Origin of the sequence: Streptomyces sp. NPDC057623 (assembly GCF_042800355.1) — a bacterium.
GTDB lineage: Bacteria > Actinomycetota > Actinomycetes > Streptomycetales > Streptomycetaceae > Streptomyces.
Genome location: NZ_JBHVGZ010000004.1, coordinates 267675 through 324656, shown reverse-complemented (window position 1 = coordinate 324656; position 56982 = coordinate 267675). Strand labels below are relative to the sequence as shown.

The window sequence follows — 56982 nt, the reverse complement described above, 5'->3', positions numbered from 1 at the left end:
ACGGAAACCCCCCCTACGGGATGGGGGGTGGCGCCCCCCGCTTTTTTTTCCCCCCCCCTTCCCGTTGTCATCGGGCGTCATGGAAGTCATGTCTCATGCGGCATTGGCATCGAGTTCGAACCACACCGCCTTCCCCACCCCGTGCGGCTGCACGCCCCAGGCGTCGGCGAGGGACTCGACCAGGACCAGGCCCCTGCCGTTCGTACCGTCGTCGGCGATCGGTACGCGCAGTCTGGGCCGGCGGGCCACGAAGTCCCGCACCTCCACCCTGAGTCCGTCCGGTCCGACGGTCGCCGTCAGGACCGCCTCATGGTCGGTGTGGACGATCGCGTTGGTGACGAGCTCGCTGGTGAGCAGTTCGGCTATGTCCGATCGTCCGGGCCTCCCCCAGTGCCGCAACAGGTCGCGCAGCGCCCTGCGTGCCTCCGGTACGGCCCGTAGGTCCGCCCGCCCGAGTCTGCGCCTGAGTTGAGGCGTCTGCGCGAGATCCCCCGCACTCGCGGCCTGGTCCTCCACTGTCTCCACCGAGGAGGCCCCGTACGCTATGGGACCGCCCCCTCGTGCCTGCCTCTTCATGACCCCCGCCCGCGTGCCGATGTCGGTTCCCCTCCTGGCTCGAACACGTTCACGGGAACCATTTCCCACGGCTCCGGCGCGCCAGTCATGTCGAATCGTCAACGACCAGGTGTTCGGCCATGGTTGGGGCGGCGCACGCCGGGTGCATGAAACCCGGAAGGTGGCCCACCGGACGCCCGGAAGCCGCCGTGTGCGACGACCGAACCGGGTCGGCCACCGGCCAGAGCCCGGCTTCCGGGCCGATGGCGGGCGTCCGGCGCGGAGAGGCGGGGCGGTTCGCCGACTCCGGCCGCGGGCGGCCGACCAGGGCAGTCCCGCACGGCTTCGAGCCGATCCGGGCACGGGCGGGTTGAGCGGAGGGGATCGGCCCGGCTACCTATTCCCCGCTGCCGTTCCGGCCGTATGTGACGCGGGCATGGGGCAGTTGAGGGCTCGGCGTCGGGGCGACGCCCACGCGGACGCCCCGGGCCGAGCCCACAGCCGTTGAAACTGGCCGGAATTCGCTTGTTCGGCTGCCCCAGATGCGGGGCCGCCCGCCCGACCCCCGTCCGGGAGGGCGGCCCCGCCGGTCCGGTGGTCCGGTGGCGCGCCGGTCAGTAGAGCTTGTTGACCGCGGTGGTGGTCGTCTTCCTGAAGTCCTTCACCGGCGCGTGCGCGAGGTCGCCCATCTGCCCCCACTGCACGACGGTGACGGTGCCGCCGTCCCGGCCGACGGAGAGGAGGCTGACGTCCATGGCCCCCCACGAGGCGCGGGTCTCGAAGCCGTGGACCCGGGCGCCCTCCTCGACCGGCAGGGTGCCGTAGCTCTTGTAGTCGGCCTCGATGTCCGGGTCGGCGTCCATACGGGCGACGCAGCGCTTGGCCTCCTTGTCGAGGCGGGTGGCCAGGGCCTTGGCCTTGGCGCTGTCGCCGACGACGATGTTGAGCTGCTGGGCGTTGGTCTCCAGCTCGGTGCGGAAGGCGCGGTAGCTGGAGTCGTAGGCGAGCAGCGCCTCACCGAAGCAGTACTGCATCTCCTCCGGGACACCGCCGGTGACCTTGTCGGCGGTCCATCCGGAGGAGGGGTGCGGCGGGAGCTCGGACGCCGACAGGAACTTCGGCGCGGGCGCCTTCGTCGCCGCGCCGGCCGGCGCGGCGGTGAATGCGGCACCGGCGGCGAGCGTCGCGACGGCGAGTGCGGCGAGCGCGCCGGTTCGAGTGCGCTTGAACATGAGTGTCCCCCGTGAATGAGATGAGAGCGTGAATGATCGAAAGAGGGTCGGCACCGACGGCGGATGGTCCGTCCGGCCCTGGTCGGTGCGACACCAGAAGCATCAGCCGCCACAGCGGGCGGCCGCAAGCTCCCGCGCCCGATCCGCGACGGTGGAACCATCCCAGCCCTTCTGACGTGCAGGTATATGGAGTGCCTGGGATGCCGTCCCGGGACGGTGAGGACACGGGGGAGCGGTGTCTGAAGCACAGGACGACGACGTCCAGGAGTTCGCGGCGCTGCTCAGGCGTCTGAAGGACCGCACCGACCGCAGCTACGGTCAGCTGGCCCGCCGCCTGAACATGAACACCTCCACGCTGCACCGCTACTGTGCCGGTGACGCGGTCCCCCTCGACTTCGCCCCCGTGGAACGCTTCGCCGCCCTGTGCGAGGCGACTCCGGAGGAGCGGCTGGAGCTGCACCGGCGCTGGATCCTGGCGGTGGCGGCGCGCCAGCGGTCGCGTACGGCAGGTCCTGCGGCAGCCGAACGCCCGGCCGGCGCCGCCTTCTCCGCGACCGGTTCGCCCGACGACTCCCCCGCGAAGGCGCCCGAAGAGCCGGCACCGGGTGCGCCCGCGCACCGCCCCTGGTACCGCCGCCGGAGCCTGCTGGTGTCCGCGGCCGTGGCGGCGGCGCTCCTCGCCACCCTCGGGAGCCTCTCCTCCCTGCCGGACAACGGCCGTTCCCGAGCGAGCGACTCCGTCCGAGGCACCGACGCGACCCGTACGCCGGCGGCCGACACCCCCGGCCCGGCTTCGACCGGGTCGCCCGAGCCCTCCCCCACGACGCCGACTCCCTCGGACGGCGCACCGACCGGGAAGAAGTCCTCGCCGAAGCCCACGGGATCCGCCGGCAGCCCCTCGAAGAAGGCCGGACCGCAGCGGCCCCCGGCCAGGGCGCCCCTCACCTGGAGCGCCGACTCCCACGTCTGGCAGGCCGGCTGCGGCCACGACTACGTCATCGCCAAGCCCCCGCACCAGGTGCCCCCGCCGCCGGCCCCGCAGGACGCCCAGACCTGGGCGAGGACGCAGGGCGCGGTGCACGGCGGGCAGACGATGGTGGAGATCACCGTGCAGGGGCGGACGTCCACGGCCGTCGTCCTGGAGGCGTTGCGCGTGCGCGTCGCCGGCCGCGCGGCCCCCGTCGAGGGCACCTCGTACGCCATGGACCACGGCTGCGGCGGAGCGCTGACGCCCCGCTACTTCGACGTCGACCTGGACAAGGACCGACCCATCGCACGCCCGGCCGACGGCAACGACACGGGCACCCCGGTCCCGGCGATGAAGCTGCCGTACCGCGTGTCCGCCGAGGACCCGGAGGTGCTGCTGGTCGACGCGCGGACCGACGGCTGCGACTGCAGCTGGTACCTCGAACTGGACTGGTCCTCGCAGGGCCGCACCGGCACGGCCCGCATCGACGACCACGGCCGCCCGTTCCGCACGACGAGCGTCAAGGGCCTGCCGAACTACGCCTACGACACCTCGGACCGTAAGTGGGTGCCGTACAACTGAGCCGTACCGCGGGGGGTCACGCCTCCCACACCGCCGCCGCCGTACGGTCGTCGGCGTACCCCTTCACCCGGACCTGGGCGTCGGCGAGGAACTCGGCGAGCCCGGGCGGCTCAGGGTCGGACCATCGTCCGGTGAGGTGGGCGGCGAGTTCGGGTTCGCCGCGCAGCGGGTCGGCGAGCCCGCCGGTGCACATCAGGAGGGTGTCGCCGGGGCGGGCCACGGAGGCGCGGAAGCGGAAGGGTTCGCGGGGCGGCTCGGGGGCCTGGTCGTAGGGGCTCGGGGGTGTGGTGATGCCGAGGTCCATGGTGAGGCGGTCGCCCTCGGGGGTCTCGGCCGGGAGTGAGCCGAAGCCGACGACAGGCTCACCGGTGAGGTCGGTGACACGGGGTTCGATGTCCTGCCATGCGCCGCCCCGCAGGCGGAAGAGTCCGCCCGCGCCGACGCCGAAGAAGACGCGTGTACGGCACTCCGGGTCGGCGGGGAGGAGGAGGCAGCGCAGGGTCGCCGCGTACTCCTCGGGTTCGATGCCCTGTTCGGCGGCGCTGGCGCGGAGTTTGCCGAGGCTGCGGTCGGTGAGGCGGTGCAGGCCCGACTTCAGGTCGCCGCGCCGGGCGGCCCTTATGTCCGCCGCGAGCTTCGGGTGACTGCGGCCGACGGCGCGCCCGATCCAGTGACAGGCCTCGGCCGCGGCGCGGTGCGCGCCCGGGGTGGCGCGGGCGCCGGTGGCCATCGCCACCAGGATCAGGGCGTGTTCACCGGTGCCGAAGCGGGCAGTGAGAAGGGAGTCGCGGCGGGGTTCACCCCGGTAGCGGGCGGAGTCTCCGCGCAGGGACACGGCGCGCAGGGTGCAGGCGCCGTAGCGGGCGCCGTCGAGGACGGTGTCGGCGACCAGGTCGTCCAGGTCGTCGGGGTCCGCCGGTGGGAGGGCGGTGGGTGCTGCGGTGTAGGTGGGAGGGCCGTCGCCCACGTAGTCGAGGGGCCGGAGGGTGGGGGCGGGGAGGGGCTCGGGCGGGGGCGGCTGCGCGGTGACCGGGGCTGCGGCCGGGGCCGGGGCCGGGGCCGGGTGCGGCGGTTTCTCGTCGGCCGGCGGTGAGTCCACCGTGAACCCCGGCGGCTTCGGCAGACCCGGCGGGAACGTGGACCGGCCCGGTGCGGCATCGGTGTCCGCCCGCGGTGACGGGACAGCCGCGCCCGTTCCCGGGCTCCCTGCCCCCGAGCGCTGGTTCACCGCCCCCGCCGCGGAGGCGAAACGGTCGTCCAGTGAGTCGGGCGCCGCCGTGGGGCCCGTGTCCTCGGTGAAGTCACCGTACAGCTGCCCCCACCAGTCGTCCTCGTGACCGGTGGGCCTTCCCCCCTGCTGGCTCATGCCCCCAATTGTCCACCGCACGGGCCGGATGAAAACGGGGCATCAGGAAAATCCGACCCGGTGAAGCGCCTCGAAAGGCGTTGTCGGGTGAGGCATGGAACAGCCTTGCGATACACCGGACGAAACAAGAGGCGACACGGGTCGCCGGGCGATCCCACCCCCCACGGGAGAACCGCCCGGCGACTGCCGGGTGACCCGGGCCCGGATCCCCTTCGCGCGCGCCGGCGCGCGTCGTGGGCCCGGGTCACGATCTGAGTGGACGCGAAAGCGCAGGCCGAGAGGGTTAAGTCGGACAAAGCAGGCGGCGATTGATGCTGCGGTGGCGCCACCTTGGCAGAGTCACGGGTGGTGCGGCGATGATGTGCCGAGGCGGTTTCGCGCCGTGGCCGTTTTCCGCCACGGACCGAACACCGGTGTTCTGTGGGGAGGGGCGCGGCCCGATGCTGGGAGTGATAGGTCTCGACGAGACGCATGAGTCGGCGTACCGGGCCCTGGTGTCCGTGGGCGCGGCCGACGTGCCGGACCTCGCACGGCGCCTGACGCTCGGTGAGTACGACACCGAGCGCGCGCTGCGCCGTCTGGAGCGCCACGGACTCGCGGCCCAGTCCTCGGCCCGGCCCGGCCGCTGGGTCGCCGCGCCGCCCGGGGTGGCACTGGGCGCCCTGCTCACCCAGCGGCGGCACGAGCTGGAGAAGGCGGAGCTCGCGGCGGCGATGCTCGCCGAGGAGTACCGGGCCGGAGCCGCAGAGCCCGAGGTGCACGACCTCGTCGAGGTGGTGATCGGCGCGGCTGCCGTCTCGCAGCGCTTCCTCCAGCTGCAGCTCGGGGCGAGCCGGGAGGTGTGCGCGCTGGTCACCGGCAACCCGGTCGCCGTCACCGGCATGGAGAACGACGCCGAGGAGCAGGCCGCCGCTCGCGGTGTCCGCTACCGGGTGGTCCTGGAGCGGGCGGTCCTGGACCAGCCGGACGGCATCACCGAGCTGTCCGCCGCCCTGGGCCGCGAGGAGCGGGTACGGGTCGTGGACCGGGTCCCGACCAAGCTGGTGATCGCCGACCGCACGCTCGCCCTGGTGCCGCTCACCTCGCACACTGCCGAGCCCGCCGCGCTCGTCGTCCACGCGAGCGGGCTGCTGGAGCTGCTCTCCGGACTGTTCGAGTCGGTGTGGCAGGAGGCGCTGCCGCTGCGCCTCGGCGCGTCCGGCGTCACCGAGCAGCAGCCCGACGGGCCCGACGACACCGACCTGGAGGTGCTCTCCCTGCTCCTCGCCGGCCTGACCGACGCGAGCGTGGCCAAGCAGCTGGACCTGGGCCTGAGGACCGTACAGCGCCGGGTGAAGCGGCTGATGGAGCTGACCGGGGTCACGACCCGGCTGCAGCTGGGGTGGCATGCGTACGAGCGGGGGTGGGTGGCGCGGGAGCGGCAGGGGTGAGCGTGGCGCCCCGCGTCCGACGAGCCTGATCTGCGCGTTCTCGCGGGCTCCGGCACTCTGGTCAGATGGGAGTGTCGGACCTCGTGCTGGTCGGCCTGGTCCTCCTGCTCGGCCTCTGCGGAGTGCTGGTGCCCGGCGTGCCGGGGTCGTGGCTGGTGTGGGCCGCGGTCATGTGGTGGGCGCTACAGGACCCCCAGCCGGTCGCGTGGTGGGTGCTGGTCGGGGCGACCGTCGCGCTGTTCCTCTCCCAGGTGGTGCGCTGGGCGCTGCCGCCCCGCCGACTGCGCCCGAACTGGGCCGGCCGCCGCATCACGGTGTACGCCGGAGCGGGGTCCTTCCTGGGCTTCTTCCTGATCCCCGTGGTCGGCTCGATCCCCGGTTTCATGGCCGGCGTCTACCTCGGCGAACGGCTCCGGCTCGGCCGCCACGGCGAGGCGAGGGCCGCACTGCGCACGGCGATGCGGTCGGGCGGGTCCAGTGTGCTGGCGGAGCTGTTCACCTGCCAGTTGATCGCGGGGGCATGGGTGGGTGCGGTGATCTGGGGCTGACGCTCCCGAGGCGGAGCCGCAGGCCCTCTAGAGCCGGCCCTCCAGCGTGAGCAGCCGCACCTTGCGTTCGAGGCCGCCCGCGTAGCCGGTCATGGAGCCGTCGGCCCCGATCACCCGGTGGCAGGGGCGGACGATCAGCAGCGGGTTGGCGCCGATCGCGCCGCCGACGGCCCGCACGGCGGCACGGGAGGCGCCGATCCGGGCGGCGATCTCGCCGTACGTCGTGGTCGCGCCGTAGGGAACGGTGTCGAGGGCGGCCCAGACCCGCTCGCGGAACTCGCTGCCGTCCGTGCTCACCTCCAGCTGGAACTCCTTGAGTTCGCCCGCGAAGTAGGCAGCGAGCTGTTCCTCGGCGGCACGGAAGAGCGCGGGTTCGTGCCGCCAGCCCTCCTGGACGCCGCGGCCGCCCTTCTGGCCCGGCACGGAGAGGGAGGTCAGGGCGCCGGTGCCGGGGTCGGCGGTGAGGAGGAGCGGGCCGACGGGGCTGTCGACCTCGGTCCAGTGGACGATCGGGACCATCATGGTTACTCCAACTCCCCTGCTGCACGCAGGTGTTGTGACGCGTAGGAGCGCCAGGGGCGCCAGCTGTCGGGGGCGTCGACGCCGGGTGGGCCGACGTCCGGGTCACCGAGGGCACGGGTCCGGATGGCGGCGACGGTACGGGCGTCGAGTCCGGGCAGCCCCAGCAGTGCCTCCTCCGCCTCGTCCCGGTCGGCGCCCGGGTCCAGCCGTACGGCGCCGTCGGCGAGGGCGGCGGTGAGCGCGCCCAGCGGGCCGCGGGGCTCGGCCTCGGCGAGGACGGCCGCCTCGGGGAACAGATGGGTGAGGCTCCCGCAGGGCGCGTCGAGCGCCTTGCCGTACCGCCGCACGAGCACCTCGGCCCGCTCCGGGCCCACCAGCGTCCGAACGGCCAGTTCCTCGGCGTCGGCGGTCCCGGGCGACCGCAGCCCCGGCCGCGCGGCGACCAGCGGAGCGAGCCGGGGGTCGGCACCGAGCCGCTCGTCGACGGCGTACGGGTCGGCGTCCAGATCGAACAGCCGACGCAGCCGGTGGACGGAGGTGGTCAGGTCGCGGGGGTCGGTGAGATGCAGGCGGGCGTCGAGCCAGCCGCCGGGGTGAGCCGCACGCGCCTGCCGCCCGACACCGCCCGGCTGCTCCCGCACCGCGACGATGGCGGTGCCGTGGGGCAGGCGGAGGGTGCGGCGGTACGTCCGGCGTCCGGCCGGCCCGGTGACGTCCTCGATGCCGGGGACGGCCTCGTGTGCCAGCAGGTCGAAGACGGCGCCGGCCTGGTACGAGCCCCGGTGGGCGAGCCGCAGCGGGATCCCGGCCGAGGGTGTGGCCGTACGCCGGGCGGGGCGGCCGCCCGTGGGCGCGGCGGCGCGCAGCTCGCTCGGGGTCGAGGCGTAGACGGCCCGGATCGTGTCGTTGAACTGCCGCACACTGGCGAATCCGGCCGCGAACGCGATCTCCGTGATCGGCAGCTCGGTGGTCTGCAGCAGCACGCGGGCGGTGTGTGCCCGCTGGGCGCGGGCGAGGGCCACCGGCCCGGCGCCGAGCTCGGCGGTGAGCTGGCGCTGCACCTGCCGGGCGCTGTATCCGAGCCGTGTGGCGAGCCCGGCGACGCCTTCGCGGTCGACGATGCCGTCGCCGATCAGCCGCATGGCCCGTCCGACCGCGTCGGCCCGTACGTTCCACTCGGCGGACCCCGGAACGGCGTCCGGCCGGCACCGCCGGCAGGCCCGGAATCCCGAGCCCTGCGCGGCGGCGGCCGTCGCGAAGAACCGCACGTTGCGCCGCATCGGCGTGACCGCCGGGCAGCTGGGACGGCAGTAGATGCCGGTCGTTTCGACGGCGAAGAAGAACTCGCCGTCGAAACGGGCGTCACGGCTCCGTACGGCCTCGTACCTGGTGTCTTCGTCCATCACGGTGTCCAGTGTCCGCCGTGACCGAGGGATGGGCTAGCGGAAAACGGACATGGCGCTGACCAGCCGGCCCGTTCGGGGCGGAAGCGGGGGTCCGGGAGCGGCGAACCCCCACGGACGGCCGCGCGGACACCGGGACCGTCACTGCCAACGCCCCCGCTTCGCCTCCATCGCCGCGCGCCCTTCCGCACCCTTGCGCTTCCAGTCCCGCTTGATCTCGGCCCGCAGCCGCGCATCCGTCTTGGCCACGATCCGCTGGTTCTCGCGCACCAGCTTCCGGTAGCTCTCCAGCCGCCGCTCGGACAGCTCACCGGCGTCGAGCGCGGAGCGCACCGCGCACCCCGGCTCGCTGTCGTGCGCGCAGTCGTGGAAGCGGCACCGCTCGGCCAGCGCCTCGATCTCCGAGAACACCTGGCCGACCCCGACCTCGGCGTCCCACAGACCGACGCCGCGCAGCCCCGGGGTGTCGATCAGGACGCCGCCGCCCGGCAGGGCGAGGAGGTTGCGCGTGGTGGTCGTGTGACGGCCCTTGCCGTCGACGTCGCGCGCGGCCTGGACCTCCATCACGTCCTCGCCGAGCAGCGCGTTGGCCAGCGTCGACTTGCCCGCGCCGGACTGCCCGAGCAGCACGGACGTACCACCGGAGACGACGGCGACGAGGACGTCGAGCCCGGCCCCGTCCAGCGCGCTGACCGACAGCACCGGCACGCCCGGCGCCGTGGTCTCCACGTCCTCGACGAGATGCGCGAGCGTCGCCGCGTCCGGCACGAGGTCGGCCTTGGTGAGGACCACGAGCGGCTGCGCGCCCGACTCCCACGCCAGCGCGAGGAAGCGCTCGATGCGCCCGAGGTCGAGTTCGAGTGCCAGCGACACGGCGACGATGGCGTGGTCGACGTTGGCGGCGAGGATCTGCCCCTCGGACCGCTTGGAGGAGGTGGAGCGCACGAAGGCGGTACGGCGCGGCAGGTACGTGCGTACGTACCGCGGGTTCCCGCCCGGTTCGACGGCGACCCAGTCGCCCGTGCACACGACCCGCATCGGGTCGTGCGGGGTGACGAACGCCGTGTCGGCCCGTACGAGACCGTCGGCGGTGACGACGTCGCACTGCCCGCGGTCGACCCGCACGACCCGCCCGGGCAGCAGCCCTTCGGTGTCGTACGGGGTGAACGCGTCGGCCCAGGCGGAGTCCCAGCCAAAGGGAGCCAACGCGGAGAAAACAGAGGTGGAAGTCAACGGGTGACCCTTCACAAGGGTGGCCCCGGCAGCCGCGTGATTCAGACGCGGAGAGATGAGTGGTTCAGCCGGCGGCCACGGAGGTGGACTTGATGAACTGGATGCGGGCAGCGCTCGTCGCAAAGACAGCCATCGGTCGACACCTCCTCACTCATATCCGCTCGACGGCGGCGGCCACCGGCCACCGCCCTGATCTTCCGTCACTCTAGCCCGGGCCCTCGAAGGCCCGTCAACCGGTTTTACGCGCAGTCGTGCCCGTTCAGCGTGAAGTCGTACGCCGGGGAGTTCTCGCCGTCCCGGGAGGCGAGGAAGCCGAAGGCGAGCGTGCCGTCCGCGGGGACCGTCCTGTTGTAGTCCGCGGCCGTGGCGGTGACCCGGGAGCCGTTCTGGGCGAAGCTCGCGTCCCACATCTGGCCGACCTCCTGGCCGTTGTGGAAGGACCAGGCGACGCGCCAGTCGTCGACGGCGCGTTCGGTGGTGACGGTGATGGTGGCCTGGAAGCCGTCGGGCCATTCGTTGACCAGGTCGTAGTCGACGCTGCAGGTCACCGGCTCGCTCGTGGACGGGTCCGGCCGGTCCGGATCGTCCTCGTCGGCCGTGGACGACGTGGTGCCCTGCGGCCCCGGGCCCGGCTTCTTCGGGTCGGGTGAGTCGGCTGCCTCCGTGGCGCTGTCCGACGGCTCCGGGGAGTCCTCGGAGGGCTGGGGTGCGGTCCTGACCGGCAGGGTGAAGCCGGGGTCGGCGACCGGCTGGCGGTCGGAGGGGTCGCCGCCCGCCGTACCGCCGTCACCGGTGGAGCCGGCGGGCATGATCGACACCGCGAGGGCGAGCACCGAGACGAGGACGGCGGCGACGAGGAGGCCGTTGCGCACGACGCGCGCCTTGTGCGCGCCGGGGTTCGGCGGGCCGGCGTCCACCGGGTCGGCGCGTCCGGCGCCGAGACGCACCTCGGCGGCCCTGCGGCGGCGCTCCAGGTAGGCGAGGCCGCCCCAGCCGAGGACACCGCCCGCGAGGGCCGCGGGCAGCCCGGCCCCGTTCAGCCGCAGACAGGAGGCGGCCTCGGCGCACTGCACGCAGGTGGCGAGGTGACGGGAGAGGTCGCCGGGGGCGTCGGCGCCGGTCGAGCGGGTGACGGCGTCGAGGAGGCGCGCGTAGCTGCGGCACTGCGCGTCCATCGGGGTGTCGAGCTGGTTGCGCCGGCAGCGGTCCCTGAACAGGACGCGGACCTGGGTGAGTTCGTCGGAGACGGTGGCCGGGTCGAGGCCGAGCTGGCGGGCCACGACGTACAGCGGCAGCGCCTCCACCTCGGCCAGCCACAGCAGTGCGGCGTCAGGTTCCTGCATGTCGCGCAGTCCGCGCAGCGCGAGCGGGCGCTGGAGCGGGGGGCCGGTGTAGCGGTCGGCCTTCTCGGAGTTGAGCCACAGGCGCAGGTCGGGGTCGAGCCTGTGGCCCTGTCCGCTCTCCTCCCAGGCGGTCGCCGTGGTGCGTACGGCGGTCAGCAGCAGGGGGACGCGGGGCAGACGGGCCGGGCGGCGGCCGGCGCTCCGGAAGGATGCGGCCTCGGTGTCGCGGGCCTCGCGCATACCGGTCGAGAACGCCTCCAGGGCCAGCTGGTTGGCCGCGGTGGAGCCGGCCGTGCACAGGTCGGCGTACGACAGCACGGCGTCCCAGCACTCGGAGAACAGCGCTGCCTCGGTGGCGTCCTGAGGGGTCGGCAGGTCGGGCATGAGTCTCCTGCATCCACATGCGAGGTCAACTCGCCATATTGGCAATGGAGTTGGGGGGAACCTCGCGGCAGGGCATGAGCCTTTCACGTTTTCAACACAACTGACAAGCGTCGTGTTCAGATGTCATGACAGGCCGCGCGACCCTGCAACTCCAGCCACTTGTACGGACGCCGGCCCCGTCTGTCTCACCGACACCGTCGTGGAATCCTCGGCCCGTTCGCCGCCGAAGGCTAGTCCGCGACCGCGGGTTGCTGCTCCGGAAGGCTGTCCATGAAGGAGCTCACCGAGAACACCGCGCGGCCGGGGCCGGGCGGGCCGTAGCCGGGGGGTGAGGAGAGGCCGAACTCGTCCATGGTCTGGCGGTAGGCCTGGAGCAGCCGGATGTGGTACTCCAGGGGCGCGCCCTGGGGGTTGGCCTTGCCGAGCGGCGTCGTCGGCTCGGGGCACCAGGTGGTGAAGCGGGGTGTGATGCCGTTCGACATGAAGAAGCGCAGGCCCTCGGTGGTGGACGCGATGGCCTCGTCGACCGTCTTGAACCCGAAGGGCTCGGCCATCTCGACGCCCGCCACGAAGTTGGGGATCACGTTCCGCGCCCCGAAGACCTCCGCCGAGTCGAGGATCCGCTTGTGCCACACGTCCCGGCCGACGTAGCGCTCCTTGCCCGGGCAGTACATCTTGAAGAGGTACTCGTCCCACACCTCGTAGTTGGGGTGGTAGATCTGCACGCCGTAGTCCTTGAAGCGCTGCACGTCGTCGCGCGGCAACGCCTGGGCGACGACCTTGCCGATCCACCGGCCCGGGAAGCGCTCCTCGATGGCCTTGGCGTAGTGGCCGTAGAAGTCGGCCTCGTCACGACCGGAGACCGTCTTGGTGATCGCGCCGCCCGTGAGGGTGTAGGCGGTGGACGCTTTGGCGGTGTCGTACCGGTCGATGATCTCCAGGGCTTCGAGGACCTCCTCGACGTCCTTCACCCCGGTGTACGGGCGCCCGGCCGCCTTGTGCTGGCGCCAGTTGTGGTTGATGTCGCAGTACTGGCACTCCTCCTTGGCGCCGAAGTACTGGCAGACCCGGAAGACGGTGAGGTAGATCAGGTAGCCCCACTGGATGGTCGGGGCGACCTCCATCACGGACTTCCCGTTGGAGAGCTTGTGCCGGTAGTACTCCGGCATCGGCGGCACCCCGACGTCGGAGATCCGCTTGCCGTCGAGGTAGAGACCGAGCACGCCCTGGTCGTCGGCGGCGACGCGGTAGGGCGAGGACGGGTTCACGCGCACGGAGACGACGGTGCGGCGCAGGTCGTACGGTCCGCCGGTGAGGATGATCTCCTCCGGCGGTCGCCGCAGCGCGGCCTCGCCGAGCTCGGGGAGGGTGCCGTGGTCGAAGGAGAAGATGAAGTACGACTTCGGCTTCACCTCACCGGACTCGTTGTCGCTGAGGGCGGACGGGTCGAAGGCCACGCCACCCCGCAGCAGATCCTCTTTGAAGACGGCTTCCCGCGGAACGTGCGGGAATCGCTCCATCAGATCCTCGACCAGTGCGGTGCGGCTGCCCATCCGTAATCTCCTCCCGGCTCAGGCGTACGACTCCTCACGGTATGCCCCTGCCCGGACGTGCGCGGCGCCGGGTCCCCTGAACCGCGTGTTTCCCGCCCCCGCCGCCCTTACCCGTCCCGTCCCTGAGGGCTGCGCCCCCAGACCCCCGCTGTCGGCCCTGCGGGCCTCGTCCTCAAGCGCCGGACGGGCTGAAGTACTCAGCCCCTCCGGCGTTTGAGGAGCGGGGTCTGGGGCGGAGCCCCAGAAGGATGGGACGGGTCGGGGCGCGGGGGCGAGCAAACCGGCCGTCACGCCATGCGTTCCAGGTCCGACTGGACGATCCCATAGGCCAACGGCTGCCCGCCGCCAAGCCGCTCCGCCTCCCCCGCGACCGCGAGGCCCAGCCGGGCCACCTCGTTGCCCTGGGAACCCGCGAGGTGCGGGGTGATGAAAGCGTTCGGCAGGTCGTACAGGGGTGAGTCGGTGGGCAGCGGCTCCGGGTCGGTGACGTCGAGGATCGCGGAGAGGCGGCCGGTGCGGAGTTCGGCGATCAGGGCGTCATGGTCGAGCAGCCCGCCGCGCGCCGTGTTGATCAGGACCGCCCCGTCGGGCATCAGGGCCAGTTCGCGCGGGCCGACGAGGTGGCGGGTTCGCGGGGTCTCGGGGGCGTGGATCGTCACGACGTCCGACGTGCGCAGCAGATCGTCCAGCCCGAGCAGGGGGACGCCCAGCCCGGCGGCCCCGGCCTCGTCGACGTACGGGTCGGTGAGGCTCACCCGCAGATCGAAGGGGCGGAGAAGTTCGATCACGCGACGGCCGATGCGCGAGGCCCCGATGACGCCGACCCGGCGGCCGTGGTTGCCGATGCCGGGGACGAGTCCCCAGCCCGGGAAGGCGCGCTCGGTGCGCAGGCGGTCGCGGGCGGCGAAGAGGTCCTTCCCGGCGAGCAGGATCATGGCCAGCGTGTACTCGGCGACCGGCACGGCGTTGGCCACCGCCGCCGAGCTCACCGCGACGCCCCGCCGCCACAGCTCGGGCGTGGCGAGACTCTTGACCGAGCCGGCCGAGTGGAGCACCGCGCGCAGCTTCGGTGCGGCGTCGAGCACGGCCGGGTCGAGGCGGGGACAGCCCCAGCCGGTGACGAGGATCTCGGCGCGGGCGAGCGCGTCCCGAAGGCGTGGGTCCGGGTCGGTGAAGTCCTCGGCCACCAGGGCGGGGTCGATGTCCACCGACTCCCGCAGCCGCGCCAGCACCTCCGGCGGGAAGACCTGCGGCACGTTGTCGGCGGACATGGCGAACAGGGCGTACGGCCGCTGGGGCAAGGACGTGGCCTCCGGTTCGGCGAGAGGGGGCAAGGCGGTATGGAAAGCGGTATCTACCGTAGGCAGCCGTGGATGAGAGGGTCAACGCACACGCACTCACCCTGAGGGACGGCGAGGGATGACGGAGACCATCACCAACTGGGCGGGCAACATCAGCTACACCGCCGAGGAACTGCACCGGCCGTACTCGCTCGACGCGATCGGCGCCCTGGTGGCCGGTAGCGCGAAGGTCCGCGTGCTGGGCAGCGGGCACTCGTTCAACCAGATCGCCGAGCCGGGGCCGGGGGGCCTCCTGCTGTCGATCGCCGACCTGCCGCCGGTGATCGACGTGGACCGCACGGCCCGTACCGTGCGGGTCTCGGGCGGCGTACGGTACGCCGAACTCGCCCGCGTGGTGTACGCCCACGGGCTCGCGCTGCCCAACATGGCGTCCCTGCCGCACATCTCGGTGGCCGGCTCGGTCGCCACCGGCACGCACGGGTCGGGGGTCGCCAACGGCGCGCTGGCCACGTCGGTGCGGGAGGTGGAACTGGTCACGGGCGACGGATCGGTGCTGACCATCGGGCGGGACGACGAGCGGTTCGGCGGTGTCGTCACCTCGCTGGGCGCCCTCGGTGTCGTCACGGCGCTCACGCTCGACCTGGAGCCGTCCTTCGACGTCGAGCAGCACCTCTTCACCGAACTGCCGCTGGACGGGCTGGACTTCGCGTCGTTCGGGACGGTGATGGCGTCGGCCTACAGCGTGAGCCTGTTCACCGACTGGCGTGCGCCGGGCTTCAGGCAGGTGTGGCTCAAGCGGCGCACCGACCAGCCGCTGCCCGCCTTCCCGTGGGCCCGGCCCGCCACCGAGAAGCTGCACCCGGTGCCGGGGATGCCCGCGGTCAACTGCACGGAGCAGTTCGGGGTGCCGGGGCCGTGGCATCAGCGGCTGCCGCACTTCCGGGCGGAGTTCACGCCCAGCAGCGGGGCCGAGCTCCAGTCGGAGTATCTGCTGCCGCGCCGGTACGCCGTCGACGCGCTGCACGCCGTCGACGGGATCCGGGAGACGGTCGCCTCCGTGCTCCAGATCTGCGAGGTGCGGACGGTCGCGGCCGACCAGCAGTGGCTGAGCCCGTCGTACGGGCGGGACACGGTGGCGCTGCACTTCACGTGGATCGAGGACACCGCGGCCGTGCTGCCCGTGGTGCGGCGGCTGGAGGAGGCGCTGGACGCCTTCGAGCCGCGGCCGCACTGGGGGAAGGTGTTCACGGTGCCGGCGGAGGTGCTGCGCGGCCGGTATCCGCGGCTGGCGGACTTCCGGACGCTGGCGCGTACGCTGGACCCCGGTCGGAAATTCGCCAACGCCTTCGTGCAGGACATACTGGGAGAGTGAAGGCCTGGGGGACTTCGTAAACCCCCTTTCCTAACCCCTTGTCGAAAGTATCCGCACGCCATAGCCTTGCGCCGCGCCGGTGCCGACGACGACCCGGCATGACGTGAAGGGACGGGGGCACCTCGGTTGAAGCGCACATCACGCGATATCCGCACCGCCAACCGCTACGAGGTGCTGCGCCAGATCATCGCCGCGTCACCCACCTCCCGGCAGGAGCTGGCGGCGGCCACCGGTCTCAGTCTCGCCACGGTCGCCACCCTCGTGGGTGAGCTGCTCGACCTCCGCATGATCACGGAGGTCGGGTTCGAGGACTCGGCCGGCGGCCGCCCCCGCGGGCTCGTGGCCGTCAACGCCTCCGGGGGCGCCCTGATCGGCGTGGACATCGCGGAGACGTACGTCCATGTCGAGCTGTTCGACCTCGGGCTGAACGTGCTGGCCCGCGCCGAGGAGGACGTCCGCCCGGGCGAGAGCCTCCCCGAGCAGGTGGTGGGCCATGTCGCGGCCGCCGTCGGCTCGGTGGTGGCGCAGGCCGGCATCGAGGGCGCGCGCGTCCTCGGCGTCGGCGTGAGCGTGCCGGGGCAGGTGGACCGCGCCACCGGCATCTCCGAGTACGCCGCCAACTGGGACTGGCACGACGTGCCGCTGCTCGACCTGCTCACCGAGCACATCGCCTACCCGCTGTACCTGGACAACCCGCTGCGGGCCAGCGCGGTGGCCGAGCTGTGGTTCGGGGCGGCGCGCGGGAGCGGGGACGCCGTGGTGGTCAACCTCGGCACCGGCGTGGGCGCCGGACTGGTCCTGGGCGGCGGCCTGCACCGGGGCGTCAGCAACAGCGCCGGCGAGTGGGGCCACACCACGATCGTCCTGGACGGACGGCTGTGCCGGTGCGGCAGGCACGGCTGCGTGGAGGCGTACGTCGGCGCGTCCGGGATCATGCTGACCCTGCGGGAGCTGAGCGCCGACAACCCGCTGCTGCACCCGGAGGACCAGACGGCCACCATCGACGCGCTCGCCCGGGGGGTGCGGGGACGCGACCCGGTGGCGCTCAAGGTGCTCCGTGACACGGTCCGCTACCTCGGGGCCGGCATCGCCGACCTGGTCAACCTGTTCAACCCCGAAGTGGTCGTACTCAGCAGCTGGGTCGCGGCCGCCCTCGGCGAACCCCTGGTCGCGGAGGTGCGCGAGGCCGTCGGCCGGCACGCGCTGCCGCGGCCGATGGCCGCCACCCAGATCGTCCTCTCCCCGATCCCCACCGACCCGGTGTGCCTGGGCGCGGCCACGTTCGCGCTGGAGGGGGCCTTGCAGTCCGTCGGGCAGAGGCAGACGAAACGCACCACCACCCCCGCGAGGAGTCGTACCGCACCACCTTCCTAGCGACCCTCACGGGTCACGGGTGCGGTGCCCCGCGACCCCGATACGTCCGGTATCCCGAACGTTGCGCAACGCTTCGCACAGACTTCGTCCAACCCCTTGCCGAAGCCTTAGCCGAAGGTTAACGTCCCGCACCGCAGCCCCATTTGAGCCAACTGGCGCTGAGCCGCTCCAGCCGCAGGCACGGGCACAGAGCCGCAGCCGTACTCGAGACAAGGACGTCAGCATGTCGGCATTGAGCAACAGGAACTTCGACCGCCGCACCGCACTTCGGGCCGCGCTCGGTCTGGCCGCCGCCGGCGGGCTGGCCGCTTGCGGCGGCAACAACGGCCGCGGTGGCGGATCCGGTTCGGGCACCAACCTCGTGCAGATGTTCCACGCGTACGGCGAGGCGGGCACCGAGCAGGCCATCAAGCGGTACGCGAAGGCGTACAAGGAAGCCAACGTGACCACGCAGTGGATCACCAGCGCGGACTTCGAGAGCAAGCTCTTCTCGGCCCTGCTCACCGACAACGCGCCGGACCTCTTCGAGTTCCACCCGCAGATCCAGATGGTCAAGAGCGGTCAGGTGGCGGACCTGACCGACATCGTCGGGCCGGTCAAGGACGACTTCAACCCGGCCGACATCAAGTCGCACACGGTCGACGGGAAGATATACGGCGTCCGGATGATCGACGACCCGCAGTTCTTCTTCTACCGCAAGTCGATGCTGGAGAAGGCCAAGGTCGAGGTGCCGACCACGTTCGACGAGCTGATGGAGGCCGCGGCCAAGCTCACCACCAGCAAGGTCAAGGGCCTGTACATGGGCAACGACCTGCACAGCGTCAACGACACCTTGATCTGGTCGTCCGGCGCCCAGCACCTCACCGAGAAGAACGAGATCGCCTACCACACGGACGGCGTCGTCGAGGGCCTGAAGAAGATGCGCCAGCTGTTCACCAGCGGCGACCTCCTCCTCGGCGCCCCGACCGAGTCCTGGGACCCCTCCTCGCTCAACCAGGGCCTGTGCGCCATCCAGTTCTGCGGCATGTGGGCGATGCCGCAGATCCAGGACGCGCTCGGCGACGACTGGGGCGTCTTCCCCTTCCCGAAGGTCACGGACAGCGGCAAGGCGTCGGTCTACAACGGCGGCTGGTCGATGTTCGTCAACGCCAAGGGCAAGAACGTCGACGCGGCCAAGGAGTACGTCAAGTGGCTGTGGATCGACCAGAAGGAGTACCAGGAGGACTGGGCCACCTCCTACGGCTTCCACATCCCGCCGCGCACCTCGCTCGCCAAGGAGGCGGACAAGCTCAAGTCGGGCAACGCCGCTGAGGGCGTCCGGCTCTTCAACGAGTTCGGGCACTTCGACAACATCGGCTGGACCCAGGCCATGCGCACCGCCTTCGAGGACGTCTTCGCCAACTGCGTCCGCAAGGACATGGACCCGGAGGCCGCCCTCGACAAGTGCGACACGGCCGTCAACCGCGAGCTCAAGAAGCTGTTCGGATAGGCCGCGGGACGGACCACGACATGTCGACGACCTCCAAGCTCGACCTCGCGAGCCCCGCCCCGGCGAAGGCCTCATCGGCCAAGCCGCGGCGGGGTCTGCGGGGCAGCCCCACGTTCACCTTCTGGCTCTTCACGGGGCCGTTCCTGATCGGTCTGGCGATCTTCGTCTACACGCCGATCCTCTGGAGCCTCTGGCTGAGCTTCTTCGAGGCCCGCTTCACCGTCACGCCGGACAAGTTCGTCGGCTTCGACAACTACAAGTACATGCTGACGAACGACGACTTCGTCGGCTCGCTCGGCACCTTCACCGTCTTCGCCGCGTTCATCGTGCCCACCACCTGGGCGCTCTCGCTGGGCCTGGCCCTGCTGGTGAACCGGCTGCGCTTCATGCGGGCGTTCTTCCGCTCGGTCTTCTTCCTGCCGACCGCGGTCAGCTATGTCGCCGCGTCGCTCATCTGGAAGATGTCCATCTTCAGCGGCGTCCGCTTCGGCCTGATGAACACGGTCCTCGGCTGGTTCGGGGTCGAGAACATCGCCTGGCTGATCGACCCCAACCCGCCCTGGTACTGGCTGGTCATCGTGACCGCCCGGCTGTGGCTGCAGTCCGGCTTCTACATGATCCTGTTCATCGCCGCGCTGCAGAACATCCCGGAGGAGCTGTACGAGGCCGCCGCCATCGACGGCGCCAAGTCGGGCTGGCAGACCTTCTGGTACATCACCCTGCCCCAGCTGCGCGCCACGTCCACCGCGGTGATCCTGCTGCTGCTCGTCGCCGCCTACCAGGCCTTCGACGAGTTCTTCAACCTGCTGTCGAAGACGACCTGGGGCCGCCCGCCCCTCGTCGAGCTGTACTACAAGGCCCTGGGCGAGAGCCAGGACTACGGCGCCGGCAGCGCGGGCGCACTCATTCTGACCGTGCTGATCTGTGCCGTGACCCTGCTCCAGGGCAAGATCATGGGCTTCGGAAGGGGGGACGAGTCCAAGTGACCTCCACCATCCCCAAGGTGCGCAAGTCCGCACCGGCGTCTGACACACCCAGCCGGGTCAGGCGCGGTGGCGGCGTGATGAACTCCACCGGCCTCTACATCGCCACGGGCGTCGCCGCCTTCCTCTTCCTGATCCCGTTCTACATCCTCGTCCGCAACGCCCTCTCCACCGACGCCGAGATCACCGGAGAGACCTGGAAGATCTTCCCCACGGACATCCAGTGGGGCAACATCAGCGAGCTCTTCAGCGACGAGACGGTCCCCTTCGCCCAGACCCTGTGGAACTCGGCGGTCGTGGCCACCCTGCACACCGTCGGCGTCCTGCTGTTGTGCTCCCTCGCGGGCTACGGCCTGGCCCGCATCCCGTACAAGCACGCCAACAAGGTGTTCTACGCCGTCCTGGGCACCCTGATGGTCCCGACCGCGGTCACCTTCGTACCGAGCTTCGTGCTGGTCTCCTCCCTCGGCTGGGTGGACACCTACCGGGGCCTCATCATTCCGGGCCTGTTCAGTGGTTTCACCTGCTTCCTCTTTCGGCAGTACTTCCTGGGGTTCCCCAAGGAACTGGAGGAGGCGGCACGCATGGACGGCCTGGGCTACTGGGGCGCGTACTGGCGTGTCGTCGTACCCAACTCGCTGAACTTCTTCGCGGCGATGGCGACCATCACCTTCATCGCGGGCTGGAACGCCTTCCTGTGGCCCCTGGTCATCGGGCAGGACCCGAGTTCGTGGACCGTGCAGGTCGCGCTCTCCAGCTACATGACCAACCAGACCGTCGTCTTCCATCTGATCTTCATGGCGACGGCCGTTTCCATCCTGCCCCTGGTGTTCGTGTTCCTCTTCCTCCAGCGCTGGCTGGTGCAGGGGATCGCGCAGACCGGTATCAAGGGCTGACGCCTTCTTCCCAAGAGCTGGAGACCGATGTCTTTCCGCACCACCCCCTCCGTCGACTACGTCGAGGACGTCTCCCCGGGCCGCGGGGCCCTCCCGCCCCGGGCCTGGTACGCCGCCTCGGACGCGAAGTCCCTGTCCCTCAACGGCAGCTGGCGCTTCCGGCTGTCGGCGACCGCCGACGCCGAGGACGACTCGTTCGCCGAGGAGGGATACGACGCCGGGGAGTGGGCCGAGGTCACGGTCCCCGGCCACTGGGTCCTCCAGGGCGACGGCGCGTTCGGTTCGCCCATCTACACCAACCACCTCTACCCCTTCCCGGTCGACCCGCCGCACGTGCCGACCGAGAACCCGACCGGCGACCACCTGCGGGTCTTCGACCTGCCGGCGGACTGGGCGGCTGACGGCGGGGCGGTCATCCGCTTCGACGGCGTGGAGTCCTGCGCCCGCGTCTGGCTGAACGGCACGGACATCGGCGAGTTCAAGGGCTCCCGGCTGCCGCACGAGTTCGCGGTGGGACACCTGCTGAAGCCGGCCGGGAACGTGCTCGCCGTCCGGGTGCACCAGTGGTCGGCGGGCTCGTACCTGGAGGACCAGGACCAGTGGTGGCTGCCGGGCATCTTCCGTGACGTCACCCTGCTGCACCGCCCGACGGGCAGCGTGGGCGACTTCTTCGTGCACGCCGCCTACGACCACACCACGGGCGAGGGCACCCTGCGCGTCGACTCCGACGTCGACGGGCGGGTGTCCGTGCCCGCCCTCGACATCGATGTCGCGACCGGCGAGTCGGTGACGGTCCCGGTCGAGCCGTGGTCGGCGGAGGCGCCGAAGCTCTACGACGGCGAGCTGGTCACGGCGGGCGAGCGGGTCCCCCTGCGGATCGGTTTCCGTACCGTCGTCCTCGAGGACGGCCTCATCAAGGTCAACGGCAGGGCGATCCTCTTCAAGGGCGTCAACCGGCACGAGTGGCACCCCGACAAGGGCCGCGCCCTCGACCTGGAGACCATGCGCGAGGACGTGCTGCTGATGAAGCGGCACAACCTCAACGCGGTGCGCACCTCGCACTACCCGCCGCACCCGGCCTTCCTCGACCTGTGCGACGAGTACGGCCTGTGGGTCATCGACGAGTGCGACCTGGAGACCCACGGCTTCACCGAGCAGGCCTGGCGGGACAACCCCGTCGACGACGACCGCTGGACGCCGGCCCTGCTGGACCGCGCCGCCCGCATGGTCGAGCGCGACAAGAACCACCCGTCCGTCGTCTTCTGGTCCCTCGGCAACGAGGCCGGCACCGGGCGCGGGCTGACCGCCATGGCCGAGTGGATCCACGGCCGGGACTCCTCGCGCCTGGTGCACTACGAAGGCGACTGGAACTGCCGGGACACCGACGTGTACTCGCGGATGTACGCCTCCCACGAGGAGGTCGAGCGCATCGGGCAGGAGCTGGACGGCGGCACGCTCAAGCGGCGCGATCTGCCCTTCATCCAGTGCGAGTACGGCCACGCGATGGGCAACGGTCCGGGCGGGATCGCCGACTACCAGCAGATCTTCGAGCGGTACGAGCGGCTCCAGGGCGGCTTCATCTGGGAGTGGATCGACCACGGCGTCACCCACCCCGAGCTGGGCTACGCCTACGGCGGCGACTTCGGCGAGGAGCTGCACGACGGCAACTTCGTCTGCGACGGGCTGGTCTTCCCGGACCGGCGGCCGTCCCCGGGACTCGTCGAGTACAAGAAGGTGATCGAGCCGGTCCGCATCGAGGGCGACGGCACCGGCGGCACCGTACGGGTGACGAACGCGTACGACTTCGCCGATCTCTCGCACCTGGAGTTCGAGTTCTCCTACGCGGTGGACGGATTCCCCACCGGTGCCCACACGCTGGCGGTGCCCGCCCTCGCGCCGGGTGAGTCGGCGGAGGTCAAGCTCCCGGCGGCGGCCCCCGACGGCCAGGGCGACGAGGTCCTGTGGACGGTCCGCGCGCTGCTCGCCGAGGACACGGCCTGGGGGCCCAAGGGCCACGAGGTGGCGTGGGGCCAGGAGGCCGTGGCCGCGCGCGCGCCCGTGGCCGTCGCCGCCGCGGAGCGGCCCGTGCACGACGAGCGGCTGATCACGCTCGGCCCGGGGACCTTCGACGCCCACTCGGGCCGGCCGACGACGATCTGCGGCCTCGACGTGACCGGGCTGCGCCTGGACGTGTGGCGGGCGACGACGGACAACGACGAGGGGGCCTGGGAGAACAACACGTGCTACGCCGCACTGTGGCGCAAGCTCGGTCTGCACCGGATGCGGCACCGGCTGGACGCCGTGGAGCTGGGCGACGACGCGCTGACCGTCCGCACCCGGGTGGCACCCGCCGCCGCCGAGGTGGGCCTGCGCACGGTGTACCGCTGGACATCCGACGGCGACCTGCTGAAGCTGACCGTGTCCGTGACTCCCGAGGGCGAATGGACCGTGCCGCTGCCCCGGCTCGGCATCCGCTTCGGGCTGCCGGCCGACGCCGCTCAGGAGGTCCTGTACTTCGGTGGCGGGTCCGAGGCGTACCCGGACACCCGTGCCGCCTCGAAGCTCGGCCAGTGGCTGCCGGGCATCGACGACCTCCAGACCCCCTACGTCCGCCCGCAGGAGAACGGTGCCCGTGCCGACGTCCGCTGGGCGGAGCTCGGCGGCCTGCGGATCGAGGGCGACCCGGAGTACTGGTTCAGCGCCCGGCGCTGGACCAACGAGCAGCTGGACGCCGCCCGGCATCTGACCGACCTCACGCCGGGCGACACCCTCTGGATCAACCTCGACCACGGCCAGCACGGCATCGGTTCGCAGTCCTGCGGTCCGGGTCCGCTGCCGCGGTACTTCCTGGAGGCCGGGCCGACGGAGTTCTCGTTCGTGTTCTCGACAGCCGGGTCCGGCGAGCCCACCGAGTGAGAAACAGTCGTGAGAAGACTGTAAATCGATTGACCGATTGATCGACTTTCCGACAGCGTGCGGAGGGTCGCCCGCGGCCGGTCGGCACACCTGCCGACCGGCCGCACTGTGCGTTCACAGCAAGGGAGTTGATGTCGCTTGATTGGCAGTATCGAGGTTCGCGGTCTGTCCCGAACCTTCCACACCACCGTCCGCCGCCCCGGTTTCGCCGGCGCACTCCGTTCTCTGGTCAACCCGCAGAAGGTCGCCAAGCACGCCGTCTCCGACGTGACCTTCTCCGTCGCCCCCGGCGAGCTCCTCGCCCTGCTCGGCCCGAACGGCGCCGGCAAGTCCACCACCATCAAGATGCTCACCGGCATCCTCACCCCCACCGCGGGCGAGGCCCGCGTCGCCGGCGTGGTGCCGTACGAGGAGCGTGAGCGCAACGCCCGCAACATCGGCACGGTGTTCGGGCAGCGCACCCAGCTGTGGTGGGACCTCCCGGTGCGCGAGTCGTTCGCGATCCTGCGGGACATCTACGAGGTGCCGAAGGCCGAACACACGGAGCGGCTCAGGGAGTTCGACGACCTCCTCGACCTCTCCTCCTTCTGGGACACCCGGGTCCGCCACCTCTCGCTCGGCCAGCGGGTCCGCTCCGACCTGGCCGCCGCCCTGCTGCACGACCCGCCGGTGGTCTTCCTCGACGAGCCGACCATCGGCATGGACGTGGTGGTGAAGGAGCAGGTGCGGGAGTTCCTGCGGCACCAGGTGGAGGAGCGCGGCCGTACGGTCCTGCTCACCACTCACGACATGACCGAGGTCGAGCGGCTCGCCGAGCGGGTCGTGCTGGTCAACCACGGCCGGCTCGTCCTGGACGGCACCCTCGACGAGATCCGCCGCAAGTTCGGCTCGACGTGGCAGGTGCGGGTGACGCTCGCCGACCCGCACACCGAGGCCGGCTCGCTGCCGGGCATCGCCCTGCTGCACCGCGAGGGCCCGCAGGCGGTCTTCGGCCCGGACGGCCCCGACGCGCCGACCGTGCACCAGGCGCTGAAGCGGGTCATCGAGCGGTACGAGGTGACGGACCTCGCCCTCGACGAGGCGGACCTGGAGGACGTGATGCGGGCCGCGTACGTGTATGCCGAGGCCGTGCCCGCCGAGACCGCGGCGGAAGGAGCCTGAGATGGCCTCCGTACTGCACGGCTGGCGCGTCGCCCGCGTCACGCCGCTCGGCGAGCTGCACACGCCGCCCCGTATGACGGCCGTCCTGCTCCGGCTGACCGTCCAGGTGGTCCTGGTCGCGTCGCTGTGGCGCGGCCTGTACTCCCACACCGGGACCACCGCCGGACTCAGCCGCGACCAGGCGGTCACCTACGCCGTCCTGGCCGTACTCGCCTCCCGGCTGCGGGAGTTGGACCAGTCCGCGGGGCGGGACATGGTGCTCCAGCACTTGCACTTCGGCACGATCGTCTACTGGTACCTGCGCCCGCTACCGCCCCAGCGCTACTACGCCCTGCGGGCCCTCGGCGAGCAGCTGTACGGGCTGGCGTGGGCACTCGGCGGATACGCGGTCTGCCTGGCCGCGGGGGTCGTGGAACCCCCCGGATCGGCGGCCGTGGCAGGGGTGTTCGTGGTGAGCATGCTGCTCGGCCAGTGGGTCCTGTACTACGTCATGCTCGTCCTCGACCAGCTGTGCTTCTTCACCATCCGCAACAACTCCGCGATGCTGATCCTGATCTTCGCGCAGAACCTGATGTCCGGCGTGTACGCGCCGCTGTGGTTCTTCCCCGACTGGTTCATCACGCTCAGCGCCTTCCTCCCCTTCCAGGCGACGCTGAGCGTGCCGCTGTCGATCTACGTCGGTCGCATCGAACTGTCCGAAGCCGGAGTCCAGTTGGCCGTGCAGGCCGGCTGGGTCGTCGTGCTGGCGCTGCTCACCCGGTGGGTGTGGCGGCGGGCCGCGCGGCGCGTGATCTCGCAGGGAGGCTGAGGTGTCGGTGAAGGCCATGAAATCGCTGCGTATCGTGTGGCGCATCTCGCTGCTCAACATCCGTTCCGCGATGGAGTACCGCACCGAGTTCCTGCTGAACATCGCGATCGGCGCGATCTGGCAGGTGTCGGTGATCGTGTTCGCGACGGTGCTGCTGGCGCGGTTCACCGGGATGGGCGGCTGGGAGAGCTCGGACGTGCTGCTGATCCCGGCGATCCGGATGCTCGCGCACGGGTTGTTCGTGCTCCTGCTGGGGCGTACGCACTTCATCGGCCGGCAGATCCAGGAGGGGAGGATCGACATCTACCTCCTGCGCCCGATGCCGGTGCACCGCCAGGTCCAGCTCGACTACTTCCCGACCAACGCGATCGGTGACCTGACGGTCGCGGCGGGCCTGATGGTGGGGGCGCTCAGCCGCAGCACCCTGGACTGGTCGGCGGGCCGGGTCTGCTATCTGATCGCCGCGGTGATCGGCGGGATGCTGCTGGAGGCGGCCCTGTTCACGGCGGTGGCCTCGGCGTCCCTGCGCTACCCCGCCGCCGACTACTGGGGGCGCTGGCTGGAGGAGCTCCTCGGCACCTTCGGCAGCTACCCCCTGAACGTGCTCCCCAAGGCGGTCGGCGACTTCCTCACCTTCGCCCTCCCGCTCGCCTTCGTGGCGTACTTCCCGGCCGCGGTCCTCACCGGCCACGACACGGCCGTGCCGTTCTGGCTGGCGGCGTCCTCGCCCCTGCTGGGACTGTTGGCGTATCTGGGAGCGCGGTGGCTGTGGCGGTGGGCGTTGGGGCACTACGCGGGCGTGAACGGATGACGGTCGCTCCACCCCGTCGAGGCGCCAGGGCAGGCCCCGTCCCTGTACCGCGCGGCGCGCTGTGCCGGACGGTACGGGGACGGGACGCCGTCAGGGCCGCGACGGGTCCGTTGCGCGCCCGACCGGGCCGGGCGTGCGTTCGAAGGCGGGGGACGGCTGGTCGGGGCCCGGGTCGCGGTTCAGGCCGTGGTCCAGATCGCGGATTCCCGGTATCGGCGAGGGCAACAGCCACAACACCGACAGCGCCCCGCCGACAGCCGCCGTGACGAGGGTCGCCCGTAGGCCGATCGTGGTGGCGAGCGTCCCTCCGACGATCGCGCCGAGCGGGCGTACGCCGTAGTTGACGGTGCTGTAGGCGCCGGCCACGCGGCTGCGCAGGGCGTCCGGGATCACCGCGGCCTGGAGGGAGTTGAGGTTCACGTCGAAGAGCATGACGCCGAGGCCGACGAGGAAGTAGGTCACGGCCAGGATCCCGGCGCGGGCCCAGGCCGGCCCGTCGGCCGCGGCGGCGAGGGCGATGGGCGCCGGGAACAGGACGGCGCCGACGGCGACACCGCGTCCCACGCCGATCCGCCGGGCCAGCCAGGGTGCCCCCAGCGCGCCGACGAGGGAGCCGCTCGCCCCGATGCCCATGGCCAGCCCGATGGCCGCCGGGGAGAGTGCGAGGACGCGGTCGGCGAACAGCACGACCAGGCCGGTGCTCGACACGAACGTGAAGAAGTTGAGGGTCGTCGCGCAGGCCAGGCTTGCGCGCAGCACCGGGTCGCGCAGGATGTGGGTCACGCCCTCGCGCGCGTCACGTACGAGTGCGGGACGGCCCGCGGTGGCCGGGGCCGGTTCGTCGATCTCGATCCGGCGCAGCAGCAGCGCCGACGCCACGAAGGACAGCGCGTCGGCGACCAGGGCGACCGGCGCGGTCAGCGCCTGTACCAGCCCGCCGCCGAGCGCCGGCCCCGCGACCAGGGAGACCGAACGGGCGGCGCCGAACCTGCTGTTGGCCTCGACGTACGCCGAACGCGGCACCAGCAGAGCGAAGAAGGGCGCCCACGCGCAGCCGGCCACGACGCTCGCCAGGCCGGTCAGCAGGGCGACCGCGTACAACTGCCCCAAGGTCAGGGCGCCCCAGAAGCAGGCGATCGGCACCGTCACCAGTACCCCCGCCCGCACGAGATCGGTGACGATCAGCAACCGCCGTTTGCGGGGCCCGCGTTCGACCCATGTGCCCAGCGCGACGGCGAGAAGGTTCGGCGTCCAGACCAGGGCCGTCAGCCAGGCCACCTGGCCGACGGAGGCGTCGAGCACCCCGGCGGCGATCAGGGGCAGGGCCAGCTCTGAGATCCGGTCACCGAACTGCGAGACGGCATTGCCCGCCCAGGACAGCACGAACCTCCGGTCCCGCCACAGGGAGGCCGGGGCCACGAGCCCGCGCCCGCCTCTCATGCCTCCGTGTCCTCGGCGGCTGCCTCCGCCGCCTCCGGCAGCGCGTGACGCAGCAGCCGTACGCCACGGGTGTCCCGCGGCCGGTCGGCGGCGTCGCGCAGCACATACGGGGCGAGTACGGCCTCGATCGCGTCGTCGATGGCGGCCAGTTCGTCGGCGGACACCACGATCCGGGTGTCGGCCAGCTTCGCGACCCGGCGCCACGCCGGTTCCAGTCGGGGCTCGGTGTCGGTGGCCCAGCGCTCGGCGAGTTCCGCGGCCCGGGCCAACATCTCCCACCCCAGCGCCCGGGCGGCGGCGGTGCCCTCCGCGTCCTCCGGCATCTGGAACCGGAAACCCCGCGCGACGGCCTCCCATCGCCGCTCCCGTCGGTCACTCCCGCCCTCGGCCGCGTCCCTGACCAGCCCGAAGCCCGCGAGATGCCGTAGATGCCAGCTGGTGACGGAGGGTGTGGCCCCGACGTGCGGGGAGAGTTGGGTGGCCGTGGCGGGGCCGTCCCGCTGGAGGCGTTCGAGGACGGCGAGGCGCACGGGGTGCGCCAGTGCCCGCATGGCCTTCGGGTCGGTGATCTCGATGTCGCCGAGACGGTTGTCGCCAGTGCCGGAATCCGCTCCCATGACGTGAGAGTGTCGTCTCACAAAGTATGAGAGTCAACTCTCATGACTCTCACTGTTTCCCCAACCGCCCTTGCCCGCCACACTGGTTGCCGTCGAACCTGAGCAGCGTTCAACTTCCCTGCCGTTCCCTGAGCGGAGACACCCCCACCATGAGAAGACTTCTCGGCGCGCTCGCGGCCGCCGCCCTCGCCGTCACGGGCCTCGCCACCACCGGCGCCACGCCCGCGACGGCCGCCGTCTCCGGCACCTTCAACGTCCTGACGTACAACGTCGCGGGCCTCCCGGAGGGCCTGAGCTCCGGCAATCCGGAGACCAACACCCCGCTGATCTCGCCGCGGCTGGCGGCGTACGACATCGTGAACGTGCAGGAGGACTTCAACTACCACGCGGCCCTGTACGCCGGCGACAACCACCCGTACCGCACCGCGACCAGCGGCGGCGTGCCCTTCGGCGACGGCCTCAACACCCTCTCGGACCATGCCTTCGAGGACTTCGAGCGGGTGAAGTGGAACGACTGCACGGGCACCAACTGCCTGACCCCCAAGGGCTTCTCGCTGGCCCGGGTCCGCCTCGCCGAGGGCGTCTTCGTGGACCTCTACAACGTGCACACCAACGCCGACGACTCGGCCGACGCGCTGGCCGCCCGCCGCGCCAACGTCGAGCAGCTGTCGGACTTCATCCAGGCCAACTCCTCCGGCAACGCGGTCATCGTCATGGGTGACACCAACACCCGGTACACCCGCGGCGGGGACAACATCCGCACCCTCGCCGACGAGAACGGCCTGACGGACGCGTGGGTGCAGCTGGTCAAGGGCGGTGTCCGGCCGACGCAGGGCGCGGACGCGCTGCTCTGCCCGACGACGGCACCGCCGAACGGCTGCGAGGTCGTCGACAAGGTCCTCTACCGCGGCAGCAGGCTCCTGACGCTCGACGCCACCCGCTACAACAACGAGTGGGCGTCGTTCCTCGACTCCGCGGGCGGCAACCTGTCCGACCACTTCCCGCACACGGTCGACTTCTCCTACACCCTCGCCCCGTCCCTGAAGGCGAGCGACTTCTTCGGCGGCCCGCACGGTACGGCCTTCAACGACGCCGACGACCTGCCGGCCTCCGTGTCCCCGCGCACCCTGGCCCTGCGCGGTGGCTCCCGCCTGGACGCGCTGTCCCTCACCCACGACGGCGGCAGGACCCTCACCCACGGCGGAACCGGCGGCACGGCGACGTCCCTGACCCTGGCCACCGGTGAACACCTCACCTCCGTGAAGCTGACGCAGGGCCAGAAGGACAGCCGTACGCGGATCTTCTCGGCGGCCTTCACCACCGACAAGGGCCGCACTCTGTCCGCCGGTACGGCGACTTCGGACAGCAGGACCTTCACGGCACCGTCCGGTTGGCAGATCGCGGGGTTCACGGGGCGCGCCGGTGACGAACTCGACAAGCTGGGGGTGCTGTACGCGCCGATCGGCTGACCGGCGCCGTATGCCGCCCGCGTCGAGCCCTCGGCGACAGGACTCGTCGAGCGCCACGCCCTCCGCGTACGGCCGAGGACGTGGCGCTCGACGGTGACCGCGGCAGACGCTGCCGACCGGCCCCTTCACCCGCTACTCGCTGCGCAACACCTCCGCGACCGTCAGCCGCCCCGCCCGTCGCGCCGGGACCAGTGCTCCCAGCACTGCGATCAGCAGCCCCGCCAGGGCGAGCCCGGCCAGGGCCGGGGCCTGCCAGACGTCCGTCATGGAGGGGGGCAGGGTGATGTCGACCGCGTCCGCCATGCGGGGGATCACCAGCCGGTGGCCCGCCACGCCCAGCGGGATGCCGAGCAGGGAGCCGATCGCGCCGAGGACGGCCATCGACGTCACCGTCATCACGGTGACCTGCCGCGGTGTCATGCCGATCGACTTCAGCATGCCCAGGTCCCGTCGCCGGTCACGGGTGTTGAGGACCACCGTGTTGAAGACGCCCAGCGACGCGACCACGGCGAGCATCAGGGTGAGGGCGGTGGCGGAGCCGATGATCGTCCGGGTGACGGAGTTGCCGCCCCGCACATCCGGTGTGACCCCTGGATCGGCGGCCCGGGCGGCGCGGGCGTAGGCGGTCGGGTCGGTGCCGTCGCGGAGCTTGACGTGGTAGGCGATGGGCTTCCTGTCCGGGGCCAGTGCCATCAGCGTCGGCCAGTCGGCGACCACGACCCGGGCGTTGCTCTCCATGAACTCCCCGACGACCAGCACCCGTTCCGTCCGGTCGCCCTTCGCCAGGCTGACCCGGTCCCCGACCCGTACGCCGTTCTGACGCAGGAAGGCCGAGCCGGCCACGATCTCGCCGCCGCCGCGGGTCCATCGCCCGGCCGTGAGCACGCTGTCCAGCTGGGTGCGGTCGCCGCGGTGTCCTTCGAGGATCACCGGGTGGGCGGAGCCCGTGAGGCGTACGTCGGCGTGCCCCCGGGCGGTGATCTCGCTCGCTCCGGGCAATTCGCGCAGCAGCGACTGGAGTTCGCGGTCGTCGTGCTCGGGCAGGATCTCCTTGCCGTCCTTGAGGTTCGAGGCGTACACGGTGACCTGGTAGGCGTCGCGCCCGGCCTCGCCGAACCGGGTCATGGTCGTGGCCAGCCCGGTCGCGAAGGTCACGGTGGTCACGCCTAGGACGACGGCTGCGAGCGTCAGGGCGCTGCGCCCGGGCCGGGCGAACGGCAGGCCCACGCCCAGGCTCACCGAGCGTGGCAGCCTGCTGCCGGCCAGTCGGCGCTGGATGCCCAGGGCACGGCCGGCACGTGGGGCGCTGCCCGCGCTGATCGCCCGCGCCGCCGACATCCGGTGGGCGCGCAGCGCGGGGGCGAGCGCGGCGAGGACGCAGACGGCGGGCATGCCGAGCAGCGTCACGGCGGTGATCCAGGGCGCGAGGCCGACGGAGCCGTGGAGCACCCCGGCGTCGGGGCCCGTGAACACGAACCCGAAGAAGGGGCGGGCGATCAGGTTGCCCGCGGCGGTGCCGAGCGCGCAGCCGAGCACGGCGGGTACGGAGATCATCGTGAGGTAGACGGCGACCACCTGCCCCGGTGTGAAGCCGAGAGCCTTGAGCACGCCGATGTGCCGGAAGCCGGAGATGACGGCGCCGCTGACCACGTTGGCGATGATGAGGACCGCGACCGCGATGCCGAGGACGCCGAAGGCCATCAGATAGGGCGTGTACGCCCGGGCCGAACTGCTCACCTGGTGCTTGAGCGCGAGATACGACCGGGAGGCGGTGAGCGCGTCCGCCGGGAGCCCTTCGGTCACCGTGGCGAGCTGTGTGCGCAGCCGGCCGTCCGTCGCGGCGTCGGGGAAGCGGAACAGCATCTGGGTGTCCGTCGGGTGCAGGGCGTCGATCTGCTGGGGCGCCACCCAGGCGTCCGCGGTCCGGCTCAGGTCGAAGGCGAACCCGACGACCGTGAGGGACGGGCCGCCCGAGGGCATCGGGAGCCGTTTGCCGAGGTCGTCCGGGGTCCAGTCGGACTGCCGGTTCAGGACGATCTCGCCGGGCCGGGTGGCCCAGCGGCCGGCCCACAGGTCCAGCCGGTCCACGGGGCCCTCGGGGTCGGCGCGGCCGACGACCGTGATCTCGGTGCCGAGGCCGAAGCGCATGCTGCTGTCGGGGAGTTCGAGGGTGGCCTGCGCGTAGGGGCCGGCGGCGGCTTCGACGCCGGGTGCCCGTGCCGCCGCCGTCAGCTGTGCGTCGGAGACCTCGGCGGGGTCGAAGGCGGCGACGACGTGCGGGCCGCGCTGCCGGGCGAAGGCCTTGTCGAAGGGGGCGGAGGCCGCGTCGAGCAGGCCGAGGGCCACCACCATGGCCGCCGTCGAGGTCAGGGTGACCAGCGCGATGACCAGTGTCTGGAGTCTGCGCCGCCGTACCGCCGCGCGGGCGGCGCTCCACACGGCCCTCATGCGGACGGCTCCAGGGTGTGCTCGCCGGTCACCCGGCCGTCGGCGACCTCGACCAGACGGCTGGCGCAGCGGCGGGCGAGGTGCTCGTCGTGGGTCACCAGGACCAGGGTCTGGCCGATCTGGTTGAGGTCGAGCAGCAGGTCCATCACCTGCTCCCCGGAGCGGCTGTCCAGCGCGCCGGTCGGCTCGTCGGCGAGCAGCAGGGCCGGGCGGTTCATCAACGCCCGTGCCACGGCGACGCGTTGGCGTTCACCGCCGCTGAGCACGGCGGGGTAGGCGCCGCGCCGGTCGGCGATGCCGAGTTCGTCGAACAGCTCCAGCGCGCGCCGCCGGGCCTGCCGTGCGGGCGTGCCGGTGAGCTGCGCCGCCAGGGCGACGTTGTCGAGCGCCGACAGATCGTCGATGAGGTTGAAGAACTGGAAGATCATGCCGATCCGTCGCCGCCGGTACAGGGCGAGGCCCTTCTCGCTCAACTCCCCCACGTTCTCGCCGTGTACGACGACCTCGCCGCCCGTCGGCCGGTCCAGCCCGGCGATCATGTTGAGGAGCGTGGACTTCCCGCATCCCGACGGGCCCATCACCGCGACCGCCTCCCCGGCCCGTATCTCCAGCGACACACCGGCCAACGCCGTCGTCTCGCCGTACTCCTTGCGCACGCCGTCGAGCCGTACGACGACCTCTGTCCTGCCGTGCTGAGTGACCATGCCGTCCTCAGTCCCCCTGCTGTCCTCGGTGACCATGGGCAGGACGCTACGAGGCGGACCCGGGAGCGGGCATCCCTCCCCGGATGGCATCTGGCCGCTCGTCTCATTCCCGGGATGCAGGGCCTGCATCTTTGGGCCGATGCGGACACGGTGATCGTCTGCCAGGGTGAACCCCATGGGGGAGGACTGGATGCCGAACGGCCCGGTGGCGGCGCTCGCGGTGGCGGGTGCCGCCGTACTGGCGCTGACCGTCGCGCTGCTGCGGACGCGGCGCCGCTGGCGGGACGCCGTCGGGGAGCGCGGCTGGCTGCTGGAGCGGGAGCGGGAGCGCGCCTCCCGGACCGCGGTCGCGGCCGAACGAGGCCGTATCGCCCACGAGTTGCACGACATCGTCAGCCACAACGTCAGCCTCATGGTCGTGCAGGCCAGTGCCGCCCGCGAGGTGCTGGGCACGATGCCGGACGAGGCGGCGGCGGCGCTGCGGGCGGTGGAGGACGCGGGGCGGGGCGCGATGACGGACCTCCGGCATCTGCTGGGGCTGCTGGCCCCGTCGCCGAGCGGCGCGGACGACGACGCGGACGGGGACCATGGCCATGCAGCGGGCTCGGGGGAAGACCCGGGGGCGGGCCCGGGAGCCGGCCTCGGCGGCTACGACGATTCCGGCGCCGGCCTCACCCCGCAGCCCGGCCTCGACCGGCTCGGCCGGCTCGTCGACCGTGTCTCGTTCGCGGGACTGCCGGTCGAGGTCCGGATGTCCGGTGAACCTCGCCCCCTCCCCCAGGGGATCGATGTGACGGCGTACCGCATCGTCCAGGAGGCGCTCATGAACGCGCTCCGGCACGGCGACGGCGGCCAGGCCGAGGTCACCGTGCGGTACGCGGACCACGCGCTGCGCGTGGAGGTGCTGAACACCGGGCCGAGCGTGCTCACCGGCGGGGCGTCGCCGAAGCCGCCCCGCCCGCTCTCCCGGCACCGGGAAGGGACCGGGCGCGGTCTGCTGGGGCTGCGGGAACGCGTCGCGGTGTACGGCGGGGACCTGGACGCCCGGCGGCGCCTCGGCGGCGGCTACCGCGTCCGGGCCCGCATCCCCCTGGACCGGCCATGACGACACCCATGAGCGAACCCGAGCCCGCTCCCCGCGTCCTCGTCGTCGACGACCAGACGTTGATCCGGACGGGCTTCCGGCTGATCCTGACCGCGCGTGGCATCGAGGTGGTCGGCGAGGCGGCGGACGGGGCGGAGGCCGTGTCGATGGCGCGCGCACTGGTCCCGGACGTCGTGCTGATGGACATCCGCATGCCGAACATGGACGGCCTCGACGCCACCCGCCGCATCCTCCGACAGACCCCGCACTGCCGGGTGTTGATGCTGACGACCTTCGACCTGGACCGCTACGTGTACACGGCCCTGGCGATCGGGGCGAGCGGCTTCCTCCTCAAGGACGTCACACCCGAGCACCTGGCGGCGGCGGTACGCCTGGTCAGCACGGGCGACGCCCTCCTCGCCCCCTCCATCACCCGCCGCCTGGTGGAACGCTTCGCGGCGGACGCCGAGGACGCCGTCGGCCGCCCGCCGGCCGTGCCCGCCGACCTGGCGTCCCTGACCCCCCGTGAACTGGAGGTCCTGGCCCTCCTGGGCCGAGGTCTGTCCAACACGGAGCTCGCCGCCCATCTCACCCTGAGCGAGGCCACGGTGAAGTCCCATGTGGCCCGCATCTTCGCCAAGCTGTCCCTGCGGGACCGCGCGCAGGCCGTCGTTCTCGCCTACGAGACGGGGCTCGTCCGGCCCCGGGGCGCGGACGGCGGCTCCGAGGCGGTCCTCCCGGGCGGCTGACCGGGCTCATTAGGATGCTCCCCGGGGGCACCAGACGCCCCTGAGCAGGTACGTATCCGGAGGTCACCGCCCCATGGCGCGCGCAGGACTCACCGCCGACCGCCTCGCCGCGGCGGCCGCCGAACTCGCCGACGAGGTCGGGTTCGAGCACGTCAGCCTGTCCGCGCTGGCCCGGCACTTCGGGGTGCGGGACGCGAGTCTGTACTCGCACGTCAGGAATCTTCAGGACCTGCGCACGCGGGTCGCCCTGCTGGCCGGCGGCGAGATGATCGACCGGATCGCCGCCGCCGTCGCCGGACGCGCAGGCAAGGACGCCCTGACCGCCTTCGCGGATGCCTACCGGGCGTACGCCCTCCAGCACCCTGGCCGCTACGCGGCGACCCAGATCCGGGTCGACCCGGCTCTCGTCGCCGGCTCCCCCGCCATGCGGCGCACCGCCGAGATCACATACGGCATGCTCCGCGCCTACGGCCTCGACGAACCCGACCTGACCGATGCCGTCCGCCTGCTGCGCAGCACCTTCCACGGCTACTGCGCGCTGGAGTCCACGGGCGCGTTCGGCGCTCCCCGGGAGGTGGCCAAGTCCTGGGAGCGCGCTGTCGACGCCCTGCACGTGGCCCTCTCGCACTGGCCGCGCGACGAGCACGACCGGCGGTCGCCCCAGGTGCCGAGCTGACTCCGTGCACCGAAGCCGGGCGCGGGTCACCCGCCCTCACCGCGGGGGAGGGAGCGCGCCTTGCCCCCACCGCGGCGGCTGAGCGCGTCCACGGCGTCGTACGACGGAACGGCTCCGCCCGGCGCGCGTCCTTCCCGGATCTCCCGGACGGCCTCCAGTGCCGCGCCCAGCGCCCGCCGGTAGAGCAGCGAGCCGAGGCTGACGCGACGGACGCCGAGGCCGGCGAGGTGGCGGACGGTGGGGCCGGCCGGCGAGTAGAGGACGTTCAGGGGAACGTCGAGGTGGCTGACCAGCGCGCCGATCTGCCGGGGCTCGGTGACCCCCGGTACGAACACGCAGTCGGCTCCGCTCTGTTGATACGCGTCGAGACGGTCGAGCGTCCCCTCTCCGCCACCCAGCCAGTACGTGTCGGTGCGGGCGTTGACGAAGAGGCCGGGTGCCGCCGACCTGACGGCTTCGATCTTCGCGGCGTGCAGCGCGACGGAGCCGAGACCGTCCTCCAGGTTGATACCGGCGGCGCCGACGGCGGCCAGCTCCCGGGCGAACTCCCCCACCTCGTCGGGGTCATCGCTGTAGCCGTCCTGTGCGTCGACGGAGAGGAGGTACGGGCCGGAGCCGAGGGCGAGCGCGAGCCGGAGGGTCTCGTCACGGGTGTCCCGCGTTCCATCGGGCAGGCCGGCTGCCGCGGCGACGCCGAGGCTCGTCGTGCCGATCGCGCGAAAGCCCTGGTCGGCGAGGGCTCTCGCCGAGGCGTGGTCCCAGGCGTTGGGGAGGAGGAGGGGCTCGTCGCCCCGGTGGAGTCCGGCGAACGTGCTCATGACAGATCACCCACCGCGTCGGCGTAGTAGGTGGATCCTTCGAGATGGTGGGCGAGTTCGCGGAAGCTCCAGCCCTCGCCGGGCGAGTGGTCGAGCTGCTCGTCGCTCAGGGCGTCGAGCCGGTTCGCCCAGATGCGGGCGAGGCGGGTGAGGCGGCTGCGGGCCTCGTCCAGATCCTGCGCCGTGAAGGGCGCCAGATCCGCCTCGGTGGTGACGGCGGAGGCGTGCCAGTGGTCGGGCTGCGGCTCCTCGCCCGCCAGTCTGGCCTCCAGCTCGGCCAAGTGGTCGATGAGGTGGTCGGTCACGCGGCGGATCGCCTTGTGCGGGGTGTGGACGCGGTCGTCGACGTGGGCGAGCGCGCCGTCCCGGTCCGGCCAGGTCGCGGCCAGGGTGAGGACGTGGCCGACCATGCCGGTGACGGCGTCGGAGGGCGTCTGACGGGCGGTTTCGGTCATGCCCAGGACGCTAGGCGCCCATCGTTTCGGCCCCGGCCGAAGTGATCCGGGCCACATTCTTGAATCTTCAGCAACCTGCCCCGGCCCCGGCGGCGACCGTAGGGCATGACATCCGCAAGACACTCGACGCCCGCGTCCGCCGCGCCCGGCCACCGCCGGTCCCACTCGGCCCGCAAGCCCCTCGTCGCGGGCCTCGCCGCCACCGCCGCCCTGGTCGGAGCCTGGTACGCCACCGCCGGCGCCGCCCCGAGCACCGCCCCGAGCCTCACCCCCACGACCACCGCGGTGAGCCTGCCGGCCAAGTTCCCGTACCTGTCCGCCGGCTACAACAACACCCGCGAGTGGACGCGCACGGCCACGGCCGTGGCCCCGAACGGCACCCTGCGCGTGGCCTGGCCCGCGGCGGACGGCGTCCATGTCACCCCGCTGACCGCGGCCGGCAAGCGGTCCGGGACGGACACGGTCGTCAAGGGCACCAAGGAGGTCGGCGGCCTCGTCGCGCACAACGACGGCTTCGCGCTGCTCACCCGGGTCGCCGACACCAACAAGTGGAAGGAGACGGCCGCCGCGATCGTGCGCTACACCAACGGCAGGCAGACCTTCCGCACCAAGCTGACCGGCACCGCCACGAACGACACCTCCCCGACGCTGGACGGCCAGCTCACCTGGAACGGCGCCAAGTACGGCGCGTACTTCGTGGTGCACGGGGCGGGCGGCTTCGCCGACGGGCACTTCGGCGACAAGCTGTCGTACGTCAGCGCCAAGGGCGCGAAGCTCAGCGGCGGCTGGAGCTGGGGGTGCAGCCACAACGAGGGCATCGCCCTGCACCCCGAGAAGACGGGCGCCTTCACCTCCCTGTGCTTCGACGACTGGCGCTCGGGCCTGTTCGTGTCGACGGGGATCGGCGCGCCGGACAACGCCCCGGTCGTCCAGCGCGAGCAGTGCTGGGCGGGTTACTGCGGCGGCACGTTCGCGGGCCGTACCGGCGATCTCGTCAAGTCGTCGACGGGCCGCTACGCCACCGCCTTCGCCTCCCGCGGTGCCGCCTCCGCCAAGAAGAACCCCGCCGACTCCAGCGGACGCGGCTGGACGGTCACCCCGAAGACCAGCACCCACCAGGTGGCCGTCGCCTTCCTCAAGAACCGCAACTCCGGCCCCGGCAAGGCGATCCGTCTCTCCGACACCAAGGGCACGGAGCACGTCAACGTCCGCCTCGCCCCGTACGGCAAGGACCGGCTGCTGCTGTCCTGGGAGTCACTGAAGAACGCCAAGTGCAAGGACGGCACCTGCACCGGGACCTTCGCGGGCACGAGCTTGCGGCTCATCGACTGGAACGGCGAGTTCAAGAGCGCCACGAAGGTCGTCGGCGCCAGGATCACCGGTGACATCGCGGTCCAGCAGGACGGCACGCTCACCTGGGCGTCCGTGCCCGTCAAGCCGTCGTACGCGACGCCCCTCACCGGCGCGTCACCCACCACGACCACTCTTCGGATCGCTCGTCTGAAGCCTTGAGGTCCTGAGGTCGTGAGGTCCTGAAGGTCGTACTGTTGCGGCGATCATCATCGCGACGCGAACACGACCAGGACACACGGGGGCTCGCATGGCCATTCACCGACCGGGGCGACCGGAGGACCTTCCGCCGGGCGAGGTGCTGTGGGCACGGTGGGCGCTGCTCGCCGCGGTCGCGACGACCACCGAGCGGGAACGGATCCCCACCGTGCACCGGTCCGGCCACTGGATCGACGAGGCGGGCCTGAACTGGGACGACTCCGGCTGCACCTGGTGGATCCTGTCCAGGATGGGCGAGGGCCGGTTCGTGCTCTACGGCGAGGACGAGTCGAGCGGCGTGAAGTGGCACGAGCCGCCGATCGACATGCTGGCGGGCGGCCCCGACTGGCTGCCGTACGAGGAGCTGCGCTACCGGCTGGAAGGGAACGAACTGGGCTGCGTCTACTGGTACGAGAACGGGGCGTGGAGCCGGGCGTCCTACCCCGACAGCCTGGAGGACGACGGCCTGGACTGCGGCATGAGCGACTTCGTCGACCAGGGCGCCCTGCTGCGGGAGCTGGCGGTCCGCGTCGACGAGACGGCCGACGGCCCGGACAGGGAAAGCCTCCTGGCCGACGCCGAGGCGCACCGGCTGGACGTACGGCTGCTGCTGGAGTGCCTGCGCACCCATGTCGACGGTGACCCGCTGGACCCGCCCGCCGTCGCCATGGCGCTGGACCGGGCGGGCATCACGGCCCAGGAGGTCAGGCGCTAGCGGTCTCGACCCGCACGCCGTCGTCCTCGCCCTCGCCGTCCGTCAACCGCACGCGCACGGCACGGCCGTCGTTCCAGCGGACATGGATCCCGCCGTCGTCGTCCACGTCCGCGGTCACCAGCTCTTCCAGCGGCGCGGGTTCCGGTTCGGCCGTGAGGCGGGCGAGGCCGACGAAGAGGGTGGGTCCGGCTCCGGTGGTACCGGTGAGGTCGTCGTCGAGCCCGGCGACCGGGCGGAGTTCGGCGCGGACCCCGGGCCGCTCGGCCCACCCGGTGATCCGGACCGGCGTCCCCGGCGCCGCACCCGCCACCAGATGGGCCCGCACCTCGACGGCCCCCCGCGCGAGCACCACGCTCGTCACCCGCGTTCCGGCGCCGCCCGAGTGCCGCGAGGCGGCCCAGCCGTCGCCCGCCCCCAGCGGCACGATGTCCGTACGGCTCGCGTCGCCGGCGACGATCACGCTGTTGTCGTACGCCGGGGCGGGCGCCGTCACCGTCGAGTAGGCGAGGCGGGTGTAGTACGGGTCGTAGCGGACGTCCTCGCTGCCGTGGTTGTGGAGGCGGACCAGGCCGTCGGAACGCGTGGACTGCAGAAGCCAGTTGGGGGCGGCGATGGCGGTGACCGCGTCGGCGCGCTCGACGGGGGCGGGTTCCTCCGCCGCCGTCCACACCTCGTGGTCCGCCGGGAGGAGCAGGCCCAGGAAGCCCTTGCTCGCCCAGTACGGGGAGGCCGGGCCCGAATAGCCTTGCAGGACACTCTCGTCGGGGCCGTGCCAGCCGAGGGTCAGCAGGCCCCGCTCGTCCACCGCGTCCCGCTCCAGGAAGTACTTCAGCGCGCCGGAGGACAGCCGCCGGGTCTCTCCCGGGGTGAGCGGCGTACGGCCGGTGAGGGCGCCGAGCCACAAGGGGGCCGTGGTCGCGAACCGGTAGGTCAGGGAGCGGCCCTGGTGCATGGGGGCGCCGTCGCCGCCGAACAGGCGGGCGTAGTCCTCCAGGTGCCGGGAGAGCCGGCCGCCGTACAGGTCGAGGAGCCGTTCGTCCTGGGCCAGCCAGGCGTGCAGCACCGGGTAGAGGTGCATCGCCCAGCCGTTGTAGTAGTCGTACTTGCGGCCGTCGCCGTCCGTGTACCAGCCGCCGCCGACGTACCACTCCTCGATGCGCTCAAGGCCCCGGTCGATCGCCTTGCGGGACTCCTCGGCCTCGTACCCGATCTCCTGGAGGAAGCCGCCGACGGTCACCGGGAACAGCTCCCAGTTGCAGGGCCACGCCTCGGCGGTCACGCCGTCCCCGAGCCAGGCCGCCGCCCGCTGCCGTACCGCGTCGTCCAGCCGGTCCCAGAGCAGCGGCCTGGTCAGCCGCAGGGCGAGTGCGATCGAGGCGGCCTCGACCAGCGGCTGGCCGCGGTCCTCGATGCGGGGCCAGACGCCCGAGACTCCGGCCGCGAGGCCGTCGGCGTAGCGCTCCAGCGCCGTCTCGTCCCGGCGGAACGCCGCGAGGAGCAGCGTGCGGGCGTAGCCCTCCAGGCCGTCGGAGAGGCGGCCCGACCAGCTCTGGCGGTCTCCCGGGAAGTGGTAGAGGGCACGGTCCTCGGTGGCGTACGGCTCGACCGCGGCGAGCAGGGCGTCGGCGGCCGCCTCCCAGTGGGCGCGGGTGTACCCGGTGCGCGGGCTCTGCGTGCGGTCTTCGGGAGGCAGGTGCATCGGTTCTCTTTCTCGCCGGCTCGGTTCAGACCTGGGACGCCCCGGTTCCGGTCGGGGCGCCCCAGGAGTTCATCCCACCCGCACAAGCCCCTTCGGCACCAGATGCCGGGCCACGAGTTCGTCACGGACCAGGCCCGCGTACACGGTGGCGCCGTGCACCGAGGTGTGGGTGTTGTCGCGCTTCTCGTTGTAGAGGTACAGCGCCTTGGACGCCTCGACGCCCAGGGACTCCACCAGCGCCTTGGTCTTCGCCGTCAGGTCGATCAGCGGGACGTGCCGGGCGGCGGCGACCGATCGGATGACGGCCGGATGGTCCACGCCGAGGCCGTTCACCAGCAGGGCGGTGCCGTTGTTCAGGGTGCCGTCGGCGTTGAACCAGCGGCGCACGATCGGGGTGACGAGGACGGGCTCGCCGCGCTTGTCGCGCACGCCCGCCACCAGAGCCTCCAGGTTGGCCCGGTAGGTCGCCTCGTCGGTCGTCTTGTCGTTGTGGGCGAGCTGGATCAGGACCAGGTCGCCGGGGCGGATCTGCGGCTGGACGGTGGCCCAGAGGCGGGAGTCGGCGAGGTAGGTGACCGTGCTCTCGCCGGAGTCGGCGTAGTTGGCGACGGACAGGCCCTTGCGGAGGTACTGCGGCAGCTGCTGGCCCCAGCCGGAGTACGGGTCGCCGGGCTGGTCGCAGACCGTGGAGTCGCCGACGAGGAAGATCCGGCGGGCGTGCCGGGCCGGGGTGACCTCGATGTCGGCGAGCGCGGGGGCCGAGCCGCCCAGCCGGAGGTCGAGGCCGGCCGTTCCGTCGGGGCCGGTGGGCTCGCCCTCGGGGGTGCGGACGTTCACGGTGAAGCTGCGGGAGACGCGCTCGCCCGCCGGGGCGGCCGTCTCGGGGAGCAGGGCGCGGCGCGTCTCCCCGGTCACGCCGGTGCTGGACGCGCCCTCGCCGCCGAGGAGGACCTTGACGTCGTACGTGCCGGGCGGGACGTCGAAGTGGCAGGCGGTGGCGGTGCAGTTGTCGAGGCCGAGGGGGCGCTGTGCGCCGTACGCCTGGGCGGGTACCGCCGACAGGCCGGTGCTCAGCGTCACCGCCGCCAGGACGGCGAGGTTGAAACGTCTCATGCGTCGGCTCCTCCACAGGACGACAAGGCCTGGCGCTGGACCGTACCCGTTTCTGCAAGCGCTTTCTAGACCTCATGACGATTTCACAGGACTGCCAACTTCTTCGCCACGAAAGCCCTTTCGCGAAATCGATTCAACTGTCACTCTCACTCACACCCGCAGACCCCCACACCCACCTCCCGAAGGAGGCACCCCCCATGTCCGGATCCACCGACAGACCGGTCCGACGCCGTACCTTCGTGCTCGGTACCGCGGCCGCGGCAGGCACGGCCGCGCTGAGCGGCACCGCGTCCGCCGCGGCCTTCGGCTGGAGCGACGACGGCTCGAACTACGTCGTCGACACCGGCGCCAACCTCGTCTTCAAGGTCAGCAAGTCCAACGGCGACCTGACCTCGCTGGTCTACCGCGGCACGGAGTACCAGGGCTACGGCGGCATGAACTCGCACATCGAGTCCGGCCTCGGCTCGTCCACCGTGTCCGTCAGGCAGTCCGGCACGACGATCCTCATCTCGGTCGCCTACGGCACGCTGCGGCACTACTACGCGGCCCGCAGCGGCGAGAACAACATCTACCTGTGGACCAACAAGGCCGACACCTCGGTCTCCGCGACCCGCTACATCCTGCGCGTGAAGAAGGGCCTGTTCCTCAACGACGAGCCCGACTCCTACACGTACACCAACAGCACCATCGAGGCCTCCGACGTCTTCGCGAAGTCCGACGGCCAGACCCGCTCGAAGCACTACTCGAAGCGGCGCGTGATGGACTACGACTACATCGGCTGGTCCGGCGGCGGCGCCGGTCTGTGGATCGTGCGCAGCAACCACGAGAAGGCGTCCGGCGGGCCCTTCTACCGCTCCCTGCTCCGCCACCAGAGCGCCGACGGCGGCGGCCTGTACGAGATCCTGTACTACGGCCAGAACCAGACCGAGGCCCAGCGTTTCGGCCTCCAGGGCCCGTACGTCATCGCCCTCACGGACGGCGGGGCGCCCTCCTCGTCGCTGTTCCCGGGCACGCTGACCACCTCGTGGGCGGACTCGCTCGGCATGTCCGGATACGTCGGCGCGAGCGGGCGCGGCAAGGTGGCCGGCGTCGGGATCTCCGGCCGGAACACGGCGTACCCGTACACGGTCGGGATCGCCAACTCGGCGGCCCAGTACTGGGGTTCGGCGCGCTCCTCGGACGGCTTCTTCTCGATCGGGGGTGTGCTGCCGGGCACGTACACCCTGACCGTCTTCAAGGGCGAACTCGCCGTGTACACGGGGTCGGTGACGGTGACCGCCGGAGGCACGACCACCCTGAACACGATCGCGATCCCGTCCTCGAACGACCCGGGCAACGCGAGCGCGATCTGGCGGATCGGCGACTGGAACGGCACGCCGAGCGGCTTCAAGAACGCCGACCTGATGACGTACGCGCACCCCTCGGACGTCCGGGCCGCCTCCTGGACCGGCAACGTGGTGATCGGCAACAACGAGACCTCGTCCTTCCCCTGCTACCTCTGGAAGGACGTCAACAGCGGGATCCTGGTGTACTTCAAGCTGACGGCGGCGCAGGCGGCGGCCGCGCACACCCTGCGGATCGGGGTGACGACGGCGTACGCCAACGGCCGCCCCCAGGTGTCCGTCAACGGCAACTGGACGTCCGCCATCCCCTCCCCGCCCACGCAGCCGGACACCCGGTCGCTGACCAACGGTTCGTACCGGGGCAACAACCACACGTTCACGTACAGCGTGCCGGCGTCCGCCTGGCTGACGGACACCGGCCAGTACAACGTGCTGAAGATCGACGTGGTGAGCGGTTCGGGGCTGACCGGCTATCTCAGCGCGGGCACGGCGATCGACGCGATCGACCTGCTCGCCTGAGGGCACCTCATGTCCCGCGCGTCCACTGCTGGTTCGTCGCCCCGTTGCACGTGTACGTGATGATCGCGGCGGAGTTGGCGGTGGACGCGCCGTTCACGTCCAGGCACTCCCCACTCGCGCGGGACTTGATGGTCACGTAGGAGCCGGTGGTGGTCACCGACCACTGCTGGCTGGTCGAGGAGGCGTTGCAGTTCTCCTGGCTCACCGTGCTCGCGTTCTCCTGCACGCACAGGGAACTGTTCCTGACCATCAGCTGGTAGTAGCCGCTGCCCACCGACTTGAACCAGTACTTCTGGTTGTTGCCGCCGTTGCAGTCGTACTGCTTGATCTGGGCGCCCTGCCACAGCGACTGGCTGGTCACGTCGGCGCACCTGGACGAGTGCCGGGCGATCAGCGTGTTGTACGTGGCGCTCGTCCCGCTGACCGAGCCGGTGGCCGTGTCGACGGTGACCTCGGGAGACCAGGACATGGACATCGAGGTCGAGGAGGGGAAGGTCAGCGGCAGCCACACGTAGCGGGAGTCGTTGACGGTACCGCCGAACGAGTTGCCCCAGCGGTCGCCCAGGTAGAGGTAGGAAGTGGCCGAACTGCCCTGTACGGGCAGGACGTACGCGGTCTGCGAGCCGTAGGTCGTGGAGTCGCCGATGTTCGTCATCGCGGTCCACGGGCCGGCGATGCTGGTGGCCGTGGCGTACTGCTGCTGGTTGGGGTTCCAGCCGGTCGCGCCGGACGTCAGCATGAAGTAGACGCCGCCTCGCTTGAACAGGGCGGGGGCCTCGCGGTGGCCGCCGTGCCAGGGGTCGGCGACAAGGGCCGCTATGCCGGTGTAGTCGCTGGTCAGGCGGTAGATCTGGAGGTCGTAGTTCTCGCGGGCGGCGGAGGCCATGTAGCCGGTTCCGTCGGTGTCGACGAAGACCGTGATGTCGCGGGACATGTGCTGGCCGAGCGGGCGGAAGCTGCCCTGCCAGGTGTAGTTGCCGTCGACGGTGTCGGAGACGGCGACGGCGGCGCGGGCCTCGCTGTAGTCGGTGCCGTTCTCCTTGTGCATCCACATGACGAACTTGCCGGTGGAGGCGTTGTACATGACCTTCGGGCGCTCGATGTTGGCGGTGGCCAGCTCGGCGGCGCTGGACTGGGTCAGGACGTGGTTCCTGAACTCCCAGTTCTTCAGGTCGGTGGAGCGGTAGGCGTCCACGTACCGGAAGGTGTTGTCGCTGTTGCGGTGCTCGCCGAACCAGTAGTAGTACGAGCCGACCTTGATGACCCCGCCGCCGTGGGCGTGCACGGGGTTGCCCGACGTGTCCGTGAACTGGACGCCGTTCGGGACCGTCTGGGCGGCGGCCGACGCCGGACCCGCGGTCGCGAGGGCGCCGGCCAGCGCCAGACAGAGGGCCAGCAGACTTGCGTACACACGTCTCATGTCACGCACTCTCCTTCGCGGAGTCGGCCACGGGTATGCCGAAGTTCGGGGTGCCGTCCGGGTTCCAGCCGAGCTTCTGGACGCGGGTGTGGCGGTTGGGGTCGTTCAGCGGGTCGCCGACGATCTCCTTGTACTGGCGGGCGTGGTAGACGAGGACGTCGCTGCGGCCGTCCTCGGCGACGGTGAAGCAGTTGTGGCCCGGGCCGTACTGCTGGGTGGTGTCGTTGCTGGTGAACACCGGGGTCGGGGACTTGGCCCAGCTGGCCGGGTCCATGAGGTTGGCGTCGGCGTCGGCGGTCAGCATGCCCACGCAGTAGTGGTGGTCGGTGGCGGAGGCCGAGTACGTGAGGAAGATCCGGCCGTTGCGCTTGAGGGCGTACGGGCCCTCGTTGACCTTGAAGCCGACGCACTCCCAGTCGTACTCGGGGGTGGACAGCCGGATCTGAGGGCCCTTCAGGGTCCAGGGGTTCGCCATCTCGGACAGGAAGAGCCCGGTGTTGTTGTCCAGCCCCGGTTCGTGCTGCGCCCAGCAGAGGTAGCGGGTGCCGCGGTGGGTGAAGGTGGTGGCGTCCAGGGAGAAGGTCTCCCAGGCGGTCTTGACCTGGCCCTTCTCCACCCAGGTGCCCTTGAAGGGGTTGGGGTGGGAGTTCTCCAGGACCCAGATGCGGATCTTCCACACGTCCTCGGCGGGCGCGGAGGCGAAGTAGATGTACCACTTGCCGCCGATGCGGTGCAGCTCCGGCGCCCAGATGTGCGCGCCCATGTCGCCGGTGGTGTGCGCCCGCCAGACGACCGACTCGGCGGCCGTGGTCAGGCCGTTCAGGGTGCGGGAGCGGCGCAGGATGATGCGGTCGTACTCGGGGGCGGTGGCCGTGAAGTAGTAGAAGCCGTCGGTGTGGCGGTTGATGTGGGGGTCGGCGCGCTGCTGGACGAGCGGGTTCACGAGGAGGGCCGCCTTTCGCGGTCCTGGGGCGGCTTCGGCGACTGCCGGGGTCGCGGCCAGAGCGCCCGCGGCCAGGGCGCCTTTCAGCAGCAGTCGTCGGTGGGGGAAGTCGGGGGCGCGGCTCATGCGGACTGCCTCTCGGATGGGTGCCCAGAGAGCGATGTTCGATATTGAGAACATCTGTTGTTATTGCGAACAGCCGAAAGGTAAGGCTGGGGAACGGGGAGGTCAACGGGTCGGGCGGGATAAAAGAAGGCGCTTTCTCGCCCCCCGGATTTCTGTTATCGGCCCTCGCCCCGCCCGTCTCCGATCACGTGCGCAGCCATACCCACAAGACAGCAGCGGCCGTCGGCGCCCTCGCGGCGGTGGCCGCCCTGACCGTCGCCGCTCCCCCGGCGGCCGCCGCCGGCCGGGACGTGACCGCCGAGGTCCTCGCGGACCGGGACGTGACGCTCAGCGGCGACACGGTGGTCACCGTGCCCTCGGGGACGACGACGTACGACGGCGTCTTCCGCGGCGAGGGCACGCTCACCGTGCGCGGCACCGGCACGCTGGTGCTGACCCGGGACAGCGACTTCACCCTGCCGAAGTCCCGGCAGCGGCAGAAGGTGAGCGTCCTCGGCGGCAACCACCCGTACGTCACGACGGCCGACGCGGACCCGCCCGCGATCACGGTCGAGCGCGGGGCGACCCTCCAGTACGGCGACGGCGGAACGACCGGGCTGATCGGCCACTTCCCCTACAACACCCCGGCGTTCCGGCTCAACCAGGACAACATCCGGGTCGACGGCACCCTGCGGCTGTCGCTGAGGAGCGCCTACAACCTGGGCACGATCAGCGGCACCGGGCTCATCACCCAGCCGCGGTTCCTCTGGGGCACCTGGGACCTGTCGGGCACCCACCCCTTCTCCGGAGTGATCGACAACGGCACGCAGGTCAACGCCGGGCGCCCGGAGTTCGCGACATCGCTGCCGAACCTGCGCAAGCTCCTCAACCAGGGCACGTACACCGTGGACACCCCGCTGGGCCAGACGGTGACCATGGCCATGGACTTCTACCAGCGCGAGTACGGCAGCGACATCAACGTCCAGTCCCGGCCGGGCGGCAAGGTGATCCTGACAGGCCAGTACAGCTGGTCGGACCAGGGCGGCGACACCAACCCCTCGCTCAGCGACCCGGCCCTGAACTGGACGCCGGCGCGGAAGAACGTCAACAAGCGCGGCACCAACATCAAGGGCGCGAACGTCCAGTGGGGCGACGGCACCACGAACAGGATCTTCATGCCGGGCACGGCCGAGACGGTCTACATCAACCTGCTCGCGGCCCGCTCCCGCTCACTCCTCACGTTCGACTACAACGGCCCGGTGACGCTGGGCGCCCCCATCGGCGGCGGCAGGTTCCACGACACGCTCGCCGCGCCCGGCGCCGGGGACGTCGTCGTCAAGGGGACGAAGGGCAACGACGTCACCTTCGCCGCCGTGCAGTACTACAACGGCTCGACGACCGTCGGGAAGGGGGCCGTGCTGCGGCTGGGCAGCGGCCGGGCGGGCGGCGACGGCGGGCTCTACACGCGGGGCGACCTCTACAAGGTCGTCAACGACGGCTCGCTGGTCCTGAACAACAGGAGCAGGCCCCTGTCCCTGTCCCGGATCAGTGGCAGCGGGTCGCTCACGCAGTCGGGGGCCGCGACGACGACCCTGACGGGCAGCGCGGTGACGTACACCGGCACGACGACGGTCAGGCGGGGCACCCTCGCCCTGCGCGACGGCGCGACCCTCGCCCGCAGCATGACGATCCGCCTCACGTCGGCGAAGTCCCGCCTGGACGCGTCGGCTTCGGGCCTGCGCGTGGGCGAGGCACAGACACTGACCGGCAAGGGCACCGTGCGGGCAGCGGTGAAAAACGACGGTGTGGTCGCGGGCGGCCTGACCGTCTCCGGTGACTACGCCCAGTCGGCGCGGGGCGAACTGGTCCTGCGCGAGGGCCCGTTGAAGGTCACGGGCGCGGTCCGCCTGGCCGGCGACCTGGACCTCGCGACCGCCGCCGCCGCACCTGGTTCCCCCCGCAGGATCACCGTCCTCGACCACCGGGGGCGCACGAGGACGACCGGCACCTTCACCGGCCTCGACGAGGGCGAGAAACTCCAGCTGGACGACACCACCTACCGGATCAGCTACCGGGGCGGCGACGGCAACGACGTCGTCCTCACCGCCCTCACCGCAAGCCCCTCCCCCACCTCCGACCGCCCCCGCACCGCAGCCGACACCCTCGACTCCCCGGCCCCGCGCACCACGAACGCCGCCGCCACCGGCCTCGGCTGGTGGCCGTACGTCCTGGCCGCGGGCCTGCTCGTCGGCCTCGCGGTCCCGGCGACGAGGTTCGGACGAGGGCGCGGTCGCCGACGGGGCGGTCGGCACGCGGCGTAGGGCGCGGCGGCTCGGGGACGCCGAGGGGCGTCCCGCCCGCTGGTCACCCACCCCGACTCGACTACCGTCGTCACCATGACCAGCACCATCACCCTCACCGATGCCCTCGCCGCCGGAACCGTCGTGCTCGACGGCGGTATGTCCAACCAGCTGGAGTCCGCCGGGCACGATCTGAGCGACGAGCTGTGGTCGGCGCGGCTGCTCGCGGAGCAGCCGGAGGCGATCACCGAGGCGCATCTCGCCTACTTCGAGGCGGGGGCGGACGTGGCGATCACGTCGAGCTACCAGGCCACCTTCGAGGGCTTCGCCAAGCGCGGGATCGAGCCGGAGCGGGCGGGCGGACTGCTCGGCCTGAGTGTGGAGCTGGCACGCGAGGCGGCCCGGCGGGCGCAGGGCAAGGGCGTCGCACGGCCGCTGTGGGTGGCCGCGTCGGTCGGGCCGTACGGGGCGATGCTGGCGGACGGCTCCGAGTACCGGGGGCGGTACGGGCTGAGCGTCGAGGAGCTGGAACGCTTCCACCGGCCCCGGCTGGAGGTGCTGGCCGGGGCGCGTCCCGATGTGCTGGCGCTGGAGACGGTGCCGGACGCCGACGAGGCCGCGGCGCTGCTGCGGGCGGTGCGCGGGCTCGGGGTGCCGGCCTGGCTGTCGTACTCCGTCGCCGGTGACCGCACCCGCGCCGGGCAGCCGCTGGAGGATGCCTTCGCCCTGGCCGCCGACGCCGACGAGGTGATCGCGGTCGGCGTGAACTGCTGCGCGCCCGAGGATGTCGAGGGCGCCGTCGAGATCGCCGCCCGGGTCACGGGCAAGCCGGTCGTGGTCTACCCGAACAGCGGCGAGGCCTGGGACGCTCGGGCGCGGGCCTGGGCCGGCAGCGCCAGCTTCGCGCCGGAGCAGGTGCGCGGGTGGCGCGCGTCCGGGGCACGGCTGATCGGGGGGTGCTGCCGGGTGGGGCCGGTGGCGATCTCGGAGATCGCGGGGGCATTGAAGGCGTAACGCCTGTCGGCTCTCCCACCGCACTGCTAGCCTCCGCAACGGGAACCGGTTGCTGCCGTGTTTCCGCAGTTCGAGGGGGCGAGGCAGGGATGACCAGGAAGAGCGACGACGCGGGGCGCAGCACCATCCGGGACGTGGCGGCCCGCGCGGGGGTGTCCGCGTCGACCGTGTCGCGGGTGCTCGGCGGGGTGTACCCGGTGAGCTCGGCGACGCGTACCCGCGTGATGCGGGCGGTCCGTGACCTGGACTACGTCGCCGACGCGCGCGCCAAGGCGGTCGCGGGCGTCGGCACGCCCACGCTGGCGTTCGTCCTGGAGGACATCACCGGGCCGTCGTTCGCGCACATGGCGTACGGAGTGGAGCGGGAGGCCCGACGGCTCGGGCATCTGTGTCTGGTGTGCACCACGGAGGGCGACGTCCAGCACGAGGTGGAGTTCGTCGAGATGATGCGCGCCCAGCGCGCCGCCGCCGTGATCCTGGTCGGCGGCTCGGCCGACACCGCCGAGTACCGCGAGCGCACCCGCCGGATCGCCGACTCGCTGGCGTCGGCGGGATCCAGGCTGGTGCTGTGCGGGCGGCCGCCGCTCGGCCCCGGGGCGCCCGTGACCGTCATCGAGTACGACAACGAAGGCGGCGCCCACGCCCTGGTCGCCCACGTCCTCTCCCAGGGCCACCAACGAGTTCTGTTCCTGGGCGGCAAGTCCGACCACACCACCGCGCAGGGCCGTGAGCGCGGCTATCTCGCCGCCCACCGCGCCCGCGGCCTGGACCCCGACCCGGCGCTGCTCCTGCACGGCGACTTCACCCGTGACTCCGGGCACCGGCTGATCCGCGAGGCTCTCGAGCAGGGACTGGACTTCACGGCCGTGGTCGCCGCCACCGACATGGTCGCGGCCGGCGCGCTTACCGCCCTGCACGAGGCCGGCCTGGACGTGCCCGGCGACGTGTCGCTGGCCGGCTACGACGACATCCCGTTCGCCCGCGACCTGTACCCGGCCCTGACGACGGTCCACGTCCCCTACGAGGAGCTGGGCCGCCTCGCCGTGCGCACCGCGCTCGGCCGGACCCCGGAGAACCCGGACGAGCATCTGCTGCTGGGCACGCATGTGGTGGTGCGGGACTCGGTCGGGCGGGCACGGTAGGGCGCGATGCCGCGGACGCCGTCAGGCATCAGACGCCGGGTGCGAGTGCGGTGCGGTGCGGTGCGGTGCGGTCAGGGCTACTGGCAAGGTGGTGGACTTGCCTGGTCGACGGTCGGTGTCGCGCATGAGGTCGCCGGGTAGGGACGTGGCCGGCCGTGCAAGCGCACGCGACAAACCCGGCGACGTAGGCGGTCGTCCCCGGGATACTGGTCGCCCATGGACGAGGTCAAGGTCGTCGTCGCCCACTCCGAGCGCACGACCCTGCGGGTCGGCGATGTGTTCCTGAAGGTGGATGCCGATCAGGCGCGCATCGACGTCGAGGTCGAGGTGATGGCCTTGGCGCCGGTCCCGACCCCGGAAGTCCTGTGGCGCAGGCCCCCCGTGCTCGCGATCGCCGCGGTCCCGGGGACGGCGCTAGGCCGCCTCGGTGAACCGTCGACCGCGTCACCGGCGGCGTGGGCCGCGGCGGGTGCCGCCGTCCGGAGGTTGCACGACGCGCCGTTGCCGCCCTGGCCCGGTCGGGCCGGCCGGAGCGTCGAGGAGTTGGCGGCGGATCTCGACCGCGAGTGTGAGTGGCTCGTGACGAACGGCGTCCTGCCCGCCGACCTGGTCACCCGCAACCGCCAGGCCGCCGAGGTCGCGCTCCGGCCGTGGACTTCGGTGTTCACGCACGGCGACCTGCAGATCGCTCACGTGTTCGTCGAAGACGACGAGATCACCGGCATCATCGACTGGTCCGAGGGTGGCCGGGGTGATGCCCTGTTCGACCTCGCCACCTTGACGCTCGGACACGAGGAGCACCTCGGCGACGTCGTCGCCGGCTATGGCACCGACGTCGACCTCGCCGTGATCCGCGCGTGGTGGTCGGTGCGCGGCCTGCTGGGGGTTCGCTGGCTGATCGAGCACGGCTTCGACCCGTTCGCGCCGGGCTGTGAGGTCGACGTGCTGAGATCCCGGCCGTGAGGCCGCGCGGGCCCGACCGCTACAAAGGCCGCGGGCGCGGTGTTGTACCAGGGTCTGCGACCAGTCGCGTAGGAGGAGACCCGACGCTCGAACACCCGCCGCAGAGACGCGGACTGAGGCGGGCGTTCGACTGAGGGTCGGGCTCGTCCGCGCCTGCCCCGCGCGAGCGGGGCACCGGGCGCAGGCCGTCCTCACGTGGGGTGCGGCACGCGTCAGTCCACGATCAGCTCGGCGCGCGGCGCCGGGGCCCCGCCGACGAACTCGCCGCCGAAGTTGCCCTCGACCTCCGCCTTCTCGGCGGCGTTCGGGAGCGGGTTCGTGCATGCGGTGCCGGCACTGGAACCGGACATCAGGCTCGAGCACGGTCCGGGCTTGCGATCGGGCAGGCCCAGGATGTGCCCGAGTTCGTGGGCGGCGATGCGGATCGTGTCATAGCCCTGTCCAACGGCCTGGCGCCCGATGTAGACGGTTCCGTTGCCCAGGGTGGTAGGCAGGGCGCGCGGCCAGCCGTCGTCCGCGAGGACCCGTATGTTCGCGCGTTGCCCGGCGGCGGCCGGCCTCAGCTCGACGGCGTCGACGCTCTCGTTCCAGATCGCCGCGCCCCGGTCGACGGCGCTCCTGAACTCCGCAGAGCCGCCGGCGTCGTAGGTGAGGACACGGGCGGCCAGGGGGATGTCCGGCGCGTCGGCGGGACCGGCAACGGCCTGACCGCCCATCAGGGACAGGGACAGCGCACAGGCAGCGGCCAGGCCGCCGGTCAGCCTCAGGAAGTGCATGGTCGACCTCCTCGTGGGGGAAGGGTAGTCGTGCTCATGACATTCACTCACCCACTGCCCAGCAGGGATGGCGGTGAATCCGTCAATCCGAGGCGGACCGGCGTATGACGGCTCTCGTCATGCCCCCTCCAGGGCAGGCGCCGACGGCCAGGACATGGCCGCCGCCAAGTCCACCCCGCGTGGGGTTGTTGAAAATTTGGAACATCGGCTACAGTCCCGAGGCGTCATTGAAGTTTCAAACGTCCCCGAAAACGTCCCCGAAAGGCCCAGCTCATGACCTCCCACCTCGACAGCGGAGTCGCTGCTTCCCGCCAGTCCGTCTCCGCCGACCGGAGCGCCTCGCCGAACCACGACCTGGGCTGGCTCGTCCTGCGCCTCGCGCTGGGCTTCCTCCTGGTCGGGCACGGCACGCAGAAGCTGTTCGGCTGGTTCGGGGGCGGCGGCATCGAGGGCACCGGCCAGTTCTTCGCGATGAGCGGCTTTCCGGCCGCCAAGACCATGGCGCTCGTCGCCGGGCTCACCGAGACCCTGGGCGGACTGGGTCTCGCCCTCGGCCTGCTCACTCCGCTGGCCGGGGCCGCTGTCTTCGGGACGATGCTCAACGCGATGGCCGTGAACTCGGCCGGCGGCTTCTTCATGATGGACCAGGACGGGGGCATGGAGCTCGACATCCTGGTGGCCGCCGGTGCCGTCGCGCTGGCGCTGGCCGGGCCGGGCCGCTTCGCCGTCGACCGCTTCCTGCCGGTCCTGCGTTCCCACCGTCTCGCGTACGGAATCGCCGCGACCGTCCTGGGTGCCGTGACGGCCGGTGCCGTCCTGCTCGTCCGCAACTAGGTCGTGTCCGCGCAGTCCCGTCGTCCGTCCGGAGGGCGGGCCACGCGGCGGCGACGGGAGTCCCCCGCGCGAGGCTGTTCGAGCGTGGGGGGCGTGGCCGACTTCCGCGAGCGCCTCGCCCAGGACGACCGCGCCTACGGCCTGCTCGAAGAGGACCGGGGGCGCGGCTGCGGCCATCTGGGCAAGAACCCCACGCGGCCCAGGACCAGGACCCCTGCCTCCGGCTGTCGGAACACCGCCACCCGCACGGACCGGGCTACCGGCCTGGCCGGGCACGCCCACTGATCAGGCCGGCTCACCAGGAAACTCCAAGATCCCCGACAGGGACAGGCTCAGCGAGGTGCCGGATACGCGGCGGCCGCCCAGGCCAGGCGGACCTCCTTGCGTACATCCGAGGGCTGCGTCTCCCAGCCGTGTGCGCGAGCCGCCTCGGCGACGTACCCGGCGCCCACCCCGCGGTAGGTGCGCCGGCCCAGGGAGCACGCCACGGGCGGCTTCGCCCGGTTCGGCCGGGCCGGGGCGGAGGCGCGGGCCGTGGCGCGGGCGATCTTCTTGTCGACGCGGGCCCGGTAGTACGCCGTGTCGCCCTCGTGCAGCAGCTCCGGCCAGGTCACGCACCAGCGGGCGAGGCCCGCGAGCGGGTCCAGGGTCCGGTCCATCAGCGTCATGAACCCGCGCTCGTACCGGTCGCTGAACGCCGCGATCACCTCGGTCAGCACACCGACGGCCAGCAGCACGGCGAACACCGCCAGCCACACCACGACCAGCACCGGGAAGAACACCACGCTCGCGAGGAAGAGCAGGGTCAACTTCCCTCGGGACCGCACCGGTTCGGGCGCCCAACGCGAGGGATCCTCGTATTCGTACATGCAAAGATCTTGCCCTACGGGCACGGCCGGCCGGATGCCCACCCCTCGGGAGTCAGTGCCGGCGTACCGCACCGGGGAGCCTCAGACGCCGTACCACCGCGCGTAGTTCAGCGCCGCGCCCGGCCAGGGCGACAGGCGGGACGGTGGCGGCCGCGGGCTCCGCGGGTGGGACCGCGGCGGCCCACAGGGCGAGTTCGGCGTCGCGCGGGCCGAGCGCGGTGTGGGTCTCGCCGTCGCCGAAGATCCGCACCGGACGCGAGTCGTCCCAGGCCTGCCAGCCGGGGTCGCCCGTCACCGCGAACCGCACCCACGCCCGGTGCATCTCCTCGGCCAGCTCCGGCGGGGCCCCCTCGCCGGCCAGCCTGCGGGACTCGGGGGCGTCGCCGGTGCCGAAGACGAAACCGAGCTCCAGCGCGTGACAGGAGCCGAGGTCGGGAAGGGTGGACGGCCAGGCGAACTCGTACACGTACGACGACCCCGGCCGGGCGTCGGCCAGGCGGTGCAGGGGGGCGCGCAGCAGGTGGTCGGTGACCATCTGTCCGACGATCTCGGCGGTGCCGGCCGCCGGGTGCAGGGCGCGGTAGCCGCGGGGCACGTCGGCGCCGACGTGACAGCGGGCCATGGCACCGGCCAGGGCGACCGCGCCGAGCCGGTCGACGCGCTCCAGGAGACCGCCGGGCACCAGCCACAGCCGGTACTCGTCGCGCGTCCAGCCCATCATCAGGTCCACCCCGGCCGCCGCGTCACCCTCCGTGAGCACCGCCAGGGGATCGCGGGGCACGAGGTCGCCGTCGACGACGATCCCGAAGGCGGGTCCGCCCAGCACGGGACTGCTGAGCCGGCCCACCTCCGCCTGGGTGCGCAGGAGCAGCTCACGGTCGACCTCGGCGAAGGCGGCCGCCGTGGCGGGGATCCTCAGCCGGGTGGCCATCCGGCGCACCATCCGCCGTACCTTGTCCCGCTCGGCGGCCTCGGGCGGCCCGCTCTGCAGGACGGCCCGCCGGACCAGGCCCCGGGCCTGCGGGGCGGCGAGCAGCGCGCCGATGCTGATCGCGCCGGCGGACTGCCCGAACAGGGTGATGCGGTCCGGGTCGCCGCCGAACGCCCCGATGGACTCGTGCACCCACCGCAGGGCGGCGAGCTGGTCACGCAGGCCGGGGTTGGCGGGGGCGTCCGGGAAGTACCCGTAGCCCTCGACGCCCAGCCGGTAGTTGACCGAGACGAGGACGACGCCGTCGCGGGCGAAGGATCGGCCGTCGTACACCGGCATGCCCGCGGAGCCGCGGGTCAGGGCGCCGCCGTGCAGCCACACCATGACCGGCAGCCGGGCGCCGGGGCCCGGCTCGGGGGTCCAGACGTTGAGGTTGAGACAGTCGTCGCCGGGCACGACGGGGTCGGACAGGTACTGCGCGAAGGCCTCGGAGTACGGCGGTTTCGGCGGGGTCGGCCCGAAGGCCACGGCCTCGCGCACTCCGTCCCAGGGCTCCGGCGGCACGGGCGGCCGGAACCGGCGCGGGCCGAACGGAGGCGCCGCGTAGGGAATGCCCCGGAACACCGCCACGCCGTCTTCGTACCGGCCCCGTACGGCACCGTAGGGCGTGCTCACCACGGGGTCTGTCACGGAATCTGTCCGGACCTCTGTCATAAGTCCACCAGCCTCCTCACCGCGCTCGTGCACCGTGAAGATCAGAGCAACTCATTGTCGCCCGGTATTCCGGTGCACGAGCGGGTGTGAGGGCTGTTCGGCGTACCCGGCTACTTGGCGTACATCAGGGTGCCGAAGCCGAGCTGGTCGAAGCCGCCGCTGTCGGTGCCGTAGTCACCGCCGCCGCCCTCGGGAGCCACCGAGAAGCACATCTGGGAGATGTACTTGTCGTCGAGGTTCACCCGCCGGTTGTAGTGGTAGTGGAGCATGGCCCACACCGGGCGGACCTGGCCCCGGGAGGCCGCCGAGATCACGGTCTGTGACTGCGCGGCGCAGTTCTGGCCTGTGCCCCAGTTGTAGGTGGTGAAGGGGACGCTGCTGCCCAGGTTGTACTTGGCGACGTACTGGGCGGCCTTCATGAAGCGGCGGCCGTCGTAGGAGTAGAGGTCGTCTCCCTGGTTCCAGGCCATCTCGCAGATGGCGCCCATCTGGCCCATGCCCATCATGGTGTGGCCCTGGTCGCGGCCGGACTCCTGCCACTGGCCGAGGTCATAGCCCTCGACGTTCGAGTACAGGAACGGCACCGCCTTCTGGATGGCGCCGTTTCCGGCGCCGTTCTTGAAGTAGTTCACGGCCTGGTCGTACTTGGCGGCGTTGTCGGTGAGGATCCCGATGGCCATCACCGAGGCCATGTTGCACAGGTCCCAGTTGGCCCAGTAGTTGGTGATGCAGGCGTCGTTGTGGCCGGTGAGGAACTGGTTGTTGAGCGGGTAGAAGACCCTGACCATCATCTCCTGGGCGGCGGCGAGGTCGAACCCGCTGTAGCCGCGCATGAGTTCACAGGCGTTGGCGAACTGCCAGCCGTAGAGGCCGGCGGCGAGGAACCTGTCCGCGTTGCCGGTGACCGTCGTCAGCGTCCTCGACCACGCGTTGAGGATGGTGGCCGCGCACTGGGCGTTGGCCTCGGTGCCGCCGACCCGCCAGCGCAGGGCGTTCTGGTAGGCGGCGGCGATGTCGTTGTAGAGCAGGCCGTAGTTCTGTCCGGTACCTCCGCGGATGATCGTGGCCGTGGCCCGGTTGGTCCAGGTGGACTGGGAGCGGGAGTTGGCGGTCAGCCGGTTCCAGCCGGACAGCCAGGGGTCGGTGCCCGCGGCGACCCTGACCTTGGCGCGGTTGATGTCTCCGGCGTTGTGCAGCATGCCGGGGTGGGCGAAGGTGGCCGGTGCCGGGGGGGGGGGGGGGGGGGGGGGAGAGGGGGGGGGGGGAAAAAAGGAGAAAGGAGGGGGGGGGGAGAAAGAGCGGTTTGCGCCAAGACCGAAGGCGTAACACCCCCCTCCCCCAGAGC

Annotated in this window: 48 protein-coding genes; 25 read left to right on the top strand and 23 right to left on the bottom strand. The window is 71.7% G+C overall.

The genetic code is table 11. The features are described from left to right. Nucleotides 1-93: 93 nt before the first annotated feature. Both ACFU95_RS07155 and ACFU95_RS07150 read right to left on the bottom strand, forming a co-directional pair. Complete coding sequence (locus ACFU95_RS07155) at nucleotides 94-516, bottom strand: ATP-binding protein (RefSeq protein ID WP_383822968.1); 423 nt, start codon at nucleotides 514-516, stop codon at nucleotides 94-96. Nucleotides 517-1169: 653 nt separating this feature from the next. Further along, nucleotides 1170-1787 carry a hypothetical protein gene (locus ACFU95_RS07150; protein WP_383822918.1) on the bottom strand — a complete coding sequence of 206 codons (618 nt, stop codon included), beginning with the start codon at nucleotides 1785-1787 and terminating at the stop codon, nucleotides 1170-1172. Between the two features lie 235 nt (nucleotides 1788-2022). On the opposite strand from ACFU95_RS07150, the gene ACFU95_RS07145 reads away from it, so the two are divergent. Beyond that, complete coding sequence (locus tag ACFU95_RS07145) at nucleotides 2023-3336, top strand: helix-turn-helix domain-containing protein (RefSeq protein WP_383822916.1); 1314 nt, start codon at nucleotides 2023-2025, stop codon at nucleotides 3334-3336. Between the two features lie 16 nt (nucleotides 3337-3352). On the opposite strand, the gene ACFU95_RS07140 is transcribed toward ACFU95_RS07145, so the two are convergent. Beyond that, nucleotides 3353-4702, bottom strand: a complete 1350-nt coding sequence (locus tag ACFU95_RS07140) for a protein phosphatase 2C domain-containing protein (RefSeq protein ID WP_383822913.1) — start codon at nucleotides 4700-4702, stop codon at nucleotides 3353-3355. A gap of 440 nt (nucleotides 4703-5142) precedes the next feature. Here ACFU95_RS07140 and ACFU95_RS07135 point away from each other — a divergent pair, with 440 nt between their 5' ends. Then, complete coding sequence (locus ACFU95_RS07135; RefSeq protein WP_383822911.1) at nucleotides 5143-6132, top strand: helix-turn-helix transcriptional regulator; 990 nt, start codon at nucleotides 5143-5145, stop codon at nucleotides 6130-6132. Between the two features lie 65 nt (nucleotides 6133-6197). After that, nucleotides 6198-6680, top strand: a complete 483-nt coding sequence (locus ACFU95_RS07130; RefSeq protein WP_383822909.1) for a DUF456 domain-containing protein — start codon at nucleotides 6198-6200, stop codon at nucleotides 6678-6680. 27 nt (nucleotides 6681-6707) lie between these two features. Here the strand turns inward: ACFU95_RS07130 and ACFU95_RS07125 are convergent, their stop codons facing one another. The 6 genes from ACFU95_RS07125 to ACFU95_RS07100 all read right to left on the bottom strand — a co-directional run bounded on the left by ACFU95_RS07125 (nucleotide 6708) and on the right by ACFU95_RS07100 (nucleotide 14419). Beyond that, the gene (locus ACFU95_RS07125) at nucleotides 6708-7202 is read right to left on the bottom strand and encodes a methylated-DNA--[protein]-cysteine S-methyltransferase (RefSeq protein ID WP_383822906.1); all 495 of its coding nucleotides are present in this window, start codon (nucleotides 7200-7202) and stop codon (nucleotides 6708-6710) included. 2 nt (nucleotides 7203-7204) lie between these two features. Then, on the bottom strand, nucleotides 7205-8605 hold the full coding sequence (locus tag ACFU95_RS07120) for a DNA-3-methyladenine glycosylase 2 family protein (RefSeq protein ID WP_383822965.1): 1401 nt from the start codon (nucleotides 8603-8605) through the stop codon (nucleotides 7205-7207). Between the two features lie 141 nt (nucleotides 8606-8746). Further along, entirely contained in the window at nucleotides 8747-9838 is a 1092-nt protein-coding gene (gene rsgA / locus ACFU95_RS07115) for a ribosome small subunit-dependent GTPase A (RefSeq protein WP_383822904.1), read from the bottom strand. 239 nt (nucleotides 9839-10077) lie between these two features. Continuing rightward, a complete protein-coding gene (locus ACFU95_RS07110; protein WP_383822902.1) occupies nucleotides 10078-11565 on the bottom strand; it encodes a cellulose binding domain-containing protein in 1488 nt (495 codons plus the stop codon). 230 nt (nucleotides 11566-11795) lie between these two features. Beyond that, nucleotides 11796-13118: a radical SAM protein gene (locus tag ACFU95_RS07105; protein ID WP_383822900.1), complete on the bottom strand. Its 1323-nt coding sequence runs from the start codon at nucleotides 13116-13118 to the stop codon at nucleotides 11796-11798. 287 nt (nucleotides 13119-13405) lie between these two features. Continuing rightward, the gene (locus tag ACFU95_RS07100; RefSeq protein WP_383822963.1) at nucleotides 13406-14419 is read right to left on the bottom strand and encodes a hydroxyacid dehydrogenase; all 1014 of its coding nucleotides are present in this window, start codon (nucleotides 14417-14419) and stop codon (nucleotides 13406-13408) included. Between the two features lie 118 nt (nucleotides 14420-14537). Between ACFU95_RS07100 and ACFU95_RS07095 the strand changes: the two genes are divergently transcribed. The 9 genes from ACFU95_RS07095 (at nucleotide 14538) to ACFU95_RS07055 (ending at nucleotide 26229) form a co-directional block, all read left to right on the top strand. Continuing rightward, nucleotides 14538-15791 carry an FAD-binding protein gene (locus ACFU95_RS07095; RefSeq protein WP_383822898.1) on the top strand — a complete coding sequence of 418 codons (1254 nt, stop codon included), beginning with the start codon at nucleotides 14538-14540 and terminating at the stop codon, nucleotides 15789-15791. Between the two features lie 126 nt (nucleotides 15792-15917). After that, on the top strand, nucleotides 15918-17165 hold the full coding sequence (locus ACFU95_RS07090) for an ROK family protein (protein ID WP_383822896.1): 1248 nt from the start codon (nucleotides 15918-15920) through the stop codon (nucleotides 17163-17165). A 223-nt stretch (nucleotides 17166-17388) separates the two neighbouring features. Then, nucleotides 17389-18654, top strand: a complete 1266-nt coding sequence (locus tag ACFU95_RS07085; RefSeq protein ID WP_383822893.1) for an ABC transporter substrate-binding protein — start codon at nucleotides 17389-17391, stop codon at nucleotides 18652-18654. 20 nt (nucleotides 18655-18674) lie between these two features. Continuing rightward, nucleotides 18675-19640, top strand: coding sequence for a carbohydrate ABC transporter permease (locus ACFU95_RS07080; protein ID WP_383822890.1), 966 nt, complete (start codon nucleotides 18675-18677; stop codon nucleotides 19638-19640). Next, nucleotides 19637-20533, top strand: coding sequence for a carbohydrate ABC transporter permease (locus ACFU95_RS07075; RefSeq protein ID WP_383822888.1), 897 nt, complete (start codon nucleotides 19637-19639; stop codon nucleotides 20531-20533). Before ACFU95_RS07080 ends, ACFU95_RS07075 begins: the two co-directional genes overlap by 4 nt. A gap of 27 nt (nucleotides 20534-20560) precedes the next feature. Continuing rightward, a complete protein-coding gene (locus ACFU95_RS07070) occupies nucleotides 20561-23449 on the top strand; it encodes a glycoside hydrolase family 2 TIM barrel-domain containing protein (RefSeq protein ID WP_383822885.1) in 2889 nt (962 codons plus the stop codon). 138 nt (nucleotides 23450-23587) lie between these two features. Further along, entirely contained in the window at nucleotides 23588-24610 is a 1023-nt protein-coding gene (locus tag ACFU95_RS07065; protein ID WP_383822882.1) for an ATP-binding cassette domain-containing protein, read from the top strand. A 1-nt stretch (nucleotide 24611) separates the two neighbouring features. Further along, on the top strand, nucleotides 24612-25418 hold the full coding sequence (locus ACFU95_RS07060) for an ABC-2 family transporter protein (RefSeq protein WP_383822879.1): 807 nt from the start codon (nucleotides 24612-24614) through the stop codon (nucleotides 25416-25418). A gap of 16 nt (nucleotides 25419-25434) precedes the next feature. Beyond that, the gene (locus ACFU95_RS07055; RefSeq protein ID WP_383822877.1) at nucleotides 25435-26229 is read left to right on the top strand and encodes an ABC transporter permease; all 795 of its coding nucleotides are present in this window, start codon (nucleotides 25435-25437) and stop codon (nucleotides 26227-26229) included. Nucleotides 26230-26319: 90 nt separating this feature from the next. Here ACFU95_RS07055 and ACFU95_RS07050 read toward each other — a convergent pair whose 3' ends face one another. Together ACFU95_RS07050 and ACFU95_RS07045 are read right to left on the bottom strand one after the other, a co-directional pair. Beyond that, nucleotides 26320-27669, bottom strand: a complete 1350-nt coding sequence (locus tag ACFU95_RS07050; protein WP_383822875.1) for an MFS transporter — start codon at nucleotides 27667-27669, stop codon at nucleotides 26320-26322. Continuing rightward, complete coding sequence (locus tag ACFU95_RS07045) at nucleotides 27666-28286, bottom strand: ArsR/SmtB family transcription factor (protein WP_383822873.1); 621 nt, start codon at nucleotides 28284-28286, stop codon at nucleotides 27666-27668. The genes ACFU95_RS07050 and ACFU95_RS07045 overlap by 4 nt, the downstream gene beginning before the upstream one ends. 149 nt (nucleotides 28287-28435) lie before the next feature. On the opposite strand from ACFU95_RS07045, the gene ACFU95_RS07040 reads away from it, so the two are divergent. Beyond that, nucleotides 28436-29755 carry a jacalin-like lectin gene (locus tag ACFU95_RS07040; protein ID WP_383822872.1) on the top strand — a complete coding sequence of 440 codons (1320 nt, stop codon included), beginning with the start codon at nucleotides 28436-28438 and terminating at the stop codon, nucleotides 29753-29755. A 132-nt stretch (nucleotides 29756-29887) separates the two neighbouring features. Here ACFU95_RS07040 and ACFU95_RS07035 read toward each other — a convergent pair whose 3' ends face one another. Further along, nucleotides 29888-32203 carry an FtsX-like permease family protein gene (locus ACFU95_RS07035; protein WP_383822869.1) on the bottom strand — a complete coding sequence of 772 codons (2316 nt, stop codon included), beginning with the start codon at nucleotides 32201-32203 and terminating at the stop codon, nucleotides 29888-29890. Next, the gene (locus ACFU95_RS07030; RefSeq protein WP_383822960.1) at nucleotides 32200-32907 is read right to left on the bottom strand and encodes an ABC transporter ATP-binding protein; all 708 of its coding nucleotides are present in this window, start codon (nucleotides 32905-32907) and stop codon (nucleotides 32200-32202) included. Before ACFU95_RS07030 ends, ACFU95_RS07035 begins: the two co-directional genes overlap by 4 nt. Before the next feature lie 175 nt (nucleotides 32908-33082). Here ACFU95_RS07030 and ACFU95_RS07025 point away from each other — a divergent pair, with 175 nt between their 5' ends. The 3 genes from ACFU95_RS07025 (at nucleotide 33083) to ACFU95_RS07015 (ending at nucleotide 35416) form a co-directional block, all read left to right on the top strand. Continuing rightward, the gene (locus ACFU95_RS07025) at nucleotides 33083-34012 is read left to right on the top strand and encodes a sensor histidine kinase (protein WP_383822867.1); all 930 of its coding nucleotides are present in this window, start codon (nucleotides 33083-33085) and stop codon (nucleotides 34010-34012) included. Between the two features lie 8 nt (nucleotides 34013-34020). Continuing rightward, on the top strand, nucleotides 34021-34740 hold the full coding sequence (locus tag ACFU95_RS07020) for a response regulator (protein WP_383822864.1): 720 nt from the start codon (nucleotides 34021-34023) through the stop codon (nucleotides 34738-34740). A gap of 73 nt (nucleotides 34741-34813) precedes the next feature. After that, nucleotides 34814-35416 carry a TetR-like C-terminal domain-containing protein gene (locus ACFU95_RS07015; RefSeq protein WP_383822862.1) on the top strand — a complete coding sequence of 201 codons (603 nt, stop codon included), beginning with the start codon at nucleotides 34814-34816 and terminating at the stop codon, nucleotides 35414-35416. A 26-nt stretch (nucleotides 35417-35442) separates the two neighbouring features. Here the strand turns inward: ACFU95_RS07015 and ACFU95_RS07010 are convergent, their stop codons facing one another. After that, on the bottom strand, nucleotides 35443-36234 hold the full coding sequence (locus ACFU95_RS07010; protein ID WP_383822860.1) for an isocitrate lyase/phosphoenolpyruvate mutase family protein: 792 nt from the start codon (nucleotides 36232-36234) through the stop codon (nucleotides 35443-35445). Beyond that, nucleotides 36231-36689 (bottom strand): hypothetical protein, encoded by a 459-nt coding sequence (locus ACFU95_RS07005; RefSeq protein WP_383822858.1) that lies wholly within the window; start codon nucleotides 36687-36689, stop codon nucleotides 36231-36233. The genes ACFU95_RS07010 and ACFU95_RS07005 overlap by 4 nt, the downstream gene beginning before the upstream one ends. 105 nt (nucleotides 36690-36794) lie before the next feature. Between ACFU95_RS07005 and ACFU95_RS07000 the strand changes: the two genes are divergently transcribed. Then, complete coding sequence (locus ACFU95_RS07000) at nucleotides 36795-38201, top strand: hypothetical protein (protein ID WP_383822856.1); 1407 nt, start codon at nucleotides 36795-36797, stop codon at nucleotides 38199-38201. 88 nt (nucleotides 38202-38289) lie between these two features. After that, nucleotides 38290-38952 (top strand): hypothetical protein, encoded by a 663-nt coding sequence (locus tag ACFU95_RS06995; protein WP_383822853.1) that lies wholly within the window; start codon nucleotides 38290-38292, stop codon nucleotides 38950-38952. Here the strand turns inward: ACFU95_RS06995 and ACFU95_RS06990 are convergent. Further along, complete coding sequence (locus tag ACFU95_RS06990; protein ID WP_383822851.1) at nucleotides 38942-40651, bottom strand: DUF2264 domain-containing protein; 1710 nt, start codon at nucleotides 40649-40651, stop codon at nucleotides 38942-38944. The genes ACFU95_RS06995 and ACFU95_RS06990 overlap by 11 nt on opposite strands. A 69-nt stretch (nucleotides 40652-40720) precedes the next feature. Next, nucleotides 40721-41764: a rhamnogalacturonan acetylesterase gene (locus ACFU95_RS06985; RefSeq protein WP_383822848.1), complete on the bottom strand. Its 1044-nt coding sequence runs from the start codon at nucleotides 41762-41764 to the stop codon at nucleotides 40721-40723. 197 nt (nucleotides 41765-41961) lie between these two features. Between ACFU95_RS06985 and ACFU95_RS06980 the strand changes: the two genes are divergently transcribed. Next, entirely contained in the window at nucleotides 41962-43626 is a 1665-nt protein-coding gene (locus tag ACFU95_RS06980) for a rhamnogalacturonan lyase B N-terminal domain-containing protein (protein ID WP_383822845.1), read from the top strand. Between the two features lie 7 nt (nucleotides 43627-43633). Here the strand turns inward: ACFU95_RS06980 and ACFU95_RS06975 are convergent, their stop codons facing one another. Continuing rightward, nucleotides 43634-45046: an RICIN domain-containing protein gene (locus tag ACFU95_RS06975; RefSeq protein ID WP_383822842.1), complete on the bottom strand. Its 1413-nt coding sequence runs from the start codon at nucleotides 45044-45046 to the stop codon at nucleotides 43634-43636. Nucleotide 45047: 1 nt separating this feature from the next. Beyond that, nucleotides 45048-46115, bottom strand: a complete 1068-nt coding sequence (locus ACFU95_RS06970) for a family 43 glycosylhydrolase (RefSeq protein WP_383822839.1) — start codon at nucleotides 46113-46115, stop codon at nucleotides 45048-45050. A gap of 188 nt (nucleotides 46116-46303) precedes the next feature. On the opposite strand from ACFU95_RS06970, the gene ACFU95_RS06965 reads away from it, so the two are divergent. From ACFU95_RS06965 to ACFU95_RS06950, 4 genes are all read left to right on the top strand, one after another. After that, nucleotides 46304-48415, top strand: coding sequence for an autotransporter (locus ACFU95_RS06965; protein WP_383822837.1), 2112 nt, complete (start codon nucleotides 46304-46306; stop codon nucleotides 48413-48415). Between the two features lie 75 nt (nucleotides 48416-48490). After that, nucleotides 48491-49408 (top strand): homocysteine S-methyltransferase, encoded by a 918-nt coding sequence (gene mmuM / locus ACFU95_RS06960; RefSeq protein WP_383822835.1) that lies wholly within the window; start codon nucleotides 48491-48493, stop codon nucleotides 49406-49408. Nucleotides 49409-49497: 89 nt separating this feature from the next. Next, a complete protein-coding gene (locus ACFU95_RS06955) occupies nucleotides 49498-50550 on the top strand; it encodes a LacI family DNA-binding transcriptional regulator (protein ID WP_383822832.1) in 1053 nt (350 codons plus the stop codon). A gap of 216 nt (nucleotides 50551-50766) precedes the next feature. Then, a complete protein-coding gene (locus ACFU95_RS06950; RefSeq protein ID WP_383822829.1) occupies nucleotides 50767-51513 on the top strand; it encodes a phosphotransferase family protein in 747 nt (248 codons plus the stop codon). 212 nt (nucleotides 51514-51725) lie between these two features. Here the strand turns inward: ACFU95_RS06950 and ACFU95_RS06945 are convergent, their stop codons facing one another. Next, nucleotides 51726-52289: a snapalysin family zinc-dependent metalloprotease gene (locus ACFU95_RS06945; protein ID WP_383822826.1), complete on the bottom strand. Its 564-nt coding sequence runs from the start codon at nucleotides 52287-52289 to the stop codon at nucleotides 51726-51728. 273 nt (nucleotides 52290-52562) lie between these two features. Between ACFU95_RS06945 and ACFU95_RS06940 the strand changes: the two genes are divergently transcribed. Continuing rightward, a complete protein-coding gene (locus ACFU95_RS06940; RefSeq protein WP_383822823.1) occupies nucleotides 52563-53123 on the top strand; it encodes a DoxX family protein in 561 nt (186 codons plus the stop codon). A gap of 93 nt (nucleotides 53124-53216) precedes the next feature. Beyond that, nucleotides 53217-53408 carry a hypothetical protein gene (locus ACFU95_RS06935; RefSeq protein WP_383822820.1) on the top strand — a complete coding sequence of 64 codons (192 nt, stop codon included), beginning with the start codon at nucleotides 53217-53219 and terminating at the stop codon, nucleotides 53406-53408. 47 nt (nucleotides 53409-53455) lie between these two features. Here ACFU95_RS06935 and ACFU95_RS06930 read toward each other — a convergent pair whose 3' ends face one another. The 3 genes from ACFU95_RS06930 to ACFU95_RS06920 all read right to left on the bottom strand — a co-directional run. Further along, on the bottom strand, nucleotides 53456-53992 hold the full coding sequence (locus ACFU95_RS06930) for a hypothetical protein (protein WP_383822818.1): 537 nt from the start codon (nucleotides 53990-53992) through the stop codon (nucleotides 53456-53458). A gap of 52 nt (nucleotides 53993-54044) precedes the next feature. Next, nucleotides 54045-55637, bottom strand: coding sequence for a carboxylesterase/lipase family protein (locus tag ACFU95_RS06925; protein WP_383822815.1), 1593 nt, complete (start codon nucleotides 55635-55637; stop codon nucleotides 54045-54047). A 110-nt stretch (nucleotides 55638-55747) separates the two neighbouring features. Beyond that, nucleotides 55748-56982 (bottom strand): alginate lyase family protein (locus ACFU95_RS06920; RefSeq protein ID WP_383822812.1); only part of this gene is annotated, 1235 nt, incomplete at its 5' end.

Bases quoted from the DNA above. Each gene is read 5' to 3' on its own strand.
- mmuM (WP_383822835.1), top strand. From the start codon at position 48,491: ATGACCAGCACCATCACCCTCACCGATGCCCTCGCCGCCGGAACCGTC.
- ACFU95_RS07045 (WP_383822873.1), bottom strand. From the start codon at position 28,286: ATGGGAGCGGATTCCGGCACTGGCGACAACCGTCTCGGCGACATCGAG.
- ACFU95_RS07070 (WP_383822885.1), top strand. From the start codon at position 20,561: ATGTCTTTCCGCACCACCCCCTCCGTCGACTACGTCGAGGACGTCTCC.
- ACFU95_RS07010 (WP_383822860.1), bottom strand. From the start codon at position 36,234: ATGAGCACGTTCGCCGGACTCCACCGGGGCGACGAGCCCCTCCTCCTC.
- ACFU95_RS07025 (WP_383822867.1), top strand. From the start codon at position 33,083: ATGGGGGAGGACTGGATGCCGAACGGCCCGGTGGCGGCGCTCGCGGTG.
- ACFU95_RS06995 (WP_383822853.1), top strand. From the start codon at position 38,290: ATGGCCATTCACCGACCGGGGCGACCGGAGGACCTTCCGCCGGGCGAG.
- ACFU95_RS06950 (WP_383822829.1), top strand. From the start codon at position 50,767: ATGGACGAGGTCAAGGTCGTCGTCGCCCACTCCGAGCGCACGACCCTG.
- ACFU95_RS07135 (WP_383822911.1), top strand. From the start codon at position 5,143: ATGCTGGGAGTGATAGGTCTCGACGAGACGCATGAGTCGGCGTACCGG.
- ACFU95_RS06930 (WP_383822818.1), bottom strand. From the start codon at position 53,992: ATGTACGAATACGAGGATCCCTCGCGTTGGGCGCCCGAACCGGTGCGG.
- ACFU95_RS07020 (WP_383822864.1), top strand. From the start codon at position 34,021: ATGAGCGAACCCGAGCCCGCTCCCCGCGTCCTCGTCGTCGACGACCAG.
- ACFU95_RS07015 (WP_383822862.1), top strand. From the start codon at position 34,814: ATGGCGCGCGCAGGACTCACCGCCGACCGCCTCGCCGCGGCGGCCGCC.
- ACFU95_RS06985 (WP_383822848.1), bottom strand. From the start codon at position 41,764: ATGAGACGTTTCAACCTCGCCGTCCTGGCGGCGGTGACGCTGAGCACC.
- ACFU95_RS06945 (WP_383822826.1), bottom strand. From the start codon at position 52,289: ATGCACTTCCTGAGGCTGACCGGCGGCCTGGCCGCTGCCTGTGCGCTG.
- ACFU95_RS07080 (WP_383822890.1), top strand. From the start codon at position 18,675: ATGTCGACGACCTCCAAGCTCGACCTCGCGAGCCCCGCCCCGGCGAAG.
- ACFU95_RS07055 (WP_383822877.1), top strand. From the start codon at position 25,435: ATGAAATCGCTGCGTATCGTGTGGCGCATCTCGCTGCTCAACATCCGT.
- ACFU95_RS07120 (WP_383822965.1), bottom strand. From the start codon at position 8,605: ATGGACGAAGACACCAGGTACGAGGCCGTACGGAGCCGTGACGCCCGT.
- ACFU95_RS07130 (WP_383822909.1), top strand. From the start codon at position 6,198: ATGGGAGTGTCGGACCTCGTGCTGGTCGGCCTGGTCCTCCTGCTCGGC.
- ACFU95_RS06925 (WP_383822815.1), bottom strand. From the start codon at position 55,637: ATGACAGAGGTCCGGACAGATTCCGTGACAGACCCCGTGGTGAGCACG.
- ACFU95_RS07035 (WP_383822869.1), bottom strand. From the start codon at position 32,203: ATGAGGGCCGTGTGGAGCGCCGCCCGCGCGGCGGTACGGCGGCGCAGA.
- ACFU95_RS07105 (WP_383822900.1), bottom strand. From the start codon at position 13,118: ATGGGCAGCCGCACCGCACTGGTCGAGGATCTGATGGAGCGATTCCCG.
- ACFU95_RS06970 (WP_383822839.1), bottom strand. From the start codon at position 46,115: ATGAGCCGCGCCCCCGACTTCCCCCACCGACGACTGCTGCTGAAAGGC.
- ACFU95_RS06940 (WP_383822823.1), top strand. From the start codon at position 52,563: ATGACCTCCCACCTCGACAGCGGAGTCGCTGCTTCCCGCCAGTCCGTC.
- ACFU95_RS07125 (WP_383822906.1), bottom strand. From the start codon at position 7,202: ATGATGGTCCCGATCGTCCACTGGACCGAGGTCGACAGCCCCGTCGGC.
- ACFU95_RS07040 (WP_383822872.1), top strand. From the start codon at position 28,436: ATGAGAAGACTTCTCGGCGCGCTCGCGGCCGCCGCCCTCGCCGTCACG.
- ACFU95_RS07000 (WP_383822856.1), top strand. From the start codon at position 36,795: ATGACATCCGCAAGACACTCGACGCCCGCGTCCGCCGCGCCCGGCCAC.
- ACFU95_RS06990 (WP_383822851.1), bottom strand. From the start codon at position 40,651: ATGCACCTGCCTCCCGAAGACCGCACGCAGAGCCCGCGCACCGGGTAC.
- ACFU95_RS07030 (WP_383822960.1), bottom strand. From the start codon at position 32,907: ATGGTCACTCAGCACGGCAGGACAGAGGTCGTCGTACGGCTCGACGGC.
- ACFU95_RS07150 (WP_383822918.1), bottom strand. From the start codon at position 1,787: ATGTTCAAGCGCACTCGAACCGGCGCGCTCGCCGCACTCGCCGTCGCG.
- ACFU95_RS07095 (WP_383822898.1), top strand. From the start codon at position 14,538: ATGACGGAGACCATCACCAACTGGGCGGGCAACATCAGCTACACCGCC.
- ACFU95_RS06975 (WP_383822842.1), bottom strand. From the start codon at position 45,046: ATGAGACGTGTGTACGCAAGTCTGCTGGCCCTCTGTCTGGCGCTGGCC.
- ACFU95_RS06955 (WP_383822832.1), top strand. From the start codon at position 49,498: ATGACCAGGAAGAGCGACGACGCGGGGCGCAGCACCATCCGGGACGTG.
- ACFU95_RS07060 (WP_383822879.1), top strand. From the start codon at position 24,612: ATGGCCTCCGTACTGCACGGCTGGCGCGTCGCCCGCGTCACGCCGCTC.
- ACFU95_RS07050 (WP_383822875.1), bottom strand. From the start codon at position 27,669: ATGAGAGGCGGGCGCGGGCTCGTGGCCCCGGCCTCCCTGTGGCGGGAC.
- ACFU95_RS07140 (WP_383822913.1), bottom strand. From the start codon at position 4,702: ATGAGCCAGCAGGGGGGAAGGCCCACCGGTCACGAGGACGACTGGTGG.
- ACFU95_RS06980 (WP_383822845.1), top strand. From the start codon at position 41,962: ATGTCCGGATCCACCGACAGACCGGTCCGACGCCGTACCTTCGTGCTC.
- ACFU95_RS07110 (WP_383822902.1), bottom strand. From the start codon at position 11,565: ATGCCCGACCTGCCGACCCCTCAGGACGCCACCGAGGCAGCGCTGTTC.
- ACFU95_RS07005 (WP_383822858.1), bottom strand. From the start codon at position 36,689: ATGACCGAAACCGCCCGTCAGACGCCCTCCGACGCCGTCACCGGCATG.
- ACFU95_RS07085 (WP_383822893.1), top strand. From the start codon at position 17,389: ATGTCGGCATTGAGCAACAGGAACTTCGACCGCCGCACCGCACTTCGG.